At 67.9% G+C, this 55707-nt stretch carries 46 protein-coding genes and 3 pseudogenes (1 of these 49 running past the window's edge); 38 read left to right on the top strand and 11 right to left on the bottom strand.

Going from position 1 to position 55707, the window contains the following annotated elements:
* Window positions 1-585 precede the first annotated feature (585 nt).
* From IPN47_20455 to IPN47_20340, 24 genes and pseudogenes are all read left to right on the top strand, one after another.
* Window positions 586-927, top strand: coding sequence for a hypothetical protein (locus tag IPN47_20455; GenBank protein ID MBK9410371.1), 342 nt, complete (start codon window positions 586-588; stop codon window positions 925-927).
* A 4-nt stretch (window positions 928-931) separates the two neighbouring features.
* Window positions 932-3664: a hypothetical protein gene (locus IPN47_20450; GenBank protein ID MBK9410370.1), complete on the top strand. Its 2733-nt coding sequence runs from the start codon at window positions 932-934 to the stop codon at window positions 3662-3664.
* A 13-nt stretch (window positions 3665-3677) separates the two neighbouring features.
* Window positions 3678-4748, top strand: coding sequence for a hypothetical protein (locus IPN47_20445; GenBank protein ID MBK9410369.1), 1071 nt, complete (start codon window positions 3678-3680; stop codon window positions 4746-4748).
* A 20-nt stretch (window positions 4749-4768) separates the two neighbouring features.
* On the top strand, window positions 4769-6403 hold the full coding sequence (gene pglZ, locus IPN47_20440) for a BREX-2 system phosphatase PglZ (GenBank protein MBK9410368.1): 1635 nt from the start codon (window positions 4769-4771) through the stop codon (window positions 6401-6403).
* Window positions 6404-6407: 4 nt separating this feature from the next.
* A complete protein-coding gene (locus IPN47_20435) occupies window positions 6408-6884 on the top strand; it encodes a hypothetical protein (protein ID MBK9410367.1) in 477 nt (158 codons plus the stop codon).
* A 7-nt stretch (window positions 6885-6891) separates the two neighbouring features.
* On the top strand, window positions 6892-7491 hold the full coding sequence (locus IPN47_20430; protein MBK9410366.1) for a hypothetical protein: 600 nt from the start codon (window positions 6892-6894) through the stop codon (window positions 7489-7491).
* 10 nt (window positions 7492-7501) lie between these two features.
* A pseudogene (gene brxD / locus IPN47_20425) lies at window positions 7502-8831 on the top strand (BREX system ATP-binding protein BrxD).
* Window positions 8828-10974: pseudogene (locus IPN47_20420) on the top strand (DEAD/DEAH box helicase). The pseudogenes brxD and IPN47_20420 overlap by 4 nt, the downstream one beginning before the upstream one ends.
* Before the next feature lie 481 nt (window positions 10975-11455).
* Window positions 11456-12223, top strand: coding sequence for a VWA domain-containing protein (locus IPN47_20415; GenBank protein MBK9410365.1), 768 nt, complete (start codon window positions 11456-11458; stop codon window positions 12221-12223).
* A gap of 1077 nt (window positions 12224-13300) precedes the next feature.
* Complete coding sequence (locus IPN47_20410) at window positions 13301-13486, top strand: DnaJ domain-containing protein (protein ID MBK9410364.1); 186 nt, start codon at window positions 13301-13303, stop codon at window positions 13484-13486.
* A 6-nt stretch (window positions 13487-13492) separates the two neighbouring features.
* Entirely contained in the window at window positions 13493-14365 is an 873-nt protein-coding gene (locus IPN47_20405) for a hypothetical protein (GenBank protein MBK9410363.1), read from the top strand.
* A gap of 44 nt (window positions 14366-14409) precedes the next feature.
* Window positions 14410-15003 carry a hypothetical protein gene (locus IPN47_20400; protein MBK9410362.1) on the top strand — a complete coding sequence of 198 codons (594 nt, stop codon included), beginning with the start codon at window positions 14410-14412 and terminating at the stop codon, window positions 15001-15003.
* Window positions 15004-15147: 144 nt separating this feature from the next.
* Window positions 15148-15387, top strand: a complete 240-nt coding sequence (locus tag IPN47_20395) for a hypothetical protein (GenBank protein MBK9410361.1) — start codon at window positions 15148-15150, stop codon at window positions 15385-15387.
* A complete protein-coding gene (locus IPN47_20390) occupies window positions 15384-15932 on the top strand; it encodes a macro domain-containing protein (GenBank protein ID MBK9410360.1) in 549 nt (182 codons plus the stop codon). Before IPN47_20395 ends, IPN47_20390 begins: the two co-directional genes overlap by 4 nt.
* A gap of 185 nt (window positions 15933-16117) precedes the next feature.
* Window positions 16118-16609, top strand: a complete 492-nt coding sequence (locus IPN47_20385) for a hypothetical protein (protein MBK9410359.1) — start codon at window positions 16118-16120, stop codon at window positions 16607-16609.
* A 224-nt stretch (window positions 16610-16833) separates the two neighbouring features.
* Window positions 16834-18921, top strand: coding sequence for a VWA domain-containing protein (locus IPN47_20380; protein ID MBK9410358.1), 2088 nt, complete (start codon window positions 16834-16836; stop codon window positions 18919-18921).
* A gap of 12 nt (window positions 18922-18933) precedes the next feature.
* A complete protein-coding gene (locus IPN47_20375; GenBank protein ID MBK9410357.1) occupies window positions 18934-19434 on the top strand; it encodes a hypothetical protein in 501 nt (166 codons plus the stop codon).
* A 164-nt stretch (window positions 19435-19598) separates the two neighbouring features.
* Entirely contained in the window at window positions 19599-19865 is a 267-nt protein-coding gene (locus tag IPN47_20370) for a DUF4160 domain-containing protein (protein MBK9410356.1), read from the top strand.
* The gene (locus IPN47_20365) at window positions 19840-20259 is read left to right on the top strand and encodes a DUF2442 domain-containing protein (protein ID MBK9410355.1); all 420 of its coding nucleotides are present in this window, start codon (window positions 19840-19842) and stop codon (window positions 20257-20259) included. Before IPN47_20370 ends, IPN47_20365 begins: the two co-directional genes overlap by 26 nt.
* Before the next feature lie 156 nt (window positions 20260-20415).
* Entirely contained in the window at window positions 20416-20994 is a 579-nt protein-coding gene (locus IPN47_20360) for a Uma2 family endonuclease (protein ID MBK9410354.1), read from the top strand.
* Between the two features lie 138 nt (window positions 20995-21132).
* Window positions 21133-21720 (top strand): Uma2 family endonuclease, encoded by a 588-nt coding sequence (locus IPN47_20355; GenBank protein MBK9410353.1) that lies wholly within the window; start codon window positions 21133-21135, stop codon window positions 21718-21720.
* A 100-nt stretch (window positions 21721-21820) separates the two neighbouring features.
* Window positions 21821-22429, top strand: a complete 609-nt coding sequence (locus IPN47_20350; protein MBK9410352.1) for a type IV toxin-antitoxin system AbiEi family antitoxin domain-containing protein — start codon at window positions 21821-21823, stop codon at window positions 22427-22429.
* Between the two features lie 5 nt (window positions 22430-22434).
* Window positions 22435-23313, top strand: a complete 879-nt coding sequence (locus tag IPN47_20345; GenBank protein ID MBK9410351.1) for a nucleotidyl transferase AbiEii/AbiGii toxin family protein — start codon at window positions 22435-22437, stop codon at window positions 23311-23313.
* A 158-nt stretch (window positions 23314-23471) separates the two neighbouring features.
* The gene (locus IPN47_20340) at window positions 23472-24050 is read left to right on the top strand and encodes a Uma2 family endonuclease (GenBank protein MBK9410350.1); all 579 of its coding nucleotides are present in this window, start codon (window positions 23472-23474) and stop codon (window positions 24048-24050) included.
* A 25-nt stretch (window positions 24051-24075) separates the two neighbouring features.
* On the opposite strand, the gene IPN47_20335 is transcribed toward IPN47_20340, so the two are convergent.
* Together IPN47_20335 and IPN47_20330 are read right to left on the bottom strand one after the other, a co-directional pair.
* Window positions 24076-24648, bottom strand: a complete 573-nt coding sequence (locus IPN47_20335; GenBank protein MBK9410349.1) for a hypothetical protein — start codon at window positions 24646-24648, stop codon at window positions 24076-24078.
* Window positions 24649-24729: 81 nt separating this feature from the next.
* Complete coding sequence (locus IPN47_20330) at window positions 24730-25278, bottom strand: Uma2 family endonuclease (GenBank protein MBK9410348.1); 549 nt, start codon at window positions 25276-25278, stop codon at window positions 24730-24732.
* Window positions 25279-25489: 211 nt separating this feature from the next.
* On the opposite strand from IPN47_20330, the gene IPN47_20325 reads away from it, so the two are divergent.
* From IPN47_20325 to IPN47_20285, 9 genes and pseudogenes are all read left to right on the top strand, one after another.
* A complete protein-coding gene (locus IPN47_20325) occupies window positions 25490-26734 on the top strand; it encodes a metal-dependent hydrolase (GenBank protein MBK9410347.1) in 1245 nt (414 codons plus the stop codon).
* A 120-nt stretch (window positions 26735-26854) separates the two neighbouring features.
* Window positions 26855-27442, top strand: a complete 588-nt coding sequence (locus tag IPN47_20320; protein MBK9410346.1) for a Uma2 family endonuclease — start codon at window positions 26855-26857, stop codon at window positions 27440-27442.
* Between the two features lie 105 nt (window positions 27443-27547).
* On the top strand, window positions 27548-28135 hold the full coding sequence (locus IPN47_20315) for a Uma2 family endonuclease (protein ID MBK9410345.1): 588 nt from the start codon (window positions 27548-27550) through the stop codon (window positions 28133-28135).
* A gap of 105 nt (window positions 28136-28240) precedes the next feature.
* Window positions 28241-28834, top strand: a complete 594-nt coding sequence (locus IPN47_20310) for a Uma2 family endonuclease (GenBank protein MBK9410344.1) — start codon at window positions 28241-28243, stop codon at window positions 28832-28834.
* A gap of 204 nt (window positions 28835-29038) precedes the next feature.
* Window positions 29039-30817 (top strand): NAD(P)H-dependent oxidoreductase subunit E, encoded by a 1779-nt coding sequence (locus IPN47_20305; GenBank protein ID MBK9410343.1) that lies wholly within the window; start codon window positions 29039-29041, stop codon window positions 30815-30817.
* A pseudogene (locus tag IPN47_20300) lies at window positions 30814-31517 on the top strand ((2Fe-2S)-binding protein). Before IPN47_20305 ends, IPN47_20300 begins: the two are co-directional and overlap by 4 nt.
* Before the next feature lie 62 nt (window positions 31518-31579).
* On the top strand, window positions 31580-32038 hold the full coding sequence (locus tag IPN47_20295; GenBank protein MBK9410342.1) for an NADP oxidoreductase: 459 nt from the start codon (window positions 31580-31582) through the stop codon (window positions 32036-32038).
* Between the two features lie 6 nt (window positions 32039-32044).
* Window positions 32045-33511, top strand: a complete 1467-nt coding sequence (locus IPN47_20290; protein ID MBK9410341.1) for a Ni/Fe hydrogenase subunit alpha — start codon at window positions 32045-32047, stop codon at window positions 33509-33511.
* A gap of 13 nt (window positions 33512-33524) precedes the next feature.
* Complete coding sequence (locus IPN47_20285; protein ID MBK9410340.1) at window positions 33525-34010, top strand: hydrogenase maturation protease; 486 nt, start codon at window positions 33525-33527, stop codon at window positions 34008-34010.
* A 29-nt stretch (window positions 34011-34039) separates the two neighbouring features.
* Here the strand turns inward: IPN47_20285 and IPN47_20280 are convergent, their stop codons facing one another.
* The 4 genes from IPN47_20280 to IPN47_20265 all read right to left on the bottom strand — a co-directional run bounded on the left by IPN47_20280 (window position 34040) and on the right by IPN47_20265 (window position 40231).
* On the bottom strand, window positions 34040-35509 hold the full coding sequence (locus tag IPN47_20280) for an exo-alpha-sialidase (protein MBK9410339.1): 1470 nt from the start codon (window positions 35507-35509) through the stop codon (window positions 34040-34042).
* Between the two features lie 3 nt (window positions 35510-35512).
* Window positions 35513-36469, bottom strand: coding sequence for an SDR family NAD(P)-dependent oxidoreductase (locus tag IPN47_20275; protein ID MBK9410338.1), 957 nt, complete (start codon window positions 36467-36469; stop codon window positions 35513-35515).
* 192 nt (window positions 36470-36661) lie between these two features.
* Complete coding sequence (locus IPN47_20270) at window positions 36662-38491, bottom strand: CocE/NonD family hydrolase (GenBank protein ID MBK9410337.1); 1830 nt, start codon at window positions 38489-38491, stop codon at window positions 36662-36664.
* A 123-nt stretch (window positions 38492-38614) separates the two neighbouring features.
* Window positions 38615-40231 carry a M1 family metallopeptidase gene (locus IPN47_20265; GenBank protein ID MBK9410336.1) on the bottom strand — a complete coding sequence of 539 codons (1617 nt, stop codon included), beginning with the start codon at window positions 40229-40231 and terminating at the stop codon, window positions 38615-38617.
* Between the two features lie 192 nt (window positions 40232-40423).
* Between IPN47_20265 and IPN47_20260 the strand changes: the two genes are divergently transcribed.
* Window positions 40424-40627 carry a DUF350 domain-containing protein gene (locus IPN47_20260; GenBank protein MBK9410335.1) on the top strand — a complete coding sequence of 68 codons (204 nt, stop codon included), beginning with the start codon at window positions 40424-40426 and terminating at the stop codon, window positions 40625-40627.
* A gap of 15 nt (window positions 40628-40642) precedes the next feature.
* Entirely contained in the window at window positions 40643-41281 is a 639-nt protein-coding gene (locus IPN47_20255) for a transglycosylase SLT domain-containing protein (protein MBK9410334.1), read from the top strand.
* On the opposite strand, the gene IPN47_20250 is transcribed toward IPN47_20255, so the two are convergent.
* Window positions 41271-42935, bottom strand: a complete 1665-nt coding sequence (locus IPN47_20250; protein MBK9410333.1) for a response regulator — start codon at window positions 42933-42935, stop codon at window positions 41271-41273. The two genes, IPN47_20255 and IPN47_20250, sit on opposite strands and share 11 nt — an antisense overlap.
* A complete protein-coding gene (locus IPN47_20245) occupies window positions 42854-43732 on the bottom strand; it encodes a cache domain-containing protein (protein MBK9410332.1) in 879 nt (292 codons plus the stop codon). The genes IPN47_20250 and IPN47_20245 overlap by 82 nt, the downstream gene beginning before the upstream one ends.
* Before the next feature lie 504 nt (window positions 43733-44236).
* Between IPN47_20245 and IPN47_20240 the strand changes: the two genes are divergently transcribed.
* The 3 genes from IPN47_20240 to IPN47_20230 are packed head-to-tail and all read left to right on the top strand — an operon-like array spanning window position 44237 to window position 49689.
* Window positions 44237-47293 carry a SusC/RagA family TonB-linked outer membrane protein gene (locus tag IPN47_20240; protein MBK9410331.1) on the top strand — a complete coding sequence of 1019 codons (3057 nt, stop codon included), beginning with the start codon at window positions 44237-44239 and terminating at the stop codon, window positions 47291-47293.
* Between the two features lie 17 nt (window positions 47294-47310).
* The gene (locus IPN47_20235) at window positions 47311-48912 is read left to right on the top strand and encodes a RagB/SusD family nutrient uptake outer membrane protein (GenBank protein MBK9410330.1); all 1602 of its coding nucleotides are present in this window, start codon (window positions 47311-47313) and stop codon (window positions 48910-48912) included.
* A 6-nt stretch (window positions 48913-48918) separates the two neighbouring features.
* Window positions 48919-49689 (top strand): DUF4397 domain-containing protein, encoded by a 771-nt coding sequence (locus IPN47_20230; GenBank protein MBK9410329.1) that lies wholly within the window; start codon window positions 48919-48921, stop codon window positions 49687-49689.
* A gap of 207 nt (window positions 49690-49896) precedes the next feature.
* Here the strand turns inward: IPN47_20230 and IPN47_20225 are convergent, their stop codons facing one another.
* The 3 genes from IPN47_20225 to IPN47_20215 all read right to left on the bottom strand — a co-directional run.
* Window positions 49897-51612 (bottom strand): D-aminoacylase, encoded by a 1716-nt coding sequence (locus tag IPN47_20225; GenBank protein ID MBK9410328.1) that lies wholly within the window; start codon window positions 51610-51612, stop codon window positions 49897-49899.
* Window positions 51613-51736: 124 nt separating this feature from the next.
* Entirely contained in the window at window positions 51737-54718 is a 2982-nt protein-coding gene (locus IPN47_20220) for a hypothetical protein (GenBank protein ID MBK9410327.1), read from the bottom strand.
* 305 nt (window positions 54719-55023) lie between these two features.
* Window positions 55024-55707, bottom strand: the end of a protein-coding gene (locus tag IPN47_20215; GenBank protein MBK9410326.1) for a PD40 domain-containing protein. Its footprint extends 2646 nt past the window's final position; only the last 684 of its 3330 coding nucleotides appear in the window; its start codon lies beyond the right edge, outside the window; it ends in the stop codon at window positions 55024-55026.

Here is a 55707-nt window from a genome sequence, read left to right as displayed (position 1 = left end):
GGTGGCGCTGGCCAATTGGTTGCTCGACAGGCTTGAATCATCGGCATACTGGCCAACGGTCGAGTTCCGAAGCACCCGCGACCTCGCCGATCGAGCCGCGCTCGATCCCGAACTTCAGCAGGTACTGGCGCTTGACGCCGGCGAAGGCGCTGCGCTCGAACCGGTGATTCGCGAGCTCATCCTTGGCGAGTCGGTCCCGTTCCTCCCCGCTCTCCGCTTCACCGAGGACGGCTTGGAGAAGCGGCGCATCTGGGAGCGCACGTGGGAGCTGCAACGGCGCGAGGATGCGATCGACGCCGAGGTCGCGAAGGACCCGGCGTTCGCCGCCCCGTTCGATGGCGAGAGCGTCGATGGCCTGGCCAAGCGACTCGCGGTGGCCCAGAGGGCCCGGCGCGACGCCGAGATCGGTGCCATTCCGCGCCCACCGAAGTACAGCTCGGCCGACTTCCAGCGCGCCGAGTTCTGGCGCATGCGCGGCGCCCTCGACGTGCCCAAAGGAACGGTTCGTCCTCTTACCCGTTCTGCAATCGCGACGGCGACGACGCCCCGCTCCTCGGCTGGGCGGGGTGGAATCACCTCCAGCAGGTGCAGGCGCTCGCCGCGTGGTACGCGGACCGCACTCAGCGCGACGGCTGGAGCGGGGAGCGCGTCGTCCCGATGCTCGCCGGCATGGCCGAGCTGGTGCCCTGGCTGCGCCAGTGGCACAATGAGCTGGACGCCGAGTTTGGCGACAGGCCGGGGGAGGCCTACGCCACGTGGCTCAGCGAGGAGTTGCACGCGCAGGGGCTCACGGCCGCGGCGCTGGACGCGTGGGAGCCGCCTCGTGTGGCACGGGCCGCGAGGAAGGGCTCGACCACGAAGCGCGCCAAACGATCCACGACTGCAGACACCCAGGGCGATGATGATGCGGCCGAACCGGCCGAGTGAGCTGATGACATCACCGACGCACGCACAGACCGGGAGTGAGGGAGCGCCGACCATCGGCGAGGTCTTCGCCATCCCCACGCAGGTCCATCAGGGCGACTTCGTCCTGAAGCTCACGGAAGGCGTGGACGAGCGGCATGCTGACACGACCCTTCGCGACTACGTCGTCACGCCGCAGCTTGTCTCGTGCTTCAAGGACGCGCTGGGGTTGATCAAGGGTGCGCTCGATGCGGGGGGGAGCCGCGGGGCGTACCTGCACGGGTCGTTCGGATCGGGCAAGTCGCACTTCATGGCGGTGCTGTCGCTCCTGCTCGACGGCAACACCAGGGCACGCGCCATCCAGGAGCTGGTCCCGCTCGTCGCCGACAACCGTGGCTGGCTCGGCGAGGGCAAGGTGCTGGTGGTCCCGATGCACCTGATCAACGCGGTGTCGCTGGAGTCGGCGGTGCTGGGACAGTACGCGCGGCATGTGAGGCAGCGGCACCCCGACTGCGCCACCCCGGGCTTCTACCGCGGGGACAAGCTCTTTGCCGATGCCCGCAATCTGCGCAGCAGCATGGGCGACATCTCCTTCTTCGCCAAACTCAGCGCAGCTTCTGCTGGTCAAACAGGCTGGGGCTCGTTAGGAAGCGGGTGGGATGCCGACGCGTTCGAGGCGGCGATGGACGCGCCGCCGGGCGATTCAGAACGGTCACGTCTGGTGGGCGACCTTGTCGACACCTTCTTCACCTCGGCAGCCGGGCTGGCGAGCACGCACGACGAGGGGTACGTCCCGCTCGACGAGGGGATGGTGATCCTCACGCAGCACGCGCGCTCGCTAGGCTACGACGGCGTCGTCCTCTTTCTTGACGAGGTGATGCTCTGGCTGGCCAGCAACGCCGCCAACCCGTCGTTCCTCACCACCGAGGCGCAGAAGCTCGTGGCGCTGGTGGAGACGGCCAACATGCGACGCGAGATCCCGGTGGTCTCGTTCCTCGCCCGGCAGCGTGACCTGCGCCAACTGGTGGGCGAGCACCTGGCGGGGGCCGAACAGCAGGCCATCGAGGACGTGCTGCGGTACTGGGAAGGGCGCTTCGCAACCATCAAGCTGGAAGACCGTAACCTCCCGGCCATCATCGAGAAGCGTCTCCTTCGCCCAGTCAGCGACTCGGCGCGAGCGCTGATCGAGGAAGCGCACGCCAGGACGGAGCAGATCCGCGGCGAGGTGCTCAACATCCTTCTCACGCGAGAGGGGGACCGGCAGCAGTTCAAGCAGGTCTACCCGTTCTCGCCAGTCCTGGTGCAGGCGCTCATCGCGCTCTCGTCGCTGCTGCAGCGCGAACGCACGGCCCTCAAGCTCCTCGTGCAGCTCCTCTCCAACCAGCGCGACTCGCTGCGGCTGGGCGACGTGATGCCGGTCGGAGAACTCTGGGGGGTGATCGCCGAAGGGACGGAACAGCCGTTCAGCGCGGTGGTTCGCGAGAAGTTCGATCAGGCGCGCAAGCTGTGGCGGACGAAGCTCCTCCCGTTGCTGGATGAAGAGAAGGCGGGCGCGATCGCCGGCGGCATGGCGGCCGACGCCGCGGAAATGCTCTTCCGCAACGATCAGCGACTGATGGCGACGCTGGTCCTGGCCGCCCTGGCCGAGGGGGTGGAGTCACTCGACGGCCTGACGTCGCAGAAGCTGGCGGCGCTCAACCATGGGACAGTGCGCTCGCGCATTCCGGGGCAGGAGGCGCGCACCGTGCTCGAGAAATTGCGCCGATGGGCCGGGCGTGTGGGGGAGATCCGCTTCTCCGAGACGGGGGCGAGTCCGACGGTCTCGTTGCACCTGGTTGGGGTCGACACCGAGGTGATCCTGGAGAACGCCCAGGCGGCCGACACGCCGGGAGCGCGCGTACAGAAGGTACGCGCGCTCCTCTTCGAGATGGCCGATATTCCCATCACCGACACCTTCCTGAATCCCGAGCGGCGGGTGGCGTGGCGCGGGACAACTCGCACGGTGGAGATCCTCTTCAAGAACGTGCGCACGATGGCGCCGGAGCAGTTCCTCCCGAGCGAGGGTGACCGGTGGCGCCTCGTCATCGACTATCCGTTCGACGAGCCGGGGCAGACCCCGCTCAACGACCGGGCCGCCGTGCAGCAGGCGCGGGCACGCGGGCAGGAGGGGCACTCGATCGTCTGGCTCCTCCTTCCTCACGCAGGCGGCGCAGGACGAGCTGGGAAAGCTGGTCGTGCTCGACTCCATCCTGAGTGGCAACCAACTCGACGCCCACGCGCAGCACCTGTCGGCGCTGGACCGCGCCCAGGCGCGCGAGCTGCTCAGCAACCAGCGGACGGCGGTTCGGGCGAACGTGCAAAATGCGCTCCTCGCCGCGTATGTAGTCACGAACCAGTTTCGCGAGAAGGTGGACGATTCCCACGGACTGGACACGCACTTCTACTCGCTGGCCCCGGGGCTCACGCTGCAACCCCCGGTTGGGGCGACGTTCAAGGAAGCGCTCGACCACGTGGTGGGACAGGCGTTGGCCTGGCAGTACCCCGCGCACCCGAACTTCGAGACCGAGATTCGCCTGGCGCTTCTCAAGAAGGTGTGGAGCTGGGTGCAGAAGGCGGCGCAACAGCCGAACGGGCGTGTGGAGGTAGATGCGAGCGATCGCCCGGATATGCGCCGCATCGCGGTGCCGCTTGGTCTCGGGCAGATGGGAGACGCGCACTTCGTGTTGGAACGATCGTGGGAGACTCACTTCGCACAGTGTGACGCGCGCGACGGCGTGACTCCGTTGACGGTGCAGCGCGTGCGGCAGTGGATCGACAAACCGAGCGCACGCGGATTGATGCGGGAAGCGCAGAACCTCGTCATCCTGACGTGGGCACTGCAGAGCAATCGCAGCTTCCACTTGTATAGCAGCCAGACGCCGGTCGAAGGCGCTGTCGAGAGGCTGCCGGACGAGCTGGAGGTCCGCACGCAGCAGCTGCCTGACGAGCAGGCGTGGTCGGTCGCCATCCAGCGTGCCGGTGGGCTGTGCGGAGTGACGGTCCCGGGCCTTCGGTCGGCGCAGTCGCTTGCGATACTGGCGCGAGACGTGGAGGCCAAGGCGCGCCCGGCGCAGTCTGATGTGGTGCAGTACACGCAGCGGCTCGATGCAGCCCTCACCCGCCTAACGCTCGACGCTACTTCGAGCGAGCGTCGTACGAGCGCGATTGCGGTTCGTGACCTGCTCACGGCGCTTCAAGGACAGAGGCCGGATGGAATTGTTCGCGCGCTCGCCGAGGCCGCGGTTCCCACGACGGTGACGGCGATGGGTGAGGTTCTCGCGCACGCGAGCGCACTCGCACAGGCAGTCGACCTGGTGCAGTGGTCGCTGGTGCAGAACCTCAAGTCGCTCCCCACCGAGAGCTTCGGCACTCGCGTCGAGGCGCTGCTGGAAGGGCTGCGAGAGGCGCTGCGGCGCGATGAGCACGTCGTGGCGCTGCGTCCCGCCGTCGAGCAGTTCAATGAGGGCGGTGTTCGACTGATCACGGAGTCGGCGCGACTCATGGAGCAGGCGCAGGCCAAACTTCGCGAGGAGCTGGAGGCGAAGCGCCGAGAGGAAGCGGCGGAGCGTGCGAAGCGTGAGGAGGAGATGGCAGCGCGCGAAGCTGAGCTTCGCAGACGCGAGGAGCAGTACCGGAACTCGCCGCCCGCGCCACCACCCGTGGTTTCTGAAGGCCCGCCCAAGAAACTCATGGTTGACGGCGCACGCTTGGAAACGGCGCTGGCGAAGATCAGGGAAGACGTCTCGTCGAGCGGTGACTCCCAGGTGGAAATCACCTGGCGCATCTATCCGCGCACGTCCCCATGACAACGTCGGCATCGACTGGCGTGCGTCAGACCCCAGCGTCACGACCATCGGGGGCGTTCCTGGTGCGGCCGACGCACCTGTCTACTCTGCTGGCGCAGGTGGAGAAGAAGAGCGAGTCGCGCGTGGTCGCGGTGCAGGTGCGAGGGGGGTGGACTGGTGGCGAGTCGCTTCTCGTGGGGTCGCGCAGCTGGCGCGTGGCGCGCGCCGCGTCGGTGCTGGCCGTTCGGGAGGCGCTGGTCGAGTTCGAGGACGCGGGTGGCGATGCGCGCCTCGTCATCCTCACGCCGTTGGAGACGCAGGAGCTGGGGTGGGATGTGCTGGCGCGCATCGCCCGGCAGCGCGTCTTTGTGCTCGAATCGTGGGAGCTGCTGAGGGACCTGTTCCGCGCGCATGGTGTGGACCCACGCGTGGCGCGGATGGGCTGGCTAGCCGACGTCCTGCTCGAACACGCTCCCCCCGGCGGATACCCGGCCGCGCCGAGTGGGGTGCTCGACCTGGACACGGCCTGGTTGCATGCGCTCGTGGTGCTCCTCGGGTTGCCGGGTGGCGCGCCGGATGCCCTCACGCTGCTGCGGTGGAGCTCGCGCGAAGGTGCAGTCGCGCGTTGGAGCGCTCTTCCCGACGAAGTCCGCCGGGGCATCGCTGAGCGATTCGGCGAAACGGCTGGCTCGCTCGGCAAGCTGCTGGCAGCTGCCATCGAGGCGGGGCGTGGTGATCAACTGCTCGCGCTGGGACTCGCCTGCGGAGTGCTCTGGCCAGATCAGGAGGTGGACGACCCCGCCATTCGCGACGTGCTGACGGCGGCGCGCGTAAGGCTCGAGCCGCTCGTCGGGGGACAGGCACCGAGCGAGGCCCAGGCGCGAGAGTGGAGCGCACTCGCGCGCCGCGCATTGTCCGAGCTGCCCGCCGAGCGCGCGGCCGCGGAGGCGGCACGTGCGGAGTGGCTCCTCGAGGAACTTCGCGCCGAGGCGGCGGCGGAACTGAGCCCGATCCTGCCGGCGGGGTCGTCCCGGCGCGCGGGACGCCTCGGCCGGGCGATCAGGACGTGGCTCTCCCACGGAGGGAGCAGCGCCGCGATCGATGAGGCGCAGCGTCGCTTCGTGGACCACGAGGCGATACGCGGGAGGGACCGCGCCGAGCGTGCGACCATGGCGGCGCGGCTCGTGCGCGCACTCGGTGCTTTGCAGAGGGCGGAGGTTAGTGGGGGTGACACCTTCGCGGACGATGTCATCCGACATGTCCGCTCGGGGAGCTGGTTCGATGCCGCCCGAGTCGCGCTCATGGCCGGTGATACCGACGGCGAGCTGTCGACTGCGTACGCCGCCCTATTGCAGCGAGCGCGCGCGGTGCGCGAGGTGGAGAACCAGCGCTTCGCGGAGCGATTGGTGGCGTGGAACGCACACCCGGTCGCCGAACCGGCGATGCTCCCCGTGGAGCGCGTGATCGAGAATGTCGTGGCACCCATCGCCGACAACCGCGCGGTGTTGGTGCTCCTGATGGACGGCATGGACCTGGTGGTATGGCGGCAGCTGCACGCCGAGCTGGCGGGGCGCGGGTGGACGTGGTGGCGCCCTGACGCGGCGCCAGCCGCTCCTGTCGCCGTCGCCATGCTCCCCAGCGTCACGGCTTTCTCGGACGTCGCTCTTTGCCGGTGAACCGATGTCGGGCGCACAGCCGCACGAACGTCAGCACTTCGCCGCGCATCATGCGCTTGCGCGCAGCGCCATCGCCGGCCGTCGTCCCTTGCTCTTTCACAAGAGCGACCTCGGTGGGTCGGAAGGACTCGCCGCCGAGGTGCGTGCCGCCATCGGCGATCGCCAGCAGCGAGTCGTGGGGGCAGTCATCAATGCCATCGACGACTGGCTCGATCGCTCGGACCAGGTGACACCGCGATGGTCCGTCACGGCCATTCCACTGCTGGAGGCGTTGCTGCAGGAGGCGGCGGCCGCCGAGCGCGCGGTCGTCGTCCTCAGCGATCACGGGCACTTGCTCGATCATGACACCTCGTCGCCGAGGAGCGGAGAGAGTGCGCGCTGGCGTTCGCTTGCTGCTGGCGGAGCGAGCGATGGCGAGGTGGTCGCTTCCGCGCACGCGTGCGAGCGGCGACCGGGCAGGAGAGCGTCGTTCTCGCCGTGAGGAGAGCTTGCGATATACCGGCAAGAAGACCGGATATCATGGTGGTGCCACGCCGCAGGAGGTCGTGGCGCCGATCGCGGTGCTCTCGCGCGATGAGCTTGGCGTCGCGGGATGGCGCCCGGTGCTGGACTCGGCGCCGCCGTGGTGGAGCAATGCATCGTCGCAAACTGCGGGCGTTCCTGTTTCGCAAACAGGGAGGGACGCGGGACAGCGGCAGACTACGACCGCGATGCAGGACGGGGAACTCACGCCCCCGGTTCGCGTCGAGACGACGGCGCGCGGCGAGGCCGTCGCACCACCCTGGATCGGGCTCCTGCTGGCGTCGCCACTCTTCGCGATGCAGCGCGAACTGGCCGGGCGTGTTGCCCCGCGCGACGAGCAGATGCGCGCACTGTTGGAAACGCTGGAGCGCCACAATGGGCGCGCGTCGCGTCCCGCTGTGGCGAGCGCTCTTGCGCTCTCGGAGCTCCGCGTGCGTGGCGTCTTTGCCGGTGCACGCCGGGTGCTAAACGTCGAGGGGTTCGCGGTGCTGGAAGAAGAAGCGTCCACCGGAACGCTGACGCTCAATCGTGAGCTGCTGCGAGTGCAGTTCGGGTTGGGAGGGTGAGCACCATCCGATGACAGCGACTCCCTCCCTCAGCCCGCAGCGTCGCGCGGAGATGCTCGACGCATTGCGCCGTGGCACGGTGCCAGCAACCGCGCTCGATGTGCTCGCGGTCGGACTCGATCGCTTCGAGCCCACGCTGCGCGAGGAGCTGGCGCAGGTGAAGCTCGGGCGCGGGCTCTTCAAGGCGGTACGTGGAGAGTACGGCACGGGTAAGACGTTCTTTGCGCGGTGGTTGCAGGAACTCGCGCTGCGCCAGGGGTTCGCGACTGCTGAGGTGCAGGTGTCGGAGGTCGATACGCCACTGCATCGGTTGGAGGCGGTGTATCGCCGCCTCATCGAGCGCCTGACTACAACTGACGCGCGGCGGCGCCCTGCGCTCGGTTGTGGATGGTTGGTTCTACGCGCTCGAGGAGGAGGTGCTCGCGAGCGGTGACGTGGCGAGCGGTGACGAGGCTCGGCTCGTCGAGGCGACCACCGAGCTGATGGAGAAGCGCCTGGCCTCTGTCACGCGACACGCGCCGGCATTTGCAGCCTGCCTTCGCGGTTACCGCCGTTCGCTCCTCGCCGGCGACGACGAGGTCGCGCAGGGGCTGCTCGCCTGGCTCGGTGGTTCTCCGACAGTGTCGGCGTCCATCAAGCGTGCGGCCGGACTCAAGGGAGAGCTGGACCATGTGGGGGCGATGGCGTTCCTGCAGGGGCTCCTCGTTATGCTGCGCGACGCCGGTCAGGCGGGCCTGGTGCTGGTGCTCGATGAGGTGGAGACCATCCAGCGCGTCCGTGGCGACGTGCGCGAGCGTGCGCTCAACGCGCTGCGGCAGCTCATGGACGAAGTCGATGCCGGACGCTTCCCCGGCCTGTATCTGCTCGTGACGGGGACGCCCGCATTCTACGACGGCCCCCAAGGAGTGCAGCGCCTGCAACCGCTTGCCCAGCGATTGCACGTCGACTTCGCGACGGATGCGCGCTTCGACAACCCGCGCGCGGTGCAGATCCGATTGAGCAACTTCGACCAGACACGGCTCGAGGAGGTAGGGCGCCGAGTGCGCGACTTGTACGCGGATGGAGCGGGAGATCCAGCCCGCATTCGTGGCGTCGTGGATGATGCCTACGTCGCCGCGCTGGCACATGCGATCGCCGGAGGTCTCGGCGGCAAGGTCGGCGTGGCGCCTCGCATCTTCCTCAAGAAGCTTGTCGGGGACGTTCTCGACCGGGTGGACCAGTTCACGGACTTCGACCCGCGGCGTGACTACGCGCTGACGCTGTCGGACGGTGAACTCACCCCCGCCGAGCGTGAGGCGAGGCCCGCGTCGAACGTCGACGACGTCGAACTGTCCACGTGAGCGAAACGCAGGCGGGAGGCGCTCGTCCGTTCGAGCAGCTGCATCCGGCGGTGCAGCACCACGTCGTCAACACGTTAGGGTGGCGTTCGCTGCGCCCTCACCAGGAAGCGGCTATCGCCCCGATCCTGCGAGGTGAGCACGTTCTCGTTCAGGCGCCCACGGCGGAGGGAAGACCGAGTCCGCCGTCCTTCCGATCTTGTCGCGCATGCTGCAGGAAGGATGGGGACAAACCGTCTACGCTGTACCTCTGTCCCATCAAGGCACTGCTCAACAACCTCGAGTCGCGCCTGACGCTGCTCGCCGGCATGGTCGGACGCAGCGTCGCGGTGTGGCATGGCGATGTGGAGCAGTCCGAGCGAAAGCGCATCCTTCGCGAGCGCCCCGACATCCTGCTGGCGACGCCCGAGTCCGTCGAGGTCATGCTCGTATCGCGCGCCGTGGACCATCGCGCTCTCTTCGCGGGGCTTCGTGCAGTCATCGTGGACGAGGTCCACGCCTTCGCGGGCGATGACCGCGGCTGGCACCTGCTGTCGCTCGTAGAACGCATTGCGGCGCTGGCGGACGGTCACGTCCAGCGCATCGCACTGTCGGCGACGCTCTCGAACCCGGAGGAGCTACTCTCCTGGCTCACTGCGAGGCGCGACGAACCACAGACAGTCGTACGCGGGGCCAGCGCACCGGCGAGCGAGGCCGAGGTGATCATAGATGCCGTCGGCTCTCTCGAGAACGCAGCGTCGGTCATCAGCCGGTTGCATCACGGCGAGAAGCGGCTCGTGTTCTGCGATTCGCGGCGACAGGTCGAGGAGTTGGCGCAGCTGCTGCGTTCGCACGGCGTGCGGACGTTCGTGTCGCACTCATCGCTCGGGGTCGACGAGCGGCGGCAGGCGGAGCGTGCGTTCGCCGAGGGGAGCGACTGCGTCATCGTCGCGACGAGCGCTCTCGAACTGGGGATCGACGTCGGGGATCTCGATCGCGTCATCAGATTGATGCGCCACTCACCGTTGCCGGCTTCCTGCAACGGCTGGGACGGACGGGGCGGCGTGCTGGGACACGGCGTAACTGCCTGTTTCTGGCGACTGATGATGAAGCGCTCTTGCGGGCTTGCGCGCTCGTCTCGCTCTGGTCGGCCGGGTTCGTCGAGCCGGTGCAGCCGCCGGGGCTCCCCTATCCGGTCCTGGCGCAGCAGGTTCTGGCGAGCCTGCTGCAGCAGGGCGGCGGAACCGACCGGCACACGCTGCGGCAGCGGCTCGCGCGATGGTGCGCTACGGCGGGGATATCGCTCGACGAGCTCGATGCCGTGCTCACGTACCTCCTCGATCAGGGGGTGCTGTTCACCGACGGACCGATCATCGGGATCGGGCCGGCGGGAGAGCGGGCGTATGGTGCGCGGCATTTTCTCGAGCTGTTCTCCGTCTTCAATACCCCGCCGCTCGTCACCGTCCTTCACGGCGTGCACGAAATCGGGCAGGTGCACCCATTGTCGTTTCAGAGTCATCGCGACGACGAGCCGGCGTTCATCGTGCTGGCTGGGCACGGATGGCGCGTGACGCACCTCTCTCCGGATGGCAAGAAGGCGTGGGTGGAGCCTTCGAGCATTCGCGGCAAGTCGCGGTGGATCGGCGATGGGCCGCCGATGCACTTCGAGTTGGCGCAGGCGGTGGCAAAGGTTCTCGTGGAGGGACTGGAGGAGCGGTTCCTCTCGCGTCGTTCACGCGAGACGTTGCTGAGACTTCGGGATGAGTACTCGTGGGTGCGGCTCGACACGACCACGCTCATCTCCGACGCTGGTGGGACACGCGCGCGATGGTGGACGTTCGCGGGCGATCGCTACGACCAGGCCGTTGGCGCTGAGTTGACTGTTGCTCGCGCGAGGACCGCTGCGGATGCGTTGGGAGTCACGGTGCAGCGGGAGGGCGAAGACGGGTGGATGGCAGACACGCTTCGCGGTGCGGTGATGGCGGCACGGGATGAAGTGGCTCGCAGTGGCGGCGCGTGGAGGGCGGACAGCGTTCGCAAGCTCAAGTTTGCCGAGTGCGTGCCTGAGGAGTTGCTAGGGCGAATGGCGCGGGCGCGGTTTGGGGTACGAGCGTCGGGCGAAGTGCTGGCTCGGCGAGTGCTGCTACTTCGGCTCGAGACGACATGACTGTCGTGCAACAGCGAATTCTCACCGCTGTCAGACCGCTCTGGCAGATTCTGGAGCACGACCTTGGCTAGGTCGTGCGATGGGCTGCGAGAGGGGTGGCGCGAATCGCGCTTAGATCATGAGTAAGTGGCGCGGAACGAGACGTTGGGCAGACGTCCATCGGGTGGGGCTTTCGCCGACCTAGCGGCGTGGTCCGGACCATCGTCGCGGTGGTCGACTCATCAACCAGCTTCCCCACCCGCGGCGTCGAACTCTGGAAGGCTGAAAAGAGGCACCTGCGTCGAGCACAAGCGACTCCCACGCCACGGGTGTGAAGACACTGTCAGCGAATGACTTAGGTCGCTTTTGGACTTCGCAGATCCTGGCGGCACTGCTCGTCGTGGGCCGAGAAGCTGCGGTGACTCTTGTCTATCCGACGAAGACACGGCCTGTAGCGTATGTGCGACATCCTTGGCGAATTCGGCGGTATTGCTACAAGTTCTTGATCGAAGCCGAGAGCGAGGGCATCGACGCTTGCCGGGATCACATCAGCATGACCCGCTTCGGCAGAACCGTGAGGGAGTTGCACATGGATCAGGAAAGGAAACGGCCGAAGCTGCTCGACGGCCCTCGCGCCATCCAGAGAGCGACAGAGGCGAGTGGCAACGCACTGGACCGTCGCCAGCATTCGATGGACCTGCTCAAGGAATACGGGCTCGGCCGCAAGAAGCAGGGGCGCGTCGTGATTGCCATCGACTGCTCCGGCAGCATGCTGGGATCGAACAAGCTCGCACAAGCCAAAGACGGCGCTTCCCGATTTGCCGCGGAAGCGTTTGGTAAAGGATACGTGGTGGGGTTGGTCAGCTTCAGCTCGGACGCTGAACTTCGAATGTCCTGCACACGAGATCAGGCAGACTTCAATCGCGCCACGCAACTGCTCGCGATCGAAGGTTCGACGAACATGTTCCGCGCTCTTGAGGTCGCGTCATCCGAGTTGACAGAGCGTCGGGACGTCCGTGCGATCGTGATCGCCACAGACGGGTACCCAGACCACGATATCCGTCAGGCAACGCTCGATCGAGCAGACCTTCTCAAGAAAGAAGGTGTCGAGATTATCGCAGTTGGTACCGTCGACGCGGACCACGGCTTCCTCAAACAACTCGCATCGCGTGACACTCTCGCGGAGATCGTCGGAAACAAGGAACTCGGCGCGGGCATCACCCGAGCGGCGAACCTCCTCCCGTCGGTCGGGAACTCTCCCGCGCGTTAGCGGAACGCTCATTTGTTCTCAACGCTCAGGCGAGCGCTACAGAGGTTCGCGCGATTGATCTTCGAGGCGCTCTTGTTACACCGAGGGGCGCGGCCGGGCTGCGAGCTCGCGAGGCGACTCCTGGGCAACCCACCCCGTTGGCCGGCGGCCAGCCTGGCAACGAGGGGCAAGCGCGGGCAGCAGATCGCGCCGAGGACGATGACGGCCCACGGGTCCCATCGATTCCGATCTCGTCGGGACTTGCTGCAGCCGTGGCGCCGACACGGATCGAACCGGACACGCGCTTTCGGTACCCTCGTGTGACCGGCGTGCCCGCGGTGGCGAAACGCCTTCAGATCAGGGCCGCAGCGACTGTCCTTTCGCACTACGGAATACGTGTCATCCCTTGGCCGCTTGCAGAGCGGCTACTGGAGTGGGACGCTCCTTTTGCGTTCGCTGACTTCTGCCGCGACTTCGGAATTGATGTCGTGGCTCTGCTCAGCCCCTCTTCGGAGACTCACGCGGATGCTGCGGATCGGCTACGCGAGGTATGTGAGCTGCTCGTAGCGGCTGAGCAAACGTCGATCGGCAGTGGGCTTCCTCTCCGTCCGTTCCTAGACGCTCTGCGAGCGGACTTCGACGCAGCATCCGAGTTGCTCGACTCGATGGCAATGCTGAGCCAGGCCCTCCGGATGACCAAGGACTGCAGACTCGGCTGGCGGGTTTTTCTAGAGCATCGCACCGACGTGCTTCGACGCTGTGTCACTTGGCGTCGGCTCGGCGTAGAGGAGATTGCAGAGCTATGCGAAGACTGCTTCGCCTATCGGGACATCGAGATCCGATACAATTCAGCGCTCACGAGACTTGTTGATTCGCTTGAGGAACTGACGAAGAATGAGAGCACCCGCGATCTAGCGGAGGACTTCGCGTCCACGCGGGATTCACTTGAGCTCGATCTCGACCGTGGTATTCGAGATGATCCGAATGAGGCCATTCATGCATTCGAGATGCTCGCGCAGCTTGCTGAGTCGGCAGCGCACGGAGAAGAATCTTCCACTGACGAAGCATCGTTGGAAGAGCTCGTTTCGTGCACCCAGCGTGCTAGAGCTATCTCCGGATTCATCAGAAGAACTCGCGGCGCGGACGTGGCGCAAACTAATCAGCCAGTGGCACCCCGATCGCCATCCGCCCGAGCGCCGCGCAGAAGCCGAGCGACGCACAATGGAGATCAACGAGGCCTACACAGCGCTTCGTCGTTTATGGACCAAGACACAATCTGCCTAGCGTGAAATGGAATTCTTGCGAAGGCTCTTTCTCGTTGGCTGCGTCGGTGCGGCGTTGTTCCTCTTTGCGATGGTGGCTCTGTCCGGCATGGGAGGGGCGGTTGGGCTGAACATTCGATCGCTCGCGCTCGGCTACGATGCCGCGAGTGTAGTGCATCTACTGTGGATGACCACGGTCGTACGCAGTCTCGAGGGGCCGGATCGACGCGGGGCAACGGGGTGGCTCTATACGGCTGGTTTCCTCCACACGCTTGTGGCGCTGGGAGTGACGGTGGCTTTTGCTGCTGTGACAGTTCGCGGTGGTGTCGACTCGTCCGAGCTACTGTTCACAGCGCTGGCGCCCATGGGCGCGGCGATCATTCCACACTTCGTCGGCGTTGCTGCCGGTCAGTATCTGGAGACACAGGGCGTCGTTTCCGGAACGCGAGAGAGCTCCTTCTTGCAGCAGCTCGCAGTTGATGCTGGAAGCGCGCAGGCGTCTCTCAAACACCTGTACGAAGAACGAGAACGGGCGCTCAACGCCGAGATCGGCGCAATGCAGCAGCAGGCCGTGCGGTGGAAGGTACTCTCCGGCGCAATCGAGGAGGTATTGAAACATCTGGAGTCGTCCGCCACCGAGTCCAAGGAGACGTTTCGACAACTCTCGAAGGAAACCAAGTCGGCGATCGCATCAGTTTCGCAGACTTCGTTGACTCTCGTGGATCGGCTCAACGAAACCGCCGCCTCTGCCAGTCGCATGGCGAAGGCCGCTAACGACGCGGCGAACGGCGCAGCACAAACAACGCAAGGATTTCGCGAAGCGAAAAAGGTCGTCGAAGACCTCAACGCGCTACATGTTTCGATCGTGGAACTCTTATCGAATGACATCTTCAGGAAGTAGCCAGCGTGGACCGTCAGTCTGCACTATACCTCAAGAACACAACCGTGGCGCTGCTGATGGTCGTGCCATGGATCGTGGTCGCCTTGGCCGGAGTCCAGTCGCAAGCGCCCAATCTGCCCGCACCGTCGACCACGCCCACCGTGGATCAGCCACCGATCATCGCGCTCACGGAGGGGGATGGATACACGTTTGACGCTGGGAGCGCGGATCTTTCCGAATCGTTTCAGGATGCATTGGACCGCCTTGTGGCTCCCGCGATCCTTGAAGCGGCGGAACGGTACCAGTGCGACGTGGTTGAGGTGGTCGGTCACACCGACGGGCAACCGGTCAATCGCAAGTCGGGACTCGACACAGCTAGCATGGCTGACACGGACTTTCTGGGTCGAGCCCTTGCCGGCAGCAATGCCGATCTCGGGCTCATGCGGGCCTGGGCAGTTCGGCGCCAGCTCCGGACAAGAACGGAGCTGAAGCACCTGAAGTTCAGGGCACTCAGCGGAGCGAACCTCACCTTGCCGAATGGTGACGATGCCGACTGGCGTGATCGCACGGATGTACAGGAGCGAAGGAGAATCGAGATTCGACTTCGACGGAGTGTTGGGACGCTGAGGGCCGCGCCTGCCCGCAACGCCGCGAAGTGACCAAGAAGTGTTCGATGCAGTTGGCCAGTTCGCGCGAAGCTTGTCAGACGTGTTCGCCTCGTCATTGGCGGAAGCGCCGCGATGCTTCGATGATGTTCAAACTTCACAGAAGCTGACGCCCAAGCCCGTGCAAGTACAGAGATCATGAGCCCCCGATACTGGGCCGACGATCCCGATTGGACGGCCGCCTACGACGCGTACATCGCCGCTCGCTCCGGCGGTCAGCGCCAATTCATCCTCGACCTCGACGTCATCGATCTGACAATCGGAGATGATGGAAGCGTCGCCTACCAACTGATGGATGCGATGCAGAGCATTCGCGAGCGCGAAGGGATGGAGGGCTATCGCGGGGCACCGCGCGCGTGGTCATGGCGCTTCTCATGAAGCTGTCGGAACTGAGCGCCGAAGGCACGCGTCGTGGTTATTGCACCGCGATCATTTCTGACATCACCACACTATCCGTCGACGCGATCGTCAACGCCGCCAACTCGTCGCTTGCGCCAGGCGGGGGTGTCTGCGGTGCGATTCATGCCACCGCGGGTTCGCAGCTAGCAACGGCCTGCGCCCACGAGGCACCGTGTCCCGAAGGAGAAGCCCGGCTAACGGCAGGCTTTCTGCTGCCGGCGAAGTACGTCATCCACGCCGTCGGCCCTCGCTGGAAGGGCGGCAGTCACGGTGAACCTGCGCTTCTCGCAAGTGCCTATCGAGCCGCCTTCTCGCTCGCCCGCACCCACGGCATCAAGAGCATCGCGTTCCCCGCGATTTCCGCCGGCATCTTTGGTTACCCGCTGCAACAGGCCACCGATATCGCTGTGGCCGAGGCCAGCGCCGCGCTGACGCGAGGCGATGTGGAACGAGTGGTCTTCGCGTGCTTCTCGCACGAGGTGCTTGCCGCGTACGAGTCGGCGGGAGTGGTGGTCAAGCCCTAGGAGTGAGCGATGGGCAGCGACGTTCCGTACGGTCTCCTGCTGTGAGCGTGAGCTGCAGTCGTCTTAGCAGACGCGATCCCGCATTCCGCGTCTCCCTGTGTTGACTCCACGCCTCCGCTGTCAGAGGGGGCTCCTACAATCGACCCTGCTACCGCAACACTCTCCCCCAGCAGGAGTCGATGGCAATGAGACAGAATGTCCGCACCACCGTCACCCTCTGCACCACCCTCCTCCTCTCCGCCTGCGCCTCCATCCTCGGCGGCGGCACCTCCCAGAACGTCAACCTCCAGACCACCCCCTCCGACGCGTCGTTCGTCGTCAAGTCGTCCAGCGGCATCGAGATGTCGAGCGGCACCGGCAACCAGTCGGTGCGCCTGCCGCGCAAGAACGAATACCAGATCGAGGTCCGCGCCCCCGGCTACCAGAACGAGAACGTCGCGATCACCAAGAGCCTCAACGGCTGGGTGTGGGGCAACCTGGTGGTAGGGTGGGTGATCGGCTTCGCCATCGACTTCATCGGCGGCGCCGCCTACAAGCTCGAACCGTCGCTGGTGTCGGTCTCGCTCGACAAACCACGCGGAGATGACGCGGCGGCGACGGCGCACATCTACCTGATGGACGAGAAGGGGCGGCTCATCCGCGAGATCACGACGGAGCTGCTCCCGGCAGCGCGGTAGGCAGTCGCGCGTGGGCGCGCACGCTGGCCTACGCGCGCCCACGCGCATGTACCGGCGCGCACGCGCATGCGTGTACGCGCACCCACCCACGCGCGCCTTCTTGAGATAGGGCCCCTCGCGTCGCGAATTCGGCACCGCTCCTCCTCGCCGACTCCCTCGCCGCGAAGCCCGCCGCCGAGCTCCTTCGGCCCCCTATCGCCCATCTCAACGCTCGCGAGGCCACCATGCCGCACCCCACTCCGCACACCGAACCACTCCACCTCATCCGGGACCACCTCCTCGTCCGCCGCGGCGAGGCCTTCGACCTGCTCGACACCGGCGTCCCCATCACCATGCGGGCCCCCTCGATCGTGAGCGATGAACTCGGGGTCCGTGTCGAGCGCCTCATTGGCTGCGCAGAACTGGCCCGCACGCCGGTCACGGTCGACTGGCCGGCCCGCACCATCACCTGGGGCGCCACGCGCCGTGTCGGGCGCGGCATCAAGGTCCCGCTCCGCATGTCACCGCTCGGCGTCCCCCTCATCCCGCTCGACACCGAGACAGGATGCGCCGAGGCGGTGCTCGACACCGGGGCAGCGCTCTCGTACTGCCCGCCGGAGTACGTGCACGGGCTGCGCCCAGTCCGGCACGACGAGGACTTCCTCCCGGGCTTCGGGCGCTTCGCGGTCGAAGTCCACAAGGTCGAGATCGAGGCGATGGGAGTCTCACTGACGCTGGAGGTAGCGGTCCTCCCACCACTACTGCGCGCAGCCCTGGCGATGATTGCCCCTGACGGGTGGATCCTCGGCGCCGCCCTCTTCCGCGATCGCGTGGTGACGCTCGACCTCGCACGATCGCTGGCCATCGTCGGCGAACGCCATGCGATGGACGCGACTGCAAGCGACCCACGCGAACACGCGTCAGGCGGCACGTCACACCCGACGGATGGTGCCGCGTTCGATGACCTGTTCGACGACATGTTCGACGACGCGGAGGAGCACGACGACATCCCCGACGCGGCCACGCCGCCATGCACCGCATCGGCGCGGGACGACCACGCGGGGATCGCCTGCACGGTGGCGTTCGACACGACGACACTCCGCACGGGCGACACGCGTATCCGTGCCGCGGTCACGCTGCGCGGTACAGGTGCTGGCGAGGGCGAGCGCCCGGTCGACCTGGCGCTGGTGCTCGACCGGTCGGGGTCGATGGCCGGTGAGCCGATCGAGGCGGTGCGTGACGCGGCGAGCGCCCTCGTCGCTCGCCTCCCCCAGGGGAGTCGCGCGGCAGTCGTCACCTTCGACAGCGAGGTGCGTGTCGACTTCGCGCTGGCGCCGATTGGTGATGGGACGCTGCTCCCGTGCCAACGGGCGATTCGGGCGATCGACACGGGCGGAACGACGGCGCTCGCGGACGGGTGGCGACGCGGGCGCTCGGTGCTGACGCTGGCACCCCATGAATCGGCGAGCGTCGAACAGGTGCTCCCGCTGCGCCGTATCGTCCTCATGACCGACGGGCATGCGAACGTCGGTGAGACGTCGCCGACCGCGCTGGCTGCGATGTGCCGCGACGCGGCGCAGCGCGGGATCTCGACGACGACGATGGGCTTCGGCGACGGCTACGACGAGGACCTCCTGCGGGCGATGGCGGACGCCGGTGACGGCAACACCTGGTACATGCAGGGCCCCGACCGTGTGGCCGAGGTGCTGGTGGAGGAGCTGCGGGCCATGCGGAGCGTGAGTGCGTTGCGCGTGGCGTTATGCGTGGCGCCCGACGCGCCGCTCACCGGCGTGTGGGGCGGGCTCACGGGGGGTGGGCGCGTGGACGCCGACGACGCGTCGCGCGGGCACTCCATCATGGTGGGGGAGCTGTCGGCGGTGGCGGAGCGGACAGTGGTGCTGGAGTTCACGCTCCCGCGGGGGTCCGCCGACGCGCCGCTGCAGCTGGCGGCGTGCGAGGCCACGGGCGTGGCCCCGGACGGGGTGACGCCGGTGTCGCTGCGCTTTGCCATCGCCTGGAACGGGGTGCGGCGCCCCAACTCGGCGGTGCGGGCGACGTGGCTGGATCTGCGCTTGGCGGCGCTGCGGGAGCGGGCGATCACCCTGGCGGACGCGCGACGGTTCGACGCGGCCGCACAGCTGCTGCAGCGCGGCCTGGCGCTGCTCGATCGGCAACCTGCCGTCGTGCGCGACCTGGTACGGGGCTCGCGCGAACAGCTCGCGGCACTGCTGCACCGGATGCGCGAACGCCGCCTCGACACGGTGGATCGAAAGCGCTCGTTGCAGCACGCCTACGATCGACGCACGGGGAAGCAGACGCTTTTCAACTGGTAGCACACGCGTGCGATGGGCGATCACCACACGAGCGTCAACTCTCTTCACCTGGAGGGTACTTCCATGACGGCATCATCCACCATTAGCGCCCCCTCGGCGGAGGGCCGGCGCGCCCCGCTGCTCGGCACGATGGACGCGCAGCGCGCCCTGTACGTCGACTACGAAGGCTCCAAGGACCGTCCTCCCACACTGCTCGGCTACCTGGTGAATCGCACGCTCGCGGCAGGCATCGTCGAGCCGCTGTTCGCCCCCTGCCACAAGAAGCGCCGGGCGGAGCACGCCGCACTCGCCGATCACCGGCAACTCGTCGAGTGCCTCGTCGATCGCGCCGAGGAGGAGGATCGGCTGGTTGTCTCGTGGAGCAGGCATGACCTGCGACTGATGGAGGGCATCCTCCAGGGCGACGAGCTGCGCCTGGGCATTCTTGGGCGGCGATATCGTGATGCGAGGCTCACGGCGCGCCGGTGCAAGATCGAGTTCAAGGGTTCTGACCTCTTGAAGGTGACTCCTTGAAGGACCGGAAATGGCAGGCACGATCGACACGCGCACGAGAGGGCGGCTCCCTCCATTCGATACGCACCGCAATCGAATGGTACCGTCCTGGCAGGGGCATCCGATCAGCTTGGAGCATCGTCGAATGGCGATGGCGAAAACCCATCCGCTCGGTTATTGTCCAATTGCCCACGGTCCTGCGCGTCGCCGGCTTTCGGATGGTCATCTTCCTCCCACCCCGCGAGCACGCACCACCGCACGTGCACGTGAGGCATGTCGATGGCGAGGTGGTGATCGAACTCGGGAGCCGGCAGCAGCGCGGGATCATCCGATCGGTATTCGGCATGCGGGACCACGACGTACGGCGCGCAGTGGCGATCGTCGAATCACATCTGGAGTACTTGCACGACTGCTGGAGCCAGCTCCATGGACCCTCGTATCACGATCGCTGAGGAGATCCGCGCAGCCCGCGCGCGCGACGCGCGCGAGCGAGCGCTGGGGCTGCGCGCCCTGTCGGCGCGCTATGACCGCCGGGCGACGCGCGTGCTGGTGGAGCTCAGCAACGGCTGTCTCTTCGGCTTCCCTGTGTCGCGCGTCGCCGCGCTCGCTGACGCGACGCCGTCGCAGCTGGCGGATGTGGAGGTCAGCCCCGGGGGGACGGCGCTCCGGTGGGACGCGCTCGACGTCGACCTGAGCGTGTCGGGCCTCCTGCTCGATTCGGTCGGGCGACGCCAGCGTTTGCAGGAGCTGGCCCGCCTGGCGGGGCAGGTCACCAGCAAGGCCAAGGCGCGGGCCGCGAGGGCGAACGGCGCCAAGGGGGGGCGGCCGCGCAAGTCGAAGGCGTGAGCGCAGGTTGGTTCAGGGTACGACCTGGTACGAACGAAGGCGGCCCACTGATTCGATACCACCCGCAATGGATTGATGCCAGCCAGCCGCGAGCCCCGCGCGAGCTTGGCGCATGCCCCCTTGCCTCCCTAACTGTGCCGAGCGTACGCTATGGCCATGCCCGCGCCCCCGCCGATCGTTCCGGACATCTCCCGCCGCGACTGGACGGTCGAGGAGCGCAACTCACTTCCCGACGACGGCAACCGATACGAGGTGGTGGACGGAGAGCTGCTGGTGACGCCGGCGCCGACGTTCCGGCACCAGCGCGCCGCCCTGCGGCTCGCGCAACTACTTGCGCCGTATTGCGATCGCCTCGGTATCGAGTGCTTTGTCGCCCCCGCCGACGTCACCTTCTCGCCACGTACGGTCGTCGAACCCGACCTGTTCGTCATCCCGCTGATCGACGGGAGGCCGGCGTCGCGTTTCGAGGATGTGGGACGCCTCGTGCTCGCTGTTGAAGTCGTCTCCCCCGCCTCCGCGCGCGCCGACCGCTACGTGAAGCGACGGTTCTATCAGTCGGAGGGCGTCCCGGAGTACTGGATCGTCGACACCTCCGATCGCTTCGTGGAGCGCTGGCGCCCCGAGGATGAGTCGCCCGAGATCGTGACAGAGTCTCTCGCGTGGTTACCCAGGGAAGACGCAGAACAGTTGGTGATCGATCTTCCGGCCTACTTCCGGCAGGTGCACGGAGAGTAGGCGCCACCGCCGGCCGGCGACGTCCAGCAACCGTTCGGCACGCCAAGCGGCGGAATGGTAACGTCGCGCCATCGACCCGGTACGATCGTGGCGCATGCCCCCTTGCCTCCCTAACTGCGCCGAGCGTACGCTATGGCCATGCCCGCGCCTTTGTCGATCACCCCAGATCGTTCGCGTCGCGACTGGACGGCCGAGGAACTCGCCCTCCTTCCTGACGACGGCAACCGGTACGAGATCGTCGACGGAGAGCTGCTGGTGACGCCGGCGCCAACGTGGACGCACCAACGGGCGGCGGGAGAGCTGTATCGGCTGATCAGTTCGTACGCTGAGCCACTCGGCCTCTTCTGCCTCATCGCCCCCGCCGATGTGGCGTTCTCCCGCCGGACGGTGGTGGAACCCGACGTCTTCGTGGTCCCGCGTCGCGACGACGGCGCCCTGCCGCGTGACTTCCGCGAAGCGGGACGGTTGATGCTGGCAGTGGAGATCCTCTCCCCCTCCTCGGCGCGCGCCGACCGTTTCGTCAAGCGAGCTGCGTATCTCGCCAATGGCGTCCCCGACTACTGGATCGTCGACACCGCCAATCGCTTCGTCGAGCGCTGGCGCCCGGGCGACGAAACGCCGGAGGTGCTGGTCGACTCGCTCGCGTGGCAGCCCGTGACCGACGTGCCGCCGCTGGTGATCGAACTCTCGGCGTACTTCCGGCAGGTGCACGGGGAGAACCTGTGAGCAGGCAGGGCCGGGAATCCTGACCGAGTTCTCCACCACGATGCGGCCGGGACAGTGGCAAAACCTTGACACTTATGAAGAAGTGCCTAGCGTTCGCCACATGACCCGCGATACCGACCGCACCCGCACGCTCAAGCTCTCCCGCCGAAAACAGGGTGTGACGCCCGGCGAACTCGCCGAACTCGGCATCCACCGCCAGGTGCTCACCAGGCTCGTGGCGGAAGGGGAAATCGAGCGCGCGGCTCGCGACCTCTATCGGCAGCCCTCGAAGATGGTGACCGAGCACCACGCCCTCGCCGTCGCCTCGGCGACGGTTCCGCACGGGGTCATCTGCCTGCTCTCCGCCCTCCAGTTCCACGGGATCGGCACGCAGTTGCCGTCCGAGGTCTGGATGGCGCTCGATCGCCGCGCATGGAAGCCGGCCTTGCGTTATCCCCCGCTGCGCATCGTACGATTCACCGGACCGGCGCTCACCGAAGGGGTGGAGCGTCGTACGATCGAGGGGAGGACAGTGAGCGTCTACGGCGTGGCGAAGACGATCGCCGATTGCTTCAAGTACCGGAACAAGATCGGCCTCGACGTGGCACTGGAGGCGTTGCGCGAGGCGTGGCGGATGCGGCGGTTCACGATGGATGACCTCGACCGATTTGCCGCGATCTGCCGAGTGCAGCGGGTGATGCGCCCGTACCTCGAGGCGCTCACGGCATGACGGCGGTGCGCGATGGCCTCGCTCGCTCGGTGCAGGCACGGCTCGCGCGCCACGCGAAGGCGATCGGAGTCGATCCGAACCTCGCACTGACGCGATACGCGGTCGAACGGTTCCTCTATCGGCTGTCACGTTCGCCCTACGGCGAACGCTTCGTGCTCAAGGGCGCGTTGCTGATCCTCGCCTGGCTCGGCGAGACACTTCGCCCCACGAGGGATGCCGACCTGTTGGGCTTCGGCGATCTGTCCGACGAAGCGCTGCTGGCGATTTTCCAGGAGATCTGCGACGTGGAGGCTACGCCCGACGCCGTGACCTTCCTTCCGGCGTCGGTCGCGCTGTCACCGATCCGCGACGAGGACACGTACGGTGGGCGACGCATTACGCTGCAGGCGCGACTCGGCGCCGCGCGACTCGTCATCCAGGTCGACATCGGCATTGGTGACGCCATCACGCCGGCGCCGCAGTGGCTCGATTATCCGAGCCTTCTCGATGCACCACGGCCCAGGCTGCGTGCGTACCCGCGCGAGACGGTGGTCGCGGAGAAGCTTCACGCCATGGTGATGCTTGGGACGCGCAACAGTCGAATGAAGGACTACTTCGATGTGTGGGCGCTGCTTCGCGAACAAGCCATGAATGGCCGAACGTTGGCGAGCGCGATCGCGGCGACCTTCGAGCGGCGAAGGACGGCGGTGCCCGGCGAAGTGCCCGCTGGCTTGGCTGACGCGTTCGTGAACGATCCGGCGAAGCGCGCGCAGTGGCAGGCGTTCGTGAGTCGCAACCGAATCGAGGCACCTCCGCTCGACGAAGTGGTGCCCGACATTCGCGAGGGGTTGGTCGGAGTCATCGGCCAGGCTCGGCAACTCGGCCGCAAGCTCGAGGACGGCTGACGCGGCATCGATCGGGACCGCCTCGCCGCGAGCCGGCGATCCGCGGCATTGAGCTTCCTGCGACACGTTCAGCAGGTGGTCCGGCCAGTCGGGAGTACCGCGAGCGCTTGCCTCAAGCCCCCTTGCCCCCCTAACTGCGCCGAGCGTACGCTATGGCCATGCCTGCGTCTTCGCCGATCGTTCCGGATACCTCCCGCCGCGACTGGACGGCCGAGGAGCGCAACGCGCTGCCGGACGACGGCAACCGATACGAGGTGGTGGACGGAGAGTTGCTGGTGACGCCGGCGCCGACGTGGCGGCACCAGAATGCAGCCCTCGAGCTCGCGGTCACCCTCAAGGCCTATGCGGAGCGGCATGGGCTCCAGTGCATGATTGCCCCCGCCGACGTGACCTTCTCCCCACGGCGCGTGGTAGAGCCTGACGTGTTCGTCGTCCCCACGGTCCAAGGTCGCCCCCCCTCGCGCTTCGAAGACGTCGGACGGCTCGTGCTGGCGGTGGAGATCCTCTCCCCCTCAACCGCCCGCGCCGACCATCACGTCAAGCGGCGAGTGTACCAGTCTGAGGGGATACCGGAGTACTGGATCGTGGACGCCGCCAATCGATACATCGAGCGCTGGCGCCCGGGCGAGGAGACCCCCGAGACGCTGACGGACTCGATCGCCTGGCAACCGGTTCGCGAAGCGGATCCGCTCGTGATTGATCTCGCGGCGTTCTTTTGTCGGGTGCATGGGGAGTAGGGCGCGTCGGAATCGATCGGTGCGGTCATTCGAGGTCCTCCCCCCTCAACTCCACACGCCCCTCCTCATAGCGCGCTTCGAACTCCAACGTGTTGTGCAACACCAGCCACGCCATCTCGCGCTCGCCTAGCGACGCGAACCATGCCGCCATCTGCGTGTCGGCAATACGGTCCCACTCGCCGGCGAGCGCCTGATACTCCGCCGGTGACTCGTCGAGAAACCACTCCTCCTCGTCGGTGAGACCGTGCGCTGCGCGCACCGCGTCCATGGCGCGCTCGACCTCGTCGAAGCGCGGATCCTCGCGGGCCCGCGTCGGCAGCACCGACTCTCCAACGCTCGCCAGCAGGAAGAAGCGCTCGTCGCCCGAGAACAGGCCGGCGTCGCTCAAGGCCTGGATCATCCGCATCACCGGCTCCACGTCGCGCCACGACATGCCGTGCTCCATCGGCTCGCGGATCTCGCGCCAGACTCCGAGCGCTTCGGGGGTCCCACGCACCTCGATCAGTAGGGAGAGCAGCTCGTCCATGTCGGGCGACAGGGGAGGCGCCGGGCGTCGGACGGAGCGGCCGCGCGAGGCGCGGCGACGTGGAGTCTTCATGTGGCCCTCCCGATCATCTCCCCCCTCCCCTTGCGGATCCGATGTTGCGAAAGGCCTGCGACGGACGAAACTCGGTCGCCCCTACGCCCTGAACAACTCCGCCAGCTCCATCACCATCCCCTCCCCCGCCCCCGCCGGCTCCCACCGCACCCGCTCCTCCTCATACATCGGCATCGTCGCCTCAGGAGTCCACACCTCGGCGCGCCGACGACCGATATCGATCACCCAGTAGAGCGGCACCCGCATCTCCTGATACAGGCGGCGCTTGGTGAAGCGATCATAGCGCGCCGTGGATGGACTGAGCACTTCGACAAACAGTTCGAAGTGCCGCAACCGCTCCCACCTGTCTTCGCGCACATCGCCCGGCGACAACACGAAGATGTCGGGTTGCACGATGATGTCCTCCCGCCCCCACGACAGGTCGGCCGGCGAGACGAACGCTCGGCCGACCGCATGCCGCTCGACGTAGGCGTGGAGCGCCGCGAACAGTCGTCCGACCACCAGCTGGTGCGAGACGGCGGGCGACGGGGTCACCAGGAGTTCCCCGTACACCAGCTCGTAGCGATTCCCGTCGTCCGGGAGGACGAGCACTTCGTCCCGCGTGTAGTATCGATCGACGGCGGCAGGCATGGACATACGTTCGGCTCGGCGGCGCCGAGGGCGCAAGGGTGGGGCAGGCGGGGACGGGCGCAGCGCGCGACAGGGTGCATTCCCGACCATCGCGGGTTCGACACCATGCGCGCTCATCGTTTCATTCCGTGCGTCATCCAAAGCGCGCCGCGACGCCTCCGCGAGCCCGTCCGGTTGAACCCCAGCGCCCGACTCATCCGTTCTTCCCTTCATGGACAACATCACCCACGCCCTCGCCGGCGCCCTGCTCGCCGCCGCCGCCTGCCAACGCGTGGCCCCCGCCCTCGCCGCCAGTGCCAGCCGCGGCCAAGGCACCAGCACCACGACCTTCCGCCGCACCGCCTTCACCCTCAGCATCGTCCTCGCCGAACTCCCCGACCTCGACATCACCTACTCGGGCGAGCGCATGGGGATCGGCCCGCTGGGCTACCTGCTGCACCACCGCGGCCACACGCACACGGTCCTGTTCACCGTGTTGGCCGCCCTGGCCGCGTGGGGGCTGACGCTCGCGCTGCGCCGCTCACTGCGTGCCCCGCCCTACGCCCGCACGCTGCTGGCCCTGGCGTTCGCCGCCTCGCTCTCGCACATCGCCCTCGACTACACCAACAACTACGGCGTGCATCCGTGGTGGCCGATCGATTCACGCTGGATCTACGGCGACGCGGTCTTCATCGTCGAACCGTGGCTCTGGATCGTGGCGCTGGCGCCACTGGTCTTCATCGCGAAGAGCATCGCCGGGCGCCTGCTCAGCGCGGCGTTGCTGCTGACGATACTCGTGGCGGCGTGGCGCGTGGACATGGTGGGCGACGGCGTGGCGGCGGTGCTCACGGCCGGCGCGCTCGCCTGGCTGGCGGTGAGCTGGAAGGTGCCGGCTGCGCGGCGGGCATCCGTGGCGATCACGGCGTGGCTCGCGCTGGAGGCGATGTTCTTCACCGGATCGTCGTTAGGGCGGCGCGCGGTGGAGCGCGAGGTTGGCGCGACGCTGCGCGATGTGGTGCTGACGCCGGCGCCGGGGAATGTGTTGTGCCTGACGGCGATCGTGGTCACCGAGAACGCCGGCACCTACTCGGCGACCACCGCGACCGTCGCACCCATCCCCGCCCTTCGCTCGGCAGGCGCCTGTCGTGTGGTGGGACGTGGAGATCCTGACGGGTCGACGGCGACGGGGCGGAGCGATTCGCCTTCCATCGCCTGGGGACGCCAGTGGTCTGCGCCGGTGGCGGAGCTGCGCGCGCTGGCGGCCGAGCGGTGCGAGGTAGCGGCGGCGCTCGAGTTCATCCGCGTCCCCATCTGGTCGCGCTCGGCCAACGGCGACGTGACGCTGTTCGACCTGCGCTACGGCGACGGCGGCGATTCGTTCACGACGGTGGTGTCGCGGCCGGGGGCGGCGTGTCCAACGGTCGTGCCGGGGTGGAGGGAGCCTCGGTGGGATGTGCTGGGAGAGGCGAGCCAGTAGGGCGCTCTGCAATCGTTCGTCACCAGCGGCGCGAAAAAGGTACGTCTCGAGCGGTGGGCATGCGCCAACGTGTGTCATGCCCCCTTGCCCCTCTAACTGCGCCGAGCGTACGCTATGGCCATGCCCGCGTCACCGCCGCTCCTTCCCGACCGCTCGCGCCGCGACTGGACCGTCGACGAAGTGCGTGCCCTTCCCGACGACGGGAATCGCTACGAGGTCATCGACGGGGAGTTGTTTGTGACGCCGGCGCCGTCGTGGCTGCATCAGCAGGCGGCGATGGAGTTCCTCTTTCTCGTGCGACCATACGCACACCGCTGCGCGCTCGACTGTTACATCGCGCCAGCCGAAGTCGCGTTCTCCCCTCGCCGTAGCGTCGAACCAGACCTCTTCGTAGTGCCGCGAATGGACGGACGTCGCGCGACGCACTTCGAGGAGGTGCAGCGCCTCGTGCTCGCGGTGGAGGTCATCTCCCCCTCCTCTGCGCGAGCCGATCGCTACAGGAAGCGCCACCTCTATCAATCGGAAGACGTCCCCGAGTACTGGATCGTCGATCCCGACGCACGCTTCGTCGAACGCTGGCGCCCGGGGGACGACGCGCCGGAGATCCTGGTCGAGTCGCTTGCGTGGACGCCGCAGGAGGACGTGGAGCCGCTGGTGATCGACTTGGCGGCGCTATTCCGGCGGGTGCACGGAGAGGCGACGCAATAGTCTGATGGCACTCGCGCGAATACGGTAACGTGTCGGCGCTGGAGACACCTGATCGTGCGGGATGCCCCCTTGCCTCCCTAACTGCGCCGAGCGTACGCTATGGCCATGCCCGCGTTACCGCCGCTCCTTCCCGACCGCTCGCGCCGCGACTGGACCGTCGACGAAGTGCGTGCCCTTCCCGACGACGGGAATCGCTACGAGGTCATCGACGGGGAATTGTTCGTGACGCCGGCGCCGTCGTGGCCACACCAGCGGGCGGCCTTCCATCTCGCCCGGCTCCTCGCGCCGCATGCGGAGCAGCTCGCCTTGGAATGCCTCATCGCCCCAGCGGAAGTGGCCTTCTCGCAGCGCCGAAGCGTCGAGCCTGACGTGTTCGTGGTCCCACTGGTGCACGCCAGGCCGGCGACGTGCTTCGAGGATGTCCAGCGCCTCGTGCTCGCGGTGGAGGTCATCTCCCCCTCGACCGCGCGCGCTGATCGCTACAGGAAGCGCTACCTGTACCAATCAGAAGGCGTCGCCGAGTATTGGATCGTCGATCCCGACGCCCGCTTCGTCGAACGCTGGCGCCCGGGGGACGACGCGCCGGAGATCCTGGTCGAGTCGCTCGCGTGGGCGCCGCGCGAGGAGGTGGAGCCGTTGGTGATCGACCTGGCCGCGTACTTCCGGCGCGTACACGGGGAGGCGACGCAATAGTCTGATGGCACTCGCGCGAATACGGTAACGTGTCGGCGCTGGGGACACCTGATCATGCGGGATGCCCCCTTGCCCCCCTAACTGCGCCGAGCGTACGCTATGGCCATGCCCGCGTTACCGCCGCTCCTTCCCGACCGCTCGCGCCGCGACTGGACCGTCGACGAGCTGCGTGCCTTGCCGGACGACGGCAACCGGTACGAGGTGGTGGACGGAGAGTTGCTGGTGACGCCGGCGCCGTCGTGGCTGCACCAGGACGCGGTGGGGGAGCTCTTTCTCCTCCTTGCCCCGTACGCGCGGCGGAACGACCTCCACTGCATCATCGCCCCGGCGGAGGTGCGGTTCTCACCGAATCGCGTCGTCCAGCCCGACGTCTTTGTCGTTCCCTTCATCGGTGGACGGAAGCCGGCACGTCTTGACGACGTGCATCGGCTGATCCTTGCCGTCGAGGTGCTCTCCCCTTCGTCCGCGCGCGCCGATCGCCACAGCAAGCGCCACCTCTATCAATCGCAAAGCGTTCCGGAGTACTGGATCGTCGACCCGGCCAATCGTTTCGTGGAGCGCTGGCGCCCAGGGGACGACGCGCCGGAGGTCCTCCTCGACTCGCTGACGTGGACACCACGCGAGGGGGGCGAGCCGCTGGTGATCGACCTGGCCGCGTACTTCCGGCGGGTGCATGGGGAGGACGGCGGGGCAGGATAGCGCGTTGGGTACGGGCGGGAGTGGGGATCAGTCAGGGGGCGACTCGTGACGCGACCGCCAGCGCGCGCCGCGGTGACACGACTGTAGGCTGTCACACTCCGGTCCGCTTCCGCTATCCCCGACAGCTTTGGGCGCACCAGATGCCGATTCTCGCAGTAGGCATTCCACGCGCCCCACCTGTCTCCCGAACGGCAGCAAAGTCTCATGGCGGGTCTGGATCTCGTCGCACTGCTCGAACGGCACCGGCACGACCCCACGCGGCTCGTGCAGATCCTGCGCGACGTGCAGGAATCGAACGGCTGGATCTCCCCAGCGGTGATCACCGAGCTCGCCGGCCACCTGGGCCTGCCACGCGCTCGCGTGGAAGGGGTGGCCGGCTTCTACTCGTTCTTTTCGACCACACCGCAGGGCGAGTACCGCGTCCTCTTCTCCGACTGCATCATCGACGAGTTCCGCGGGTACGCGGAGCTCAGGACGCGGCTCTGCGAGGCGCTGCGGGTCCCGCCGGACCAAATGCGGCCGGACGGTCGGGTGAGCGTCGGACTCACCTCGTGTACCGGGCTGTGCGAGCAGGGGCCGGCGCTCCTGGTGAACGGACGCGCGATCGCCCGGCTCACCGAGACGCGCATCGACCAGATCGCACGGCTCATCGAGACGCGCACCGCCTTGCCGCACTGGCCCGCCGAGCTGTTCACGCTCAGCAACGTGATCCAGCGGCGCGACCGACTGCTCTCCGCCACGATCGCGCCGGGTGATGCCCTGCGCGCCTCGCTCGCTCGCGGCGCCGATGGGATGCTGGCCGAACTCAAGCGCTCGCGCCTGCGCGGTCGCGGCGGTGCCGGCTTCTCGGCCGGCGACAAGTGGGCCGCCGCCAAGGCCGCCCCGGGGCCCACGCGCTTCGTGGTGTGCAACGCCGACGAGGGCGAGCCGGGGACGTTCAAGGACCGCGCCCTGCTGGGCCCGCAGCTCGACCTGGTGCTCGACGGGATGACGATCTGCGCCCACGTGATCGGGGCGCAGCAGGGCTTCATCTACCTGCGCGCCGAGTACCTGCACCTGCAGGCCCCCATCGAGGCGGCGCTGCTGGCGCGCCGCCGCGCGCACCTGCTGGGGCGCGACCTGCTGGGGCACCGCGGCTTCGACTTCGACATCGCGGTGCTCATGGGGGCGGGGGCGTACGTGTGCGGCGAGGAATCGGCGCTGATCGAATCGCTCGAGGGAAAGCGCGGGATCCCGCGCAACCGCCCGCCGTACCCGGTCACGCACGGCTACCTGCAGCAACCCACGGTGGTGAGCAACGTCGAGACGTTCGCGCTGTCGTCGCTGGTGGCGCAGCACGGCGGCGACTGGTTCACCTCGGTGGGGACGGCGCAGTCGAGCGGGACGCGCATCCACTCGGTGTCGGGCGACTGCGAGCGCCCGGGGCTGTACGAGTACCCGTTAGGCACGCCGGTGCAGGTGGTGCTGGACGCCTGCGGGGCGCACGACGTGCAGGCGGTGCAGGTCGGCGGGCCGTCGGGGACGCTGCTGGCCCCGCACGAGTTCTCGCGCCGCCTCTCGTTCGAGGATGTGCCGTCGGCGGGGGCCTTCATGGTGTTCGGGGCCGACCGCGACCTGCTCGACGTGGTGACGAACTTCACGCACTTCTTCGCCCACGAGAGCTGCGGCTTCTGCACCCCGTGCCGCGTGGGGACGACGCAGCTGGCGCGGTCGCTGGACCATATCGCCCAGGGGCGCGGCACGGGGCGCGACGTGCGCATTGCGCGGCGCCTGGCGAACCTCATGCGCGAGGGGAGCCAGTGCGGGCTGGGGCACACGGCCTGCAATCCCTATTTGGCACTCTACGACAAGTTCCGGCCGACGCTGGAGCGGCGCCTGCTGTCGCTCGAATTTTCGCCCACGTTCGACCTCGATGAGGCGCTGGCGCCGGCGCGGGCGATCACCGGGCGCGACGACGCACATGCGCACCTGGAGGGCCCGTGACCAACACCTTCACGCTCGACGGGGAGGAGATCCCCTTCACCGCCGGCCAGTCGGTCCTGCAGGCGGCGCTCGCGGCGGGCACTACGTGCCGCACCTCTGCGCGCACCCCGAATTTCGCCCGCATGGCAGCTGCCGGGTGTGCATGGTGCGGGCCAACGGGCGCTTCAGCGCTTCGTGTACCCTCCCCGCGCAGCCGGGACTCGCCGTCGAGAGCGAGACCTCCGACGTGCGGGCGCTGCGGCGCGAGATCGTGCGGCTGCTCTTCGTCGAGGGGAATCACTTCTGCCCATCGTGCGAGAAGAGCGGCGACTGCAAGCTGCAGGCGGTGGCCTACCAGCTGGAGGTGAAGACGCTGCACTTCACGCAGCTCTTCCCCGATCGCCCGGTCGACGCCTCGCACCCCGACCTGGTGCTCGACTTCAATCGCTGCATCCTGTGCGAGTTGTGCGTGCGCGCCTCGGCCGACATCGACGGGCGGCACGTCTTCGCCCTCTCGGGGCGCGGCATCCACAAGCACCTCATCGTGAACGCCGAATCGGGGAAGCTAGTCGACACGTCGATCGCGATCACCGATACGGCGGTCGCGGTCTGTCCGGTGGGGGTGATCCTGAAGCGCGGGCGCGCCTTCTCGGTCCCCATCGGGCAACGGACGTACGACCTCGCGCCCATCGACGCCACGCCGGCGCAGGGGGAACCGTGACGGTACCGGCCAAGAAGCTGCGGATCGCGACGACGTCGCTGGCGGGGTGCTTCGGCTGCCACATGTCGCTGCTCGACATCGACGAACGCATCCTCCCGCTCCTCGAGCTGGTGGAGTTCGACCGTTCGCCGCTCACAGACATCAAGCAGTGCGGCCCCTGCGACCTGGGCTTCATCGAAGGGGGGCTGTGCAACGCCGAGAACGTGACGGTGCTGCGGGAGTTCCGGCGGCAGTGCAAGGTGCTGGTGGCGGTGGGGGCGTGCGCCATCAACGGCGGGCTCCCGGCGCAGCGCAACCACCTGGACGTGCGCGACTGCCTGGCGTCGGTGTACGACGTGGTGCCTAACGATCCCGAGTTGCCGCTCCCGCTCGACCAGGTGCACCCCATCAACGACGTCGTGCGCATCGACTACTCCCTGCCGGGGTGCCCGCCGTCGGCCGACGCCATCTGGGCGCTGCTCACCGACATCATCGCCGGGCGCACGCCGCACCTGGGGCACGGCCTCATTCACTATGACTGACGCCTCATGACTTCGCTCGAGACCTCACGCACCGACAAGCCCACGCGGCGCATCGCCATCGAGCAGGTGTCGCGCGTGGAGGGGCACGGCAAGGTGACGCTCCTGCTCGACGACGAGGGGCACGTGCACCAGGCGCGGCTCCACATCGTCGAGTTCCGCGGCTTCGAGCGCTTCATCCAGGGGCGCCCGTACTGGGAAGTGCCGGTGATGGTGCAGCGGCTGTGCGGCATCTGCCCGGTGAGCCACCACCTGGCGGCGTCGAAGGCGCTCGACGTCGTAGTCGGGGCCACGCAGCTCACGCCGACGGCCGACAAGGTGCGGCGGTTGATGCACTACGGGCAGATGCTGCAGTCGCACGCGCTGCACTTCTACTACCTGTCGACCCCGGACCTGCTCTTCGGCTTCGACAGCGACAAGGCGAAGCGCAACGTGGTCGGCGTCGCCGCGGCCTTCCCCGACCTGGCGACGCACGGCGTGTTGCTGCGGAAGTTTGGGCAGGAGATCATCCGCATCACGGCCGGCAAGCGCGTGCACGGGACGGGGTCGGTCCCGGGCGGGGTGAACCGCGCGGTGACGGTCGCCGAGCGGCTGGCGATGCTGGAGGAGATGCCGCAGATCATCGCGTGGGCACGCGAGGGGTTGGAGTTGGTGAAGGCGCTGCATCGCCAGCACCACGCCCTCTATGCCTCGTTTGGCCACTTCCGCTCCAACATGCTCTCGCTGGTTGGGGCCGACGGGCGCCTCGAGTTCTACGACGGCACGCTGCGCGCCCGCGATGCGGACGGAAACATCCTCCTGGACCACATCGCCCCGGCCGACTTCCGGCGGCACATCGCCGAAGAGGTGAAGCCGTGGACGTACATGAAGTTCCCCTACCTCACCGCGCTAGGTCCCGAGCGGGGGTGGTACAAGGTGGGGCCGCTGGCCCGCGTGCAGAACTGCGACTTCATTCACACGCCGCTGGCCGAGGCCGAGCGTCGGCACTTCAAGGATGCGCACAACGGCGAGGTGGTGCACGCGCCGCTCGCCTATCACTGGGCGCGCCTCATCGAGCTCCTGCACGCGGCCGAGGTCATCAGCGAGATGCTGCACGACGATGACCTGAGCGGCGAGACGCTGATGGCGGGCGGGGTGCGCACCGGTGAAGGGGTGGGGATCATCGAGGCGCCGCGCGGGACGCTGATCCATCACTACGAGGTCAACGAGCAGGACCTGGTGACGATGTGCAACCTCATCGTCTCCACGACGCACAACAACCAGGCGATGAACGAGGCGGTGCGGTCGGTGGCGCGCGAGTACATCGACGGCCAGACGGTCACCGAGGGGTTGCTGAACCACATCGAGGTGGCGATCCGGGCCTTCGACCCCTGTCTCTCGTGTGCCACGCACGCGTTGGGGCAGATGCCGCTGGTGGTCGAACTGCGCGACGCCGCAGGCGCGCTGGTCGATCGGGTCACGCGCAACGCGCCATGAGGGGGTGCGCGCGATGACGGCGCCCGTACTGGTCTTCGGCTACGGGAACCCGTCCCGCGGCGATGACGCGCTTGGCCCCGAGTTCGTGCGCCGCCTCGAGCTTCGCTGCGCCGATGCCATCGCGTGCGGCGAAGTGGAGGTGCTGACCGACTTCCAGCTGCAGGTGGAGCACGCGCTCGACCTGCGGGGGCGCGAGCAGGTGTACTTCGTCGATGCCACGACCGAGGCGGGGGCGCCGGGTTATGCCGTGCGCCCGGTGGTGGCGGCGCACGACGTGGCGTTCACCACGCACGCCCTCTCCCCCGCAGCGCTGCTGCAGACCTATCGCGCCGTAGTCGGCGACCCCGTCCCCGAAACCTTCGTCATCGCCATTCGGGGCTCGCAGTTCGAGTTGGGCGAGGCGATGAGCGAGGGAGCCGCTGTGCAGCTGACGGCGGCGCTCGACGACTTCGTGGGGCGGCTCGGCCGACTCGGCGGGCGAACGCCCGCCACTACCTAACGGGACCTGCCAGCGGCGATCCGCGCGGCTCAGCGCCCGCGCGCCCTTGCAGTAATCGCCGCAGTCCAGACCTGCTGGACGCCCGTGCGATTGTCGATCCAGAGGGCGTGGAAGCGGCCATCGGCGGCTGCGGCGAGTCCCGCCGTGTCGCCTCCGTTAGGCAGATAGTCGGGCCCCTGCTGCGCGGCGCGGGCGTTGGGGGCCGTGGAGACGGCAACGCTCGGGCTCCAACTCGCGCCACCATCCAGCGACGCGGCGAAGCGCGGGCGATAGCCCTCGGCGGCAGGGAACTCGCGCCGGTCGTACCAGAGCACGCCCACCACGCCGGCGCCGTTCACGGCGATCGTGGCCATGGAGTGATCGGGTCCGCCGTTAGGCAGCCGAGTGCCGGCGTCGTCGTTCACGGGGCGCGGGGGCGACCAGGTGGCGCCGGCGTCGTCGGAGGAGGTGAGCAGGATCTCCCCGCGCCCCGAGGCGAAGTCGGCCCAGGTCACGTACAGGCGCCCGCGATGGGGGCCGCGACTCGTGTCGACGGCGATGGTGCCGGTGATGCCGCGCGCGTGCGCGAGGTTGTAGCCGCTGTGGACGCGGGCGACGAGGGTCGGCGGGGCGAGCGTGCGACCGCCGTCGGTGGACCGGGCCAGCATCAGGGCGCTGCCCACCACGGTCGGCTTGCCGGTGGGCGACGCGGTCTCGCCCTTCCCTTGTTCGGCGAGCGTCATGTGCGTGTAGAGCACCGCGATCGAACCGTCGGGGAGGATCACGACCCCGTCCATCCCCGCGTTGCTCCCGGCGGACGCGGTCTGGTCCATGAGGGCGCGTTGCGCCGGCGCACCGAAGGTCGCGCCGCCATCGTCGGAACGAATCAGGGCGACCGTGTTGCGGAAGCTGGCGTTGTCATGCCGCGGCTCCTCGCCGTGCAGGTGTCCGTTGTACGCGACGTAGAGCGCGCCGTTCGTGCCATCGATCGCCATGAACGGGCGGTCGTTGACCTGCGGTCCCCTGACCATGGGGAGCCACGTGCGCCCCGCATCGCGCGATCGCTCGAGCCCCAGGTAGTCGAGGTCGGAGTTGACGCTCCCCGCGGGGGTGGGCGTGCCGTCATTCACCTTGTGCGTGAAGATCGCGGTGCCGTCAGCGGCCCAGCCACAGGTCGGGTCGTTGGCCCAGTGCGCGGTGGTGACGATCGGCGCCGACCAGGTGCGTCCCGCGTCGGCGGAAATCCACGCGGCCGACTTCACGCGCCGGTTAGGCTCCGGCTCGAGCATCGAGCAGGCGAGGAGGCGGCGCGCGTCGGTGGGATGCGCCGCGATGACCACCTCGTTGAACGGCGACGAGGGGCGCGTGGCGCTGACGTGGACGTTGGCGGAGACGGTGAGTTCCGCCCCCTGCGCCGTCGCGGGCGCCGCCGATTCGGGTGCGGCGCCAGCGTTTGCGCTGAGGCAGGCGACCGCGACCAGGACGGGGAGCGACAGTCGGGACGGCGCCGAACGGGTCATGCGCTACTTCGCCACCTTGGCCAGCGCCTCATCCAGCATCTTCACCAGCGCCTCGCGATCGTACGTGAACTGGTGCCCGTGGTTGAGCTGCACGAGCTCGTCCATCGCCTTCCGGATCGTCACCGCCGCCTGTCCCGCCGCCGGCACCACCATGTAACGCGGCTGCGGCTTCACGCTCGTGAAGGCGTGCAGCGCCGCCTTGGCCACGTCGTCGGGCTCCGGGTAGTTGTCGTAGTTCCCCATCGCGCGCACGAAGCCCTGCATCGCCGCCTCGAACGGCGTCCCCTTGGCCCGGTCGGCCGCCGCCTGCGCCTGCGCCATGGTGTTGCGGCCGATGTCGGACTTGTAGTTGCCGGGTTCGATGAGGGACGACGTCACCCCCATCGGCGCCATCTCCGCGCCTAACGCATCGCCGAACGCCTCGATGGCGTGCTTGCTCATGGAGTACACGCCGAGCAGCGGGCCGGAGAGGATGCCGGAGATGGACGACACCGTGACGACGCGCCCCTTGGAGGCGATGAGCATGGGCGCGAAGGCCTTGGTCACCCGCCACGGCCCCATGACGTTCACGTCGAGTACCGACTGCAGCTCCTTCTCCTCGGTCGACACCAGCGCCCCGCCCACGGCGATGCCGGCGTTGTTGACCACGCCGTACAGCCCGCGCCCTTCGCGCTCGACGAGCGTCACCGCCGCCGCGAGATCGTTCGCCGAGGTCACATCGAGCCGGATTCCCTTCATGTTGGGGATCTTCGACAGCTCGGCGATGTCCTCCGCCTTGCGGGCGCCGGCATACACGTAGAACCCCTCGGTGGCGAGCCGCTCGGCGATCTTGCGGCCGATGCCGGAGCTGGCGCCGGTGACCAGGACGGCGCGCTGCGGCGTTTGCGCGACGAGCCCCTGCGCGAAGAAGGCGGGGGCGAGGACGAGGGTCGCGAGGAGGAGCCGAACGAAGGGTCGCATGGGGGAGGCACGGTGAGAGGATGAGGAAACAAGTCGCACCCGCCACCCTGCCCGCAAGGCCTCAGGGACGAACGCCGGAAAGACGGGGCCGGGGCTTCGCGGTGTGTGCCGCCACTGGGGGAGGGCTGCTGGCGGTCGCCGACAGCGCCGAGCGATACACCTGCTACCAGATGCCGTTAGGCGCGCGGCCCCTCATCGCACCACGGGAAGGACGATGCGGGACGGGTGCCGTGCGTCGCGGTACACGAGCACCGTCGGCGCTCCGTGCGTGACCCGCACGTGGGTGTCGCGGTCGGCCCCCTGCACGGTGATCCGGATGCGATGGCCCGCCTTGAATCGTTTCGCTGTCGGGAGGAGGTCGAACTGCAGCTCCGTCGGCACCATCGGCAGGACGCGGACGTCCGCCGCGTGGCTGCGCGGCCAGGGGAGCCCGAAGTTGCGATAGGGCGGCGTCGCCAGGCGACGGTGCGAGGCACGCAGCACCCCCTCGGTGACGTAGGTCGAGCGCCCGTCAGGAGCAACATCCTCCAGGTAGACGATCGCGTCGACGTCGCCTGCCGACGACGCCACCCAGAGGTGGACGACGGGGTGACCGATGACCTCGACGGGTGCAGCCAGCGCCTCGGTGGTGTAGGTGAGCCCCTTGGCGTCGTTGGCCGCCAGGTCGGGATAGCCGCCCGGGCCGCCGTACGTGGCGGCCCATCGGGTGGCGGGTCCCACGGTCGCCGTCGTGTCGACGCGCAGCGTGTCGACTCCCGCCGCCTCCCGCACGCGGGCCAGCGCGTTGGCGTTAGGCGTCTCACCCCGCGACCGCGCCCCGAAGTGGAACACCGTGGCGCGCGCCTCGGCGATCGGCCAGCGGCGCGCGGTGCGCCACTGCTCGCCCGCCGGCGCGTCGATGACGAAGTAGCGAATCGGGGGCTCGCGCATGATCCCGTTGTCGATGCCCTTGAGCCAGTGGTCGAACCAGCGCAGGCGCTCCGTGGCGAGGTCGAACCCTGTGGTCTCCCCGTGGAACCACGGCCCCATCACCAGCTTGCGCGGGACGGTCAGGTTCTCGTGCCAGAGAAGGGCGTCGCGCGGGAAAGCGTCGAACCAGCCAGCCAGTCCGTACACCGCCACCCCGGACGCGTTGATCTGCGCGAGATAGGTAGCGGGGCCGCGCTCCTGATGGATGGGCTTCCCGCTGATGGAATCGCGGCTGTCGCGATAGGGGACGCCGCGCCACATCTCCAGCATGTCGCGATTGACGCGGTGCGCCGCGATGGCGGAGTCTCGGAGCAGGCGACCGTCGGGACCATCGACGGGGGCGACGCCGTCGAAGCGCAGCGGCCCCCACGTGAATCGCGCCCCCGAGTCGAGGCCTTTCGTCAGGCGCTGCCATTGGGTGAAGAAGTCGTCGCGGAAGACCCCGCCCGGATAGATGAAGGGATACCACTCGAAGACGTACATCTCCGGGAAGATCGCCTTGAGGTGCGGCGGCGCCTGGCTGGCCGCGAAGAGCTGGGTGATCCCGAGGTACGACCTCCCGATCATCCCCACCCGCCCCGTCGACCACGACTGCGCGGCGAGCCACTCGGTGATCTCGTACGCGTCGCGCGCCTCGTCAGGCATGAAGAAGCCCTGCTGCGTCCCCATCGATGCCCCGGCGCCGCGCGCATCAACGGCCGCCACCACATATCCATGGCGCAGGAGACGGTCGACGCCGGCGCCAAAGCCGTTGATGTAGTCGATGAGCGTGTCACCGCGCATGAAGGCGCGATTGTACCGATGGTGCGTCCACACGACGGGGAGGCGCTCCTCGTGCACCACCCCCTGTCGCGTGGGGCGATAGAGGTCGACGGCCAGTCGGATGCCGTCGCGCATGGCGACGTGGCGCGACTCGCGGCGATAGCCGTCGTACGTGGCCGTCGAGTAGCCGCTATACTCGCCCGGTGCCGAGCGGCGGGGCTGGGCGTGGGTCAGAGCGGGCGGCAGCAGGAGTGCCAAACTGACCACTGCCGCCGTAATCGAATGGGACATGGTCGAGGACGAAGTCAGGCGCCCGAGGGCGCGGTGGAGGCCGCGGTAACTGTTACGAGGGGGCGCAGCAGCCAGTGAATCGCCGGCGGCGGCGCGCCGCGCACGCGGCGCCGCCTGCTCGCATCACCGCCGCGTCAGCCCCCCCTCGAACAGCGCCCGCACCTCCGGATCCAACGTCACCCCACTCGGCGCGCGTTCAGCTGCAAAGGTGAACCGACGCACGGCCCCACCCAATTGCAGCCGCTCGACGCGCGCCGCCGCCCCCGGCACTTCGATCGCTACCTCCAGTGGCATCACGAACGGCGCCCCCGCTTGCACCTGGCGCACCTCGATCACCACCTCTCGCGCCTTGGCATCCCAGTGCCACGTCCCCTCCAGCCGCGGAATGCCTCCGCGGTACAGCCACTGCTGGAAGAATGCGGAGAGATCCTCGCCAGCTGCACGCTCCATCACGCGGCGAAAGTCGTCCGTGGACGCGCTCGCGTCGCGGTAGCGCGCATGATACTCCCGGATCCCCGCCCAGAATCGATCGTCCCCCATCCGCTGCCGCAGCATGTGCAGCACCCAGCTCCCCTTCTGGTACGTCATCGACGTGGTCACCTGCGACATGTCGTCCAGGTTCTCGTGGATCACGCGGTAGTCAGGGCGCTTGGCGTAGAAGTCGATCACCGTCTTGCGTGAGTCGCGCAGCCCGTCGGCGAATGCGTCGCGTCCATACGCGTGCTCGATGAAGAGCAGGGTGAAGTACGTGGCGAAGCCCTCGCTCAACCAGACGTCGTTCCAGTCCTTCTCGGTGACGGCGTTCCCCCACCATTGGTGCGCAATCTCGTGGATGATCACGTTGCGCCACCGCACACTTCGCGTCCCGGTCACGCTCCCGGCGCTGTAGAAGATGGCCGAGGCGGCCTCCATCCCGCCGCTCACCGAGTTGGATTGCACGTTGGCGAGCTTCTCGTACGAGAAGGGGCCGATGAACTCCGAGTAGAAGGCCATCGCCTCCTTCACCGGGACGGCAAAGTCGTGAAAGCCGGCGTCGCGATCCTTGTGGAAGACCCACGTCTCGAGCGGGATGCCGTTGTAGTCGCCCACGTGCTGCACGGCGAATCGCGCCACGCCGAGCACGTAGAGCCACGGCGCGATGGGGACCGACTCGCGCCAGACGGTGCGGCGCATGCCGTCGGATACATCGGTCTCCTCCATGCGCCGCCCGTTGGAGATGACCTGGTAGTGCGCGGGCGCGGTGACGTCCATCTCCATGGTCGCCTTGTCGGAGATGTGGTCGATGGTGGGGAGCCACTGGCGCGCCTTGTCGGGCCAGTCGTCGGAGAAGAAGGTGCGGTCGCCGTGCGCGTTAGGCTTGATGAGCAACCCGTCGGCGGGGATGCCGGCGTAGCGGACCACGAACTCCGTCACCTGCCCCTGCGCTGACGGAGCGGCGAGCGTCATGGCGAGGCGGTCGCCCAGGTGCGTGAAGGCCAGCGGCACGCCGCCACTCGACACGGCGCGCACGACCATCCCTTTCCCCTGTCGCGCGGCGGTGACGCCGGCGAGGTCGAGTTCCACGCGGGTGAGGCCGGCCGCGAGCAGGCGCATGCGTACCGTGGCTTCACCCTCGATGCGATCGGTGGAGTCGGTGAGGGTGAGGGCGAAGCGATAGTGCTCGACGTCGACCGGCTGGCGGGGATACGTGTCGATCGCGCCGCCGAGCATCGTCAGCAGCAGGTACGCATGGTGCAACACGGAATGGTCCTGGTCGCGAGGGAGGAGAAAGTCCGGTCGGGGACCACCGGCCGCAAGCGGCGCGGCGGGGCACCTGGCATGATGTCCCCCTGACGCCTGACGGCGGATCGGTGCTAGCATCTCCCTGGTGAGGGGATGCATCCTTCACCGCTCGATCGACCGCCTGGCGGGTTCCCCGAATCCCATGTCTCCATGCAGTGGTCCATCATCGCCCTCAACTTCCTCTACGCCGCCCTCGGCGTCGCGATGATGTTCGTCGCCTACCGCGTCATCGACCTGCTCACCCCCAAGGTCGACTTCGAGGAAGAGCTCAAGAAGGGGAACATCGCGGTCGGCCTCTTCATCGCCGCGATCTTCATCGCGGTGGCGATCGTCATCGGCGGCGCGCTCAACTAGCGGCACACACGGCACATGCGCGCTGCGCAACTGTCCCTTGCCGTACTGACCCTCGGCGCGCTCGCAACGCTCGCCCCGCGCACGGCACGCGCGCAGCGGCGCGCCCCCGCCGACCGCTACGACGACACCTTCAGCAAGTACAGCAAGCGCTACTTCGGCCCGGCCTTCGACTGGCGGATCTTCAAGGCGCAGGGGATGGCGGAGAGCAACCTCGACCCCAAGGCGCGGAGCCAGGTGGGGGCACGCGGGGTGATGCAGCTGATGCCCGCGACCTTTCGCGAGATCGCCTCGAAGAACCCCGAGCTCAAGCGCATCGACCACCCGGAGATGAACATCGCTGCGGGAATCGCATACGACCGGCAGCTGTGGACGCGCTGGGAGGGTGACTCCGTGCTCACCGACGTGCGGACCTTCACCTTCGCCAGCTACAACGCGGGGCGCCGCACGCTGCTCAACGCCCAGACGACGGCGCGCACCTCGGGGCTCGATCCGCGGCGCTGGCCGAGCATCGAGTCGGTGGCCCCCAAGGTGGAGCGCTGGCGGCACGTAGAGACGCTGGACTACGTGAAGCGCATCGACGCCTTCCACGCCCAGCTCGACGAGCGCGGGCGCGTGATCGTCGACTCGGTCTCGGCGCGCGGGGTCAGGAAGTAACGCCTCGCGCGGGAGCGCCGCGCGACGCGCGCGTGCGCTCCTCCACGCGACGCAGCACCGCCGCGACCTGCTCCACCACGATCGGCTTCTCGAGGAAGTCGTCCATCCCGGCCTCGCGACAGGCCGCCCGCCCCTCGTCGGTGACGTTGGCGGTGACGCCGACGATGAGCGGACGTGCATCGGCGTTAGGCATGCTGGCGACGATGCGTCGCGCGGCCTCGAGCCCATCCATGCCGGGCATCTGGACATCCATGAAGACGACCGCGTAGCGACCGCGCACCGCCCCCTCCACCGCCGCCGCGCCCTCAGCGACGAGGTCGACCTGGATCCCCAGTCGCTGCAGCACCTCCTGCATGACGAAACGATTGATAGGGCTGTCGTCGGCGACGAGGACGCGGGTGCGCGCCGGGGCCGCTGAGCGCAGGGCCGCGATGTCGAGGGGGAAGGCGGGGGTGCTGACCGGCGTGGGAGCCCGCTCGAGCGTGGTCTCCCGGCACGCGGCCTCCAGCACATTGCGCAGCAGCGCCGCCCGCACCGGCTTCCGGATCACGCGACGCGCATCGACGCAGCGCGCTTCGCCCCCGCTCACGGCGCGCCAGGAAAGTGGCGCCAGGGCAATGACGGCGCGGGGGCCCGTGGCGCCAGCCCGCGCGAGCACGTCGAGCAGCGGCTCCCCATTCGCGTCGCGCAATCCGACATCGATCGCGGCCACATCGAACGGAGCATGTGAGAGCGCTTCGCGGGCCTCCACCGCCGACGACAAGGCGACGACCTCGAGCCCCCACGACTCGGCCAGGGCCGCGAGCGCGCGCCGTTGGGCCGCGCAGTCGTCAACGAGGAGGAGGCGCCGCCGATGCAGCACCTTGCCCGGCATCGCGGCGCCGGCATCACGATCGTGGGCGGCGTCGAGCGCCACGCCAAAGCGGAAGGTACTCCCCATCCCTTCGGCACTCTCGACCTCGATCGTTCCGCCCATCAGCTCGACGAGGCGCTTGCTGATCGCGAGCCCCAAGCCCGTGCCACCGTACTTGCGCGTGGTGGACGCATCGACCTGCGAGAACGAGGCGAACAACCGCTGCTGTCCCTCGGCGCTGATCCCGATCCCGGTGTCGCGCACGGCGAAGGCGAGGCGCCGTCGCTCGTCACCATCGCCGGGGAGCGCGGCGGACCCGTGGACGCGCACCTCGACCTCTCCTCGCTCCGTGAACTTCACGGCATTGCCGAGCAGGTTGAGGAGCACCTGTCGCAATCGCAGGCGATCGCCGCGCACGAAGGCCGGGACGTCGTGCGCCATGTGGCAGACCAGCTCGACCCCCCGCTCGCTGGCGCTTGGGGCGACGATCTCGAGGACCTCTTCCACGCAATCGCGCAAGGCGAAGTCCTGCGCCTCCAGCTCCACGCGCCCAGCCTCGACCTTGGAGAAGTCGAGGATGTCGTTGATGACCTCGAGCAGTCCGCCGGCGCTGGTGGAGATGATGCGCGCGTATTGCAGCTGGTCGGGGGTGAGGTGCTCATCCATGAGCAGGGCCGACATCCCCATGACACCGTTGAGCGGCGTGCGGATCTCGTGGCTCACGTTGGCGAGGAAGCGGCTCTTGGCCAGGCTGGCCTGCTCGGCGACGGCGGCGTGTTGCTCCGCCTGGCGACGCGCCACCTCGGCCAGCTCGCGCGCCTTTCGGCCTCGACGAGCGCCTCTCGCTCCCGGCGCTGTGCCGCGACGGTCGCGCTTAACGAGCGATAGGCGAGCATCCCCACGAGCGTCGCCAGCACGACGACGGCGCACCACGCGGTGATGGCGGCGTTGCGGATTGCGACCAAGCGGTGTTCGAGGTCGCGGACCCACATGTCGAGGCCGAGCACGCCGACGAAGTCGCCGCGCGAATCGCGGATGGGGGCGTAGGCGCTGAGGTAGCTCCGGTACTGCTCGCGCTCCAGAACCGGTGACACGACGGGCACCTGGCGTTCGAAGGCCGAGCGGAACGTGGGGTCGTTCCCGTTCCACGGCGACATGATGGAATCGGGGGCGATGGTGTCGCCCGCGACGCGATACAGCAGGTCGGTCCCCAGGACGAGGTAGATCTGCCGGTCGCGCCGAATCGCCGTGTAGACGTAGATGATGTCCTCGGACGCCTTGTGGAAGCGCAGCATCGGCGCGACCGCGCGCAGGTGCTCGGGGGTGAAGGCCTGGCGGTGCGAGGTAATCGTGCGATGCAGGTCGCCGTCGACCTGCGCGGCGAGGGTCGTGGCGAGCTGCGTCAGCTCGTGCCGTACCCCTTCGAGCTGCGCCTGACGGGCGCGCCATGCGGCGACGCTGAGTCCGACCGTTGCCACCAGCACGATGACCCCGCCCAGCATCACCGCGTCGCGAAGCGGGCGGAAGCCGCGGCGAACGGGGGTGATGCGGGGCTGGGGCGATGGCTCCGGCGCGAGGGGCGCAGTCGGGTGCGTCACCTTGGGGAGTATCGGCAGCTCGGACGGTGCGGTCGCGGCCGGAATCCCGGGGGCCGGGGTGGCCGGGGCGGTCCGAGCACGCCTAACGCACCGGCAATTCCTGCTGGTCTGACCAATTCGTGCCGCCGATACGTGGCGCAGGGGCAACAGCCCACCGTCGTGCCCTGTGTCAATCGGGGAGTTGTCCCTACTGGCGGCGTGTTCTTTGGTGACGCGTTTCGGGGTTCGCACGAATGTTGGAGCGCTTTTCTGCGCCTTTCTGCCGTCCCGAAGGGCGGCCGGAAGGCGCTTCGTGGATCACGGTGCGGCGAGCCCCGTTCTTGCGCGTGGGGCACCGCGCCGGAGGGCGAGGCCCAGGTGATCCTAACTCGCCTCAGCACCTCCACATCTCCTCTCCAACACCTTGCGCATGCACGACCACGACTTGTCCGCGCTCCACTCTCCGTCCACCGGATTCCGCATCCACCTCCTATGATAAAACGAGCACTCCTGGCCTTGGCGGCCATGCCAGCGTTGTTGCTGGCGCCGCTGGGAGTCGGAGCGGCGACGGCGCAGGCGCAAGCAGCACAGCCCCGGACCGTCACCGGCCGAGTCACCAGCGAACAGGGCGACCCTATGGGCTCCGTCTCCGTGATCATCAAGGGGACGAGCCAGGGGACCATGACCCGCGTCGACGGGAACTACACGATCCGCGTCGCCGTCGGGCAGATCCTCGTCTTCCGCCTCATCGGCAACGCCCCAGAAGAGCGCACCGTCGGCGCCAATGACGTCATCAACGTCACGCTCCGCCGCGTCGCGACGCAGCTCGACGCGATGGTCGTGACCGCCCTCGGGCAGACGGCGCAGGTCCGCACGCTCGGCACCTCGCAGCAGTCGGTCGAGGGGGCGGCGATCTCCGAGACGCAGCGCCAGAACTTCGTGAACGCGCTGCAGGGGCGCGTGGCCGGCGTCGAGGTCACCTCGTCGTCCGGCGTCCCGGGCGCCTCGTCGTCGATCACCATTCGTGGCGTCTCGTCGATTTCGTCGAGCAACCAGCCGCTGATGATCGTCGACGGCCTCCCGCTCGACAACAAGACACTCAATACCGGCGTCCTGGCTTCCGACGCCCCGGGGTCGCTCACCGCCTTCAGCAATCGCGGCGTCGACTTCACCAACCGTGCGGCCGACATCAACCCGGACGACATCGAGTCGCTCACGGTCCTCAAGGGCCCCGAGGCCTCGGCGCTCTACGGGATCGACGCGGCCAACGGCGCGATCGTCATCACCACCAAGCGCGGGCGTGCCGGCACCGGCGGCTTCGAGTATTCGTCGTCGATCAAGATGGAGAGCACGCGCAACACGCCCGAGCTGCAACGCACGTATGGCCTCACGTCGAACGCCGGCTTCTCGTACTTCGGTGCGCCCTACGCTGCCGGCACCACGTTCTACGACAACATCGACGGCTTCTTCCGCACGGCGCTCACGCAACGGCACAACCTCGCCTTCTCGGGCGCGGCCCCGGAAAACCGGATCAACTACCGCGTGGCGATGTCGGCCGACAAGCAGGAAGGGGTGGTCCCCAACTCCGACTACTCGCGCATCAACCTCACCGGCGCCTCGCAGTCGCAGGTGAACCGCTGGCTGCGCGCCGACCTGTCGATGCAGTACGCCCTGGCCAACAACAACCAGGCGTACAAGGGCGACAACGGCCCGCTCATCGGCCTGCTGCTCTGGCCGCAGACCGACAACGCCAAGGATTGGCTGACGCCGGCGGGCAACCGCCGCCGCCTGACGACGGCCGCGGCCTCGGGTGAGACGGACAACCCGTACTTCAACGTCGGGAAGAACCGGATCAACTCGAAGAACTCGCGCCTCGTGACCAACCTCGGCCTCATCGCCACCCCGTTCTCGTGGGTGAACGTGAAGTCGAACATCGGGATGGACAGCTACACCAACGAGAACTCCATCCTGCGGCACCCCGAGAGCGTGTACGGCAACACGTACAACGGCGTGCTCGACGAGGCCAACGACATCACGCGCAACCTCACCGCGCAGACGCTGGTGAACTTCGAGCGCTACGACATCACGAGCGACCTCTCGATCAACGGGCTGGTCGGCAACCAGGTGTCGGACTTCAAGTCGACGACGGCGGCGCTCAAGGGGCAGGACTTCCTCGACCCCAACTTCGTCTCGATCAACAACACGAACCTGCGCACCAACCGCACGACGCTCCTGCAGCGCCGCCTGGTCTCGCTCTTCTCCAGCGCGACGCTGAACTACAAGGACTACCTCTACCTCACCGGGACGCTGCGCAACGACTGGACGTCGACGATTCCGCAGGAGCGGAACTCGTTCATGTACCCGTCGATCTCGGGCTCCTTCGTCTTCTCCGACGCCTTCCCGTCGCTCAAGCAGTACCTCACGGGGCGGCTGCGCGGCGGCTACGCCGAAGTGGGCAAGGACGCGCGCCCGTACGCCTTCCGTCCGTCGCTGGAGTACAAGACGACGTCGTACGGCGGCTATGGCTACGGCTTCACGGGCCCCAACCTCGGGCTCAAGCCCGAGTTTGCGCGTTCGTACGAGTTCGGCACCGAGCTGGGCTTCTTCAAGGACCGACTCGGTGTCGACGTGACGTGGTACCGCAAGCAGACGAAGGACCAGATCGTCAACGACATCCGCGGGTCGTACGCGACGGGCTTCATCCTGTTCAACCTGAACGGGGCCGTCACGCGCAACGAGGGGTGGGAAGTGACGATGCGCGGGACGCCGGTGGAGACGCGCATGATCGCGTGGGACGTGCAGGCCAACTTCGAGCGCGCCCGAGGCAAGGTGCTGGCGCTGCCGAATGCGCTCCCCGAGTCGTACGTCTCCGACACGTGGCTCTTCGGCAACGTGCGCAACGGGACGGCGCCGGGACTCTCGACGCGCTCCCTCACGGGGCTCTTCTACCTGCGCAACAACAAGGGCGACATCCTCATCGACCCGACGACGGGGCTGCCGCTGCGCTCGACGATCTTCATCGACGGCGGCTACGATCGCCAGCCCGACTACACGATCGGCCTCACCAACACGTTCCGGCACCGTCGCTGGACGCTCAACTTCCTGGTCGACATCCGGAAGGGCGGTGACGTCCTCAACGCGACGGAGCAGTTCCTCACGGCACGTGGGCTCAGCAAGCGCACGCTCGACCGCGAGAAGCCGCGCGTGATTGCCGGCGTCCTGCGCGACGGCAAGGAGAACAGCGCCACGCCGACGCAGAACACGATCGTCGTGATCCCGGCGGTGCAGACGCAGTTCTACACCAGCATCAGTGAAGAGCTGTTCATCGAGAAGGACATCAACTGGCTGCGCATGCGCGACATCACGCTGCGCTACCAGCTCCCGCGGGGCTTCCTGCGCACGCGGGACGCCAGCGTCTTCGTCACGGGGACGGACCTCTTCCTCATCACCAACTACTCGGGGCTCGACCCCATCGTGAACGGCAACACGGCGGCCGTGGGCGGATCGGGGGCATCCGGGATCGATTACGGCAACTTCCCCATGCCGCGTGGCTTCACCTTCGGCTTCAAGGTGGGGTTCTGACCATGACGCGCACACTCATGAATCGCACGCGCCTGCATCGCACGCGCATCGGCGCGCTCGCCGCCCTCCTGGTGCTGTCGAGCGGCTGCAAGGACTTCCTCGACGTCAACGAAAACCCCAACGCCCCGCAGGTGGTATCGGCGAACCTGTACCTCTCGCCGATGCTGCACTGGATGACGACCTCGCCCCAGCTCGACGGGCGCTTCGTCGGGCGCTACACGCAGCAATGGTCGCTCTCGAGCGGCGTCACGGTGCTCTCCACCTGGGACCGCATGGGCTACGACCCGTCCAGCGACAACGGCGCGCAGCAGTGGCGCGACGTGTACTGGACGCTGGGGCAGAACCTGATCGACATGATGAACAAGGCCGAGGCGGAACAGCGCTGGGACCTGCTGGGCGTGGGCTACGTGCTCAAGGCCTGGGGGTGGCAGGTGACGACCGACCTGCACGGCGAGATCATCATCAAGGAAGCGATCGACCAGTCGAAGTTCACCTTCAACTACGACTCGCAGGAGTTCGCCTACCAGGAGATCCAGCGCCTGCTCACCAAGGCGATCGAGCTGCTGCAGAAGAACGACGGCGCGGTCGACGCAGCGTACCTCGGGCGCACGGACAAGATCTACAACGGCAACCGCACCAAGTGGCTCAAGCTGGCGTACGGCATGCTGGCGATGAACCTCAATCACTATTCCAACAAGGCGGCCTACAAGCCGGCCGAGGTGATCGCGGCGGTCAACAAGTCGCTGGCGAGCAATGCCGACGACCCGCTCCTGACGTACCCCGGGACGCAGAACGACGACATCAACTTCTGGGGGCGCACGCGCGGCAACATCCAGACGAACACGACCGGCTACCGCCAGACGCAGTTCGTCGTGAACCTGATGAACGGGACGTACACCGGCGGCGTGGTCGATCCGCGCATGAGCCGCATGCTGGCGCCGGCGCCCGACGGGGTGTATCGCGGCCTCGACATCAACGTCGTGGGCTTCGGCGCGCTCGCCGCCGCGCAGCAGCCGATGAACTTCCACGGCTACGTCGGCACCGGCGGGCTGCAGCAGAAGGGGCGCTACATCTTCGACGACAAGGCCAAGCTGGCGGTGATGACGTACGCGCAGCTGCAATTCATCAAGGCCGAAGCCGCCTACAGGATGGGCGACAAGGCGACCGCCCTGGCGGCGTATCGCGAAGGCGTGTCGTCGCACATCGATTGGGTGAACGCCCGCAACAACGACAACGGGCAGACCCCGACGCAGATCACGCCGGCCGAGAAGGCGGCCTACCTGGCGGCGCCGAGCATCATCCCGACGTCAGCGGCGGGGCTCACGCTCACCCAGATCATGACGCAGAAGTACATCGCGTTGTGGGGGTGGGGGCATAACGAGTTGTGGATGGACATGCGCCGCTACAACTACACCGACATCGATCCGGCCAGCGGGCAGCAGGTGTACCCGGGCTTCACGCCGCCGACCAACCTGTATCCGGACAACGGCGGCAAGATCGCGCAGCGCATCCGCCCGCGGTACAACTCGGAGTATGTGTGGAACCGCGCTGGGCTCGAGGCCATTGGCGGGCTGGCGCTGGACTACCACACGAAGCCGCTCTGGATCACTCAACCATAAATCGCCATGAACCGATATCGAGCGTTAGTGGCGCTGCTGTGCGCAGTGGTCCTCGCCTCCTGTGACAAGAACGCCGTCCAGGAGATCACCGGACCGCTCCCCACGTCGCGCATCAAGTTCTTCCACTTCGGGGTGAATGCGCCGGGCGTGAACTTCTACGCCAACACCACCAAGATGACGGCCACCACCTCGGCGACCGGCGTGGAGTCGACGACCGGCGTCGTGTACGGTGGCGTGGGATCCGGGGGCCTGTACTCTGCCATCGCCCCGGGCCCGTACACGTTGAGCGGGAAGATCGCCGCCACGGTCGACAAGGACCTGGCGATCGCCAGCGTCAATGCGACCATCGCGGATGGGAAGGCCTACTCGCTGTACCTGAGTGGCTTCTACAACACCACGACCAAGACGGTCGAGGGGTTCGTCGTCGAGGACAACTTCCCGGCGACCATCGACTTCTCGCAGGCGACGGTGCGGTTCGTCAACGCGATCTCCAACGCGAACCCGCTGACGCTGTACGCCAAGAACACGCTGACCGGTACCGAAGTGCCGGTGGGCGCGGCCGTGGCGTACAAGGCGGGAGGAGCGTTCGTCACCCTGCCGAACGGGACGTACGACCTGAACGCGCGCTACACCGGCGGGACGGCGAACGTCATCACGCGCACCGCGGTCTCGTTCTCCGCGGGGCGTGTGTACACGATCGGCGCGCGTGGCGACATCACCATCACGTCGACCACGGCGACCAACCGGCCGTTCCTGGACAACACGACGAATCGCTGATCGTTGGCGCGTGAGGTACGAACAACAAGAACCCCGGCTGATGAGGCCGGGGTTCTTGTCGTTCATGCCGGGTGGGTCCTTGGAAAGCGTGACACGGAGGTTCACGGAGGAGAACAGGGGTGTTGTGGTTTCCTCCGTGCCCTCCGTGAAACCCCCGTGAACCTCCGTGTCCGGCTTCTGCTGTTCCTGCGCCGCCGAGAACTGCGCCTAACGCCGATACCCCGGCCCACGTACCACGACCCCCGGCTTGGCCCCCGTGTGCTGCCCGTTGCGCAGCACCGCCACGCCGTTCACGAACATGTCACGCACCCCCGTCGAGAGCTGGTGCGGCTTCTCGAAGGTGGCGTTGTCGATGATGGTGTTGGGGTCGAAGACGATGACGTCGGCCTTGAGCCCCGCCTTGAGCACGCCACGGTCGCTGATGTTGAGGCGCGTGGCCACGGCCGACGACGCCTTGCGCACCGCATCCTCGAGCGGGATCACCTTCTGCTCGCGCACGTAGCGCCCGAAGAGGCGCGGGAAGTTGCCGTACGTGCGCGGGTGGGTCATCCCCTGCGCGGTGGCCGGGTCCTCGGAGCCGGCGTCGGTCCCGAACTTCATCCACGGCTGCTTGAGCTGCAGGCGGATGTTCTCCTCGCTCATGAGGAAGAGGATCTCGCCCAGCCCTGCCTTCTCCGCGACGTTGAGGTCGATCATCGCCTCCGCCCAGTCCTTGCCTAACGCCGAGGCGATCTCGTTCAGTCGCTTCCCCTCGAACTTCTTGAGCTCGGGCCTGGTGAAGCCGACGACCATCACGTTCTCGGGGCCGGCGATCTCGCACAGGTTCTCGTAGCCCGCGTCCCGGGCGTGCAGCTCGGCGACGATGGTGGCGCGCAGCGAGGCATTGCCGAGGTTCTCGAGCAGGCGCCCGCCGGCGGCGTACTTGGGCGGGATGCAGGCAGCGAAGGAGTTCCCCCCCGCCGGATAGAGGTACATGTCGGCCTGCACGTCCTGCCCGGCGGCGCGCGCCGAATCGATCTTGGCGATCGCCAGGGGCATCTTGGGCCAGTTGCGCGGGCCGCTCGCCTTGAGGTGGTAGATCTCAACCGGGACCCCTCCCTCGCGCCCGATGCGCAGTGCCTCGTCGATCGCCTCGAGGAACTTGTCCCCCTCGCTGCGCATGTGCGTGATGTAGACGCCGCCGTAGGGGGCCATCGCCTTGGACGCCTCGATGAGCTCCTCGGTGCTGGCGTAGGTGTTGGGCGGGTAGATCAGGGCGCTGGCGATGCCGAAGGCGCCGTCTTCCATCGAGCGGGCAACCATCGCCTTCATGCTGTCGCGCTCGACCACGGTGAGCGGCCCCGCCTCGGTCCCCTTGGCGTACACGCGTACCGTGCCATCGCCCAGGAACGACCCGACGTTCTGCGACGCGCCACGCCCCACCATGTATTCCAGCCACTTGGCGAAGCCGTGCGGCCCCACGAACTGCGACAGGACCCGACGAACCGCCGTATCGCCCTCGGCGGCCAGCAGCTTGTCGTTCATGGGACCTAACGACGATCCTTCGCCGTGGATGGCGGTGGTGATCCCCTGCGTCACCATCGAGATCGCCTTGCCATCGCCCAGCATGTAGTGCCCGATGGAATGCGCCTGGATGTCGATGAAGCCCGGAGACACGACGTGTCCCGTGGCGTCGACACGTTGGCCCGCGCGGGCGGTGCGGAACGCACCGCGCGGAGCGATGGCGGCGATGCGGTCACCGCGGAGGGCGACGTCGCCGTAGAACCAGGCGGAGCCGGTTCCATCGATGACTCGGCCGTTCTCGATGACGACGTCGTAAGCGGCGCCCGAGGCGCTGGGTGCGCTCTCCACGCTGGCGCGCGGGGCGCAGGCGGAGGAGGCGACCAGGGCCAGGGCGGTGGAAGCGAGGCGAAGGGTGCGCATGGTGCGGACGAGGGTGGGGAGGGAGGTGGCGAGAATGTACGCGCGGAGTTGGAGGGCGCGAGGGCGCCCCCGGTCGACACCGGGTCGGCGACCGTACGTGCGACCGTATGTGCGGCGGCGGCGGCTAGAACACCAGCTTGAACCAGTGCGACAGCGCCCGCTTCATCGCCCCCTGCCGCGGCAGGTGCGCTTCGATCTCCCGCGGGTCGTCGATCCAGATGCTTTGCCCCACCAGCGTGAGGAAGTCGAGGTACGCGATCACGCTGGGCCAGCGCGAAATGAGGAGCGCGTCCTCGCCGTCGAGCGTGAGGCTGCGGTCGTTCTGGTTGGCGGAGCCGACGAAGGTGAAGAAGACGACACGTTCCTTGTCCGGCAGCGCCAGCTCGTCGTACCATCGTTGCAGCGCCTCACCGCCGATGTCGCCCTGGGCCTGGGCTTCTGCCGCGAGGGCGCTGACGGCGGCCGGGCGTCGTTGCACCTGCGCCTGCCGCAGCCGGGCAAACTCGGTCATCATGGCGGCCCACTCCGGGCGCGACATGAAGCGCCACGCCTCGCGCGAGGCGAAGAAGTTGGCCTTGAGGTGCAAGAGCGAGTAGCCGTTCGACTCGAAGTCGTTCGTGCTGTCGCGCGCCGGCGCGGCAATGCTCAGCGTGGTGGCAATGCGTTCGAGCTCGGGGTAGACCTCGGGAGCAAAGCCGAACAGCTCGCGCAACCATGGGTTGGCCGCCATCGTCTCCTTCACCGCCTTGGCCTTGCCGGCGATGTCGGTCACGCGCACGGTGGACGAGAAGAGGCCGACCTTGAGCATCCCCCCCTGGGCGGCGATTTCCGGGGCGAGGGCATTCGCGGCGCTCGACAGGCGCCAGAGCATCTCGCGCGAACGCACCATCGAGCCGAAGGCGCGGGCGGGGGCGCTGGCGAGCGCGGGGGCGATGACCAGGACGCGCACGCCACGCAGCGCACACCCCAGCAGCGCCGAGCCCCAGAAGGTCCCGTTCCAGAGCGAGTCGGGGATCTTGATGACCGACCCCGCGGGCATGAGCGTGTAGAGCACCGCCTTGGCGACGTTGACGTGCTTGGCGTCGAAGCCCGTGCCGTTGTGCAGCTGCATGGCGCGCAGCGAACGCGGGTTGCTGCTGGCGGACTGCGCGACGCGCGCGTCGTAGTCGGGGGCGCGCGGCCTGGGTTGCAGCACCGCCGTGATGCGGCCGTTCGAGATCCCCTGCTTGAGCAGGATCTCGCGCGCCGCCGCCTTGAGGCCCAGCACCGCGGGGCCGCGCACGAGGAGCGAGCGATCCTCCCACGACAGGTTGGCGTAGTGCTCCCCCACGCCGGCGCCGGTGAAGATCGCCTCGCCCCGGTAGGGATCCTCCTCGGAGATGTCGTAGAAGACGATCTTCCGGTGGTCGCGCATCCACGCATCGGGCATGGGGAAGTACGACGCCACGCGCCAGCTCCAGTAGCTCGGGTCGGCCGAGTTGGTGACGTTGACGTGGACCTTCACCAGGTTGCGCAGCCACCCTTCCCCGTACTGCCGGCGTTGCACCGTGAGCAGTGCCGAGGCGTCGATGGCGGCCCGCAACGAGTCCTGCGCCAGCCGCAACGAGTCTTCCCACGCCGCAAAGAGCCTCGGCAGGTGCACGTCGTGCCGGGTGGGATCCTCGAGCAGGTCCATCCACAACCGCGCACGGTTCACGTCGTAGAACCATTCGTCGATGAGGATCATGTAGACCGGGAAGCGCCCCGTGCTGTCGTACGCCTTCACGCGCGCCGTGAGCGCCGCGAAGTACGAGCGCAGCACGTGCGCGTAGCTCATCTGGTCGGGATCGCCCTTCGCATCGAAGCCGCGGAAGTCATGCGTGAGCAGGACGTGATAGTCCTTCGCCTCGCGGATGGTACGGTTGAGCTGCCACTGGAACTCCTCGTTGATGATGTACGAGGCGGAGTTCCCTTCGGTGAACTGCTCGTTGCTGGCCTCGGCCACGAGGGCGTCGAGCTCGGCCTGGCTGTCGTACTGCCCGGGGAGGAGCGCCAGCTGCAACGGCAACCAGACGAACCGCGACTCGCGCCAGTCGCGCCGCGCGCCCTGTCGCACCAGTTCGGCCAGCTCCAGGTATTCGGTGAAGACGGCGAGCGCCGCTTCGGCCTGCGGGCGCGAGACCTTGGCCCCCACCAGCAACCAGCGCAGGAAGTTGCCGCGTGCGAGGACGGCGAACTGGCGCGTGGTGTCTTCCTCCTTGATCTGCCCGAGAAGGCGGTCGTATGGGAGGAGGACCTCGCGCAGCATGATCGAACGCGCCTCGTCGCCCACGGTACGTCCGAGCGGCGACGCCCCCGGGTTGGACGAATCCCCCGGGGTGAGGGCCAGGGTGAAGGCGCGGTCGAGCGCCTGGTGCAGGCGCTGCGATTCGCCGTCGACCGTGCGCGCGGGACCGGCGTTCGCGCCCGCCTGGGTTCCGGCGATGAAGCGCTTGAGCGTATCGAGCCGCGCGAGGATCGCCCCTTCGCTCTCCGCGCCACCACCGCCGCGGTGGTCGAGCCACGGCACCGTCAGTCGGCCGATGGCCAGTGAGGCATCGCGCGCGGTGACAAGCAGTGCGGCGATTTCGCTCGGGGCGTTCGGCAGCGGGGCGCTGGGGGGACGGCGCGCCTTGAGGCGCACCCGGTCACGCGTGGGACGATTGGAGCCGAGCGGGATGCGGCGAAAGACCGGCTTCTCCACGCCGATCATGAGCGCGCGCGTGGGGCCGGTGATGACGTCGAACCGCACCACACTGGCGTCGTGATTCAACCCCCCGCGCCGGATGGGGTGAACGTACGTGAAGATCGGGCGGAGCCGGTTCCCCGTCGCGTTGTAGTCGACGCCTAACGCGATGCCGGTGATGGGGGAGACGAAGCGAAGGCGAAGGCCGCCGTTGTGGATGGTGTCGAAGGCCCCGTCGTACGCCTCGAGCTGCAACCCGCCGGCGCCGAGCACCGGATTGAGCAGTTCGTGGTACACGCCGGCGCGTCCCTCGGCGAGGCCGGAGCCGTAACCATCGCGGCGCCCGATCCCCGTCGACACGCCAAAGGTCCACGACCAGTGCCCCGGCTGCCCCAGCGACACGGTCTCCCCTCCTTCCGCCGGGAGACGTTGCTGCGCCGGGACCGCGTGTCCCGCGGTCGCGAGAAGCGCACCTGCAACTGCCCAAGCCCACCACCCGCTGCGCACCATGTGAGTCCGATGGTTGCAGTCCACCCTGTCGGCGACAGCCCCTGCATGCGGAGCGAATCTACCGTTGGCGAGCGCTTCGTCCACCAGCGCGCGGTGATGGCGCCCCCTCCCCGAGACGACGGCGCCACCGTGCAGCGGCCTCTGCCACGGACGTCGACGTCCGCGTGCAGCTGTCCGAATCGCTCGCCCGCGGCTCGCTACTTCCGCTCCAGCGGCACGGTGCCCCCCTTCAGCGCATCGGGCTGCAACCAGTACATCGGCCCGTACTTTCGTGCGCGCGGCCAGAGCTCGTCGAGCGTGTCGTCGTCGTAGACCACCCCGCCCTTCACCACGTACTGGATGTCGGTGGTGGCGCGGATGTTCTCCAGCGGGTTGCGGTTGAGGATCATGAAGTCGGCGAGCTTGCCCACCTCGAGCGACCCGAGGTCCCGCTCACGGCCGATGAAGCGTGCGCCGTGCAGCGAGGCGACTTCCAGCGCCCCCATGTTCCCGGTCGCGGCGGCGGCCATCCACACCTCCCAGTGCGAGCCGAGGCCGTTGTGCTGCCCGTGCGCGCCGATGGCGCCAAAGCCACCAGCCGCAATCATGTCGGCCATCCCCTGCGCAATCCAGGCGTAGGAATAGTCGGTCGCGGGGCGCTTCATCACGCGACGTCCCTGCGGGATGTACTGGACCCACGGCATCCAGCGACGCGTCTTGGCGTCCTTCCACGTCTCGCTCTCCTGGTACCAGTACTCCTCGTTCCACGGGCCGGGGCCGCCGACCATGAAGGTGGGGGAGTAGGTCGCCTGCGCCTTCCCGAAGAACGTCGTCACGTCGGAGTAGAGCGGCGTGTACGAGAGGGGGTGCTCGAAGCCGGTGTGCCCGTCCATGATCATGCC

Source organism: Gemmatimonadota bacterium (assembly GCA_016719105.1).
In the GTDB taxonomy this organism is placed as follows: Bacteria; Gemmatimonadota; Gemmatimonadetes; order Gemmatimonadales; family Gemmatimonadaceae; genus SCN-70-22.
Note: the sequence above shows the minus strand (reverse complement) of the source record. Positions and strands in the feature narration are given on the sequence as shown.

Coding starts and splice junctions, on each gene's coding strand:
- IPN47_20450 (MBK9410370.1), top strand. CDS start 932: ATGACATCACCGACGCACGCACAGACCGGGAGTGAGGGAGCGCCGACC.
- IPN47_20435 (MBK9410367.1), top strand. CDS start 6,408: ATGTCGGGCGCACAGCCGCACGAACGTCAGCACTTCGCCGCGCATCAT.
- IPN47_20405 (MBK9410363.1), top strand. CDS start 13,493: ATGGAATTCTTGCGAAGGCTCTTTCTCGTTGGCTGCGTCGGTGCGGCG.
- IPN47_20395 (MBK9410361.1), top strand. CDS start 15,148: ATGAGCCCCCGATACTGGGCCGACGATCCCGATTGGACGGCCGCCTAC.
- IPN47_20390 (MBK9410360.1), top strand. CDS start 15,384: ATGAAGCTGTCGGAACTGAGCGCCGAAGGCACGCGTCGTGGTTATTGC.
- IPN47_20385 (MBK9410359.1), top strand. CDS start 16,118: ATGAGACAGAATGTCCGCACCACCGTCACCCTCTGCACCACCCTCCTC.
- IPN47_20380 (MBK9410358.1), top strand. CDS start 16,834: ATGCCGCACCCCACTCCGCACACCGAACCACTCCACCTCATCCGGGAC.
- IPN47_20375 (MBK9410357.1), top strand. CDS start 18,934: ATGGGCGATCACCACACGAGCGTCAACTCTCTTCACCTGGAGGGTACT.
- IPN47_20365 (MBK9410355.1), top strand. CDS start 19,840: ATGGACCCTCGTATCACGATCGCTGAGGAGATCCGCGCAGCCCGCGCG.
- IPN47_20360 (MBK9410354.1), top strand. CDS start 20,416: ATGCCCGCGCCCCCGCCGATCGTTCCGGACATCTCCCGCCGCGACTGG.
- IPN47_20355 (MBK9410353.1), top strand. CDS start 21,133: ATGCCCGCGCCTTTGTCGATCACCCCAGATCGTTCGCGTCGCGACTGG.
- IPN47_20350 (MBK9410352.1), top strand. CDS start 21,821: ATGACCCGCGATACCGACCGCACCCGCACGCTCAAGCTCTCCCGCCGA.
- IPN47_20340 (MBK9410350.1), top strand. CDS start 23,472: ATGCCTGCGTCTTCGCCGATCGTTCCGGATACCTCCCGCCGCGACTGG.
- IPN47_20335 (MBK9410349.1), bottom strand. CDS start 24,648: ATGAAGACTCCACGTCGCCGCGCCTCGCGCGGCCGCTCCGTCCGACGC.
- IPN47_20330 (MBK9410348.1), bottom strand. CDS start 25,278: ATGCCTGCCGCCGTCGATCGATACTACACGCGGGACGAAGTGCTCGTC.
- IPN47_20325 (MBK9410347.1), top strand. CDS start 25,490: ATGGACAACATCACCCACGCCCTCGCCGGCGCCCTGCTCGCCGCCGCC.
- IPN47_20320 (MBK9410346.1), top strand. CDS start 26,855: ATGCCCGCGTCACCGCCGCTCCTTCCCGACCGCTCGCGCCGCGACTGG.
- IPN47_20315 (MBK9410345.1), top strand. CDS start 27,548: ATGCCCGCGTTACCGCCGCTCCTTCCCGACCGCTCGCGCCGCGACTGG.
- IPN47_20310 (MBK9410344.1), top strand. CDS start 28,241: ATGCCCGCGTTACCGCCGCTCCTTCCCGACCGCTCGCGCCGCGACTGG.
- IPN47_20305 (MBK9410343.1), top strand. CDS start 29,039: ATGGCGGGTCTGGATCTCGTCGCACTGCTCGAACGGCACCGGCACGAC.
- IPN47_20295 (MBK9410342.1), top strand. CDS start 31,580: ATGTCGCTGCTCGACATCGACGAACGCATCCTCCCGCTCCTCGAGCTG.
- IPN47_20290 (MBK9410341.1), top strand. CDS start 32,045: ATGACTTCGCTCGAGACCTCACGCACCGACAAGCCCACGCGGCGCATC.
- IPN47_20285 (MBK9410340.1), top strand. CDS start 33,525: ATGACGGCGCCCGTACTGGTCTTCGGCTACGGGAACCCGTCCCGCGGC.
- IPN47_20280 (MBK9410339.1), bottom strand. CDS start 35,509: ATGACCCGTTCGGCGCCGTCCCGACTGTCGCTCCCCGTCCTGGTCGCG.
- IPN47_20275 (MBK9410338.1), bottom strand. CDS start 36,469: ATGCGACCCTTCGTTCGGCTCCTCCTCGCGACCCTCGTCCTCGCCCCC.
- IPN47_20270 (MBK9410337.1), bottom strand. CDS start 38,491: ATGTCCCATTCGATTACGGCGGCAGTGGTCAGTTTGGCACTCCTGCTG.
- IPN47_20260 (MBK9410335.1), top strand. CDS start 40,424: ATGCAGTGGTCCATCATCGCCCTCAACTTCCTCTACGCCGCCCTCGGC.
- IPN47_20255 (MBK9410334.1), top strand. CDS start 40,643: ATGCGCGCTGCGCAACTGTCCCTTGCCGTACTGACCCTCGGCGCGCTC.
- IPN47_20240 (MBK9410331.1), top strand. CDS start 44,237: ATGCCAGCGTTGTTGCTGGCGCCGCTGGGAGTCGGAGCGGCGACGGCG.
- IPN47_20235 (MBK9410330.1), top strand. CDS start 47,311: ATGAATCGCACGCGCCTGCATCGCACGCGCATCGGCGCGCTCGCCGCC.
- IPN47_20230 (MBK9410329.1), top strand. CDS start 48,919: ATGAACCGATATCGAGCGTTAGTGGCGCTGCTGTGCGCAGTGGTCCTC.
- IPN47_20225 (MBK9410328.1), bottom strand. CDS start 51,612: ATGCGCACCCTTCGCCTCGCTTCCACCGCCCTGGCCCTGGTCGCCTCC.